This window comes from Polaribacter ponticola, from assembly GCF_026191475.2.
Classification (GTDB): domain Bacteria; phylum Bacteroidota; class Bacteroidia; order Flavobacteriales; family Flavobacteriaceae; genus Polaribacter; species Polaribacter ponticola.
Map to the genome: position 1 here is coordinate 1,870,756 of NZ_JAOSLC020000003.1, position 57,671 is coordinate 1,928,426.

A 57,671-nucleotide genomic window follows, 5' to 3' on the forward strand; every position below is an offset into this window, starting at 1 on the left:
TTTTTCACCATTTTCTGCTTCAACAATGGTGTTTGTGCTTTTATTTTCTTTACAGACTTTTATAAACTTTATTCTTTGAATTTTATCATCATCAACTAAAAGTATTTTAAGGGGTTTCACTATATGATTTTTAAGTTCTTAACAAAAGTCATTTAAAAAAACTTATTTATTTTATTTATTTGTTAAGCAGTAAAAAAATCACTTTAAAAGGTAAATCTTCCTAGTTAAACTGTATTTTTTCAAATAGTTATCTGTCTATCAATCTGTTGATCTAAAGATATAAAAGTTTCGGTTCTAGAAACTCCTTTAATACTCTGTATATCCTTATTTAAAAGATGCATTAAATCTTCATTATTTTTACAAAGAATTTTAATAAAAACAGCATAATTCCCTGTAGTATAATGGCTTTCTACAACCTCTGGAATATCTTTTAGTCTTTTTATGGCAGAAGAGTATAAACTAGAAGAGTCTAAAAAAACTCCTACAAAAGCAGTAGTGGTATAGCCCAAAGATTTAGGGTTTATTATCATTCTATAACCGTCTATTAACTCAGATTTTTCAAGTTTTCTTAATCTTTGATGAATAGCAGCTCCAGAAATACCAACTTCTCTAGCAATACTTAAAACAGGTGTTCTAGCATCTTTTACCAGTCTTTTTATGATAATCTTATCTATTCCGTCAATTTTCATAGTAGAAAAATTTTAGCCTAAAGATAAAAAAATAGAGAACACAAAATTGTATTCTCTATTTTAATATATAATTATAAGATAAATTTAAATTACGACTTCATTACAAAGTCTTCCATAAATTTAGTTGTATAGTTCCCTGCAATATAATCTGGATGATCCATTAATTGCCTATGGAAAGGTATTGTTGTTTTAATTCCTTCAATTACAAACTCATCTAGAGCTCGTTTCATTTTATTAATTGCCTCTTCTCTTGTTTGAGCTGTAACAATTAATTTAGCAATCATAGAATCGTAGTTTGGCGGAATCATATAACCTGCATATACATGTGTATCCATTCTTACTCCATGTCCTCCAGGAGCGTGAAAAGTAGTAACTTTTCCTGGTGCTGGTCTAAAATTGTTGTGCGGGTCTTCAGCGTTAATTCTACATTCAATTGAATGTAGTTGAGGATAATAGTTTTTTCCTGAAATTGGAACACCAGCTGCTACTAAAATCTGTTCACGAATTAAATCGTAATTAACCACCTCTTCTGTTATTGGATGTTCTACTTGTATACGAGTATTCATCTCCATAAAGTAGAAATTTCTGTGCTTATCAACTAAAAACTCTACGGTTCCTGCACCTTCGTACTTAATATATTCTGCAGCTTTTACAGCCGCTTCTCCCATTTTCTCTCTCAATTCATCTGTCATGAAAGGAGAAGGAGTTTCTTCAGTTAATTTTTGATGACGTCTTTGTACAGAACAATCTCTCTCTGATAAATGACAAGCTTTACCATAAGAATCTCCAACAATTTGAATTTCGATATGTCTAGGCTCTTCAATAAGCTTTTCCATATACATATCATCATTTCCAAAAGCGGCTTTACTTTCATGTCTTGCAGAATCCCAAGCATCCTTTAAATCTTCAGCTTTCCAAACAGCTCTCATTCCTTTACCTCCACCTCCGGCAGAAGCTTTTAACATAACAGGATATCCTGTTTCAACTGCTAATCTTTCACATTGTTCAAAATCAGCTATTACACCTTCAGAACCAGGTACACAAGGCACTCCAGCTTCAATCATAGTAGACTTCGCATTCGCTTTATCTCCCATTTGATCGATCATTTTACCTGTTGCTCCAATAAATTTAATATTATGCTCTTCACATAAATTAGAAAACTTGGCGTTTTCAGATAAAAATCCATATCCAGGATGAATAGCATCTGCATTTGTAATTTCTGCAGCTGCAATAATATTAGACATTTTTAAATATGACTCGCTACTAGGAGCAGGACCAATACAAACAGCTTCATCTGCAAATCTAACATGCAGACTTTCTTCATCTGCTTTAGAATAAACCGCCACTGTTTTAATGCCCATTTCTTTACAGGTTCTAATAACACGTAATGCTATTTCCCCTCTATTGGCAATCAGTATTTTTTTAAACATGATATGAGTTTTGAGTTATAAGTTATGAGTTTGAGCTAGAAAAATTCTAAACTCTAAATTCTAAACTCTTTCAGTTATGATGGATCTACTAAAAATAATGGTTGATCAAATTCAACCGGCGAAGAATCATCTACTAAAACTTTAACGATTTTACCTGATACTTCAGATTCTATTTCATTAAATAATTTCATAGCTTCAATAACACAAACTGTATCTCCAACACTAATTTCTGAACCAACTTCTACAAAGTTAGGTTTGTCTGGTGAAGGTTTTCTGTAAAAAGTTCCAATAATAGGAGACTTTACTGTGATATAATTAGAATCATCACTCGTTGCTGCTGGAGCAGGAGTAGATATTTCTACTACTGGTGCTGCAGCTACTGGTGCTGCTACTTGTGGCAATCCTGCCATTGGTGCAGCTTGTACAATTGTAGTTTCAGTTTTTTCTGAACCGGTTTTAATTGTAATCTTAATGTCTTCCATTTCTAACTTTACCTCGCTTGCGCCAGATTTTGCTACAAATTTTATAAGATTTTGAATTTCTTTAATATCCATACTTCTTACTGTTTAGTTAATTATTTTTTATGAATTATATGCCCATTTAAGATAAATAGCTCCCCAAGTGAAACCACCACCAAATGCGGCAAAAATTAAATTGTCTCCTTTTTTTAATTGATTTTCATAATCTGCTAATAAAAGTGGTAAAGTAGCTGATGTTGTGTTTCCATATTTATGAATGTTCATCATTACTTTATCAGAACCAACACCAACTCTTTTTGCTGTTGCTTCAATAATCCTTTTATTTGCTTGATGTGGAACTAACCACTGAATATCTTCTTCTTTTAGATTATTTCTAGTTAACATTTTTTCTGATACATCTGCCATATTAGAAACTGCATATTTAAAAACAGTTTTTCCTTCTTGATGTACAAAATGTTGCCCTTTTTTAACCGTTTCTTCCGTTGGAGGTAAAATAGAACCACCAGCTTCAATCTTTAAAAACTCTCTTCCAATTCCATCGCTTCTAAGATATTCGTCTTGCAAGCCTAAATTTTCCGTATTAGGTTCAAATAAAACAGCTCCTGCTCCATCACCAAAAATAATACAAGTTGCCCTGTCTTTATAATCAATAATAGAAGACATTTTATCTGCTCCAATCAAGAGCACTTTTTTATATCTACCAGATTCAATATAGCTTGAAGCTGTAGACATACCATAAAGAAAACTAGAACATGCTGCTTGTAAATCGTATGCAAATGCATTTTTAGCGCCAATTTGAGTAGCAGTAAACACTGCCGTTGAGGCTACTGGTAAATCTGGTGTTGCAGTTGCAACGAGAACCAAATCTATATCTTCTGGATCTATGTTTGATTTTTTAAGTAAATCTTGCGCAGCTTTAATTGCCATATAAGAAGTACCTAAACCTTCACCTTTTAGAATTCTTCTTTCTTTAATACCAGTTCTTGATGTAATCCATTCATCATTAGTTTCTACAAAGGTTGCTAACTCTTTATTGGTTAGAACATATTCAGGAACATACTTCCCTACTGCTGTAATTGCTGCAGTGATTTTTGTCATAATAGTTGTTTGTTACCAAGTATTTTGGAAAACCAAAAGTAGTGAAAAATAGTTCACCTTTTTAGGTAAAAACCATCTAAAGAGATACTTTTTACCTAAAAAACGTAAAAAAACCCTCAATAATGAGGGTTTTCGTGTACTGTAAAAAGTATTTTTTAAGCTTCTGCTGCTGCAGATTCTAAAACAATTTGTCCTCTGTAATAAAGTTTACCTTCATGCCAGTGAGCTCTGTGATATAAGTGAGATTCACCAGTTGTTGGATCTGTAGCAATTTGCTGATAAGATGCTTTATAATGAGTTCTCCTCTTGTCTCTTCTAGTTTTAGATATCTTTCTTTTAGGATGTGCCATTTTATGTCTATTTTTCTGTTATTAAATTCTTTAATTTATCCCACCTTGGGTCTGTATTTTCTACAGTTTTTACTTCTTTTATTGTTAATTCTTTTAACTTGTTTAAAGCTTCAGATTCCATTGTGCCATCTAAAACTTTTGGATGCACTCTTTTATTAGGAACTGCTAAAACAATCATTTCGTAAATAAACTGAGCTACATTAAATTCATATGCTCCATGTGGTAATATTAATATTTCCTCATTTTCATCGTTATATTCTTCTCCAAAATTTACTACTAATGGTAATTCTGATACTATTTCTTGTTGATATAACTCATTTGTTAAATCACAAGGAACTTCAACAGAACCATTTGCACTAAAACTTAGTTCAAACAATGTACTCTTTTTTACGAATGTTAGCGAAACTTTTATTAATGAACTTTCATATTCATCAAAATTAAAAGCTTCAAAGAACTTATTATCAATTGTATAATCAAACGTATGATTACCTAATTTTAACCCTACAAACTGTATGTTAAATTGTTTCAAGTATTTCATTATCAAACATCAATTGAGCCGGCAAAGATACAAAAAAATGTTTTTCTGCAATATTTTATATCAAAAAAAGAATATTCTTTATTTAGCCCTAACAACCAATGGGGTTTTAGTAAGCTCTAAATACTCTTTTCTTGTTTTAAAAACTTGAATGGCAGTAAATAATGCCTCCATAAATGACGATGAACTTGCTTTGTTTTTTCCCGCAATATCATACCCTGTTCCATGATCTGGAGAGGTTCTAATATGACATAACCCCGCAGTAAAATTAACACCCTTACCAAAAGATAACGCTTTAAATGGCGCTAAACCTTGATCGTGATAGGTTGCCAATACTCCATCAAACTGTTTATAAGTTTCAGAACCAAAAAAACCATCTGCTGCATAGGGTCCAAAAACTAGCTTACCAGTTTCCTTAATTTCTTCTATTGTTGGTTTTATAATTTCGTCATCTTCTTTACCAATAACACCTTTATCTCCACAATGTGGATTCAAAGATAAAACAGCTATTTTTGGCTTATCAATACCAAAATCTTGTTTTAAAGAAGTATACATAGTTTCTACTTTACTCTTTATTAATGCTGGTGTAATCGATTCTGCTACTTTAGATATAGGAATATGACCTGTAATTAAACCTATTCTTAACTCATCTGTCATTAAAATCATTAAACTTTCACCTTCTAAATTAGCTGCTAAATATTCTGTATGACCAGGAAAATTAAAAGTTTCAGATTGTATATTTTCTTTATTGATTGGCGCTGTTAACAACACATCAACTTTATCTTCTTTTAAATGTTTTACGGCTGATTCTAATGATTTTGCAGCATAATCTCCAGAAACTTTAGTTGCTTTACCAAGTTCTATAACTACTTCTTCTTTCCAGATATTTAAAATATTTATTTTTGCATGATTTATTTGATTAATAGATGTTATTCCGTGAACAGGAGTATCTATTCCTAAAGCTTTTTTATGATAAGCAATCGCTTTTGTTGCTCCAAACAAAACTGGAGTACAAAAATCTAACATTCTTTTATCCTGAAAAGTTTTCAAAATTACTTCAATACCAATTCCATTTAAATCTCCAATTGAAATTCCAACGATTATTTTATCAGATTTATCCATAGTTCTCTTCTAATATTGCTATTTTTGATGTGTACAAAAGTAACCAATTTTTAACGATATGTTTACAGGAATTATAGAAACACTTGGAGTTGTAACAAATGTAGTAAAAGAACAAGAAAATGTTCATTTAACAATAAAAAGTACAATTACAAACGAACTAAAAATAGACCAAAGTGTTGCACATAATGGTGTGTGTTTAACAGTAGTTGCCATTAATAATGACGAATATACAGTTACAGCAATTAAAGAAACTTTAGATAAAACCAATATTGGCAAATTAAAAAATGCTAACATTGTAAACTTAGAACGTGCAATGAAATTGGGAGATCGATTGGACGGACATATTGTACAAGGTCATGTTGATGAAACTGGTACTTGTAAAAACATCGAAGATAAAAACGGAAGTACAGTGTATACTTTTGAATATAATTCTGATAAAAACAACAACATTACTATAGAAAAAGGTTCTATTACTGTTAATGGTGTTAGTTTAACGGTTGTAAACTCTAAGAAACATGAGTTTTCTGTTGCTATTATTCCTTACACAAAAGAACATACCACTTTTAAAACCTTGCAAGTAAATGATACTGTAAATTTAGAGTTTGATGTAATTGGGAAGTATGTTGCTAGATTGAACGGTTTTAACAACTAGAAATATTTTTTAAGCTAGAAGTAGTCTTCTCAATACAATTTTGCAAAAAAACAAAATCACTCGATGTGACATTATGTTTATTAAACTTAATAACAAAACTTTTGGTCATTATGAAAGAGGAATGAATGAAGTAATCTGTTTACATTAGTTCTTAGCTTTTTTATTAAGACATTGCTTCACTATTTTCGCAATGACAAACTAAACAGTTTCTTCTTTTTTATGCAAAAAACGTGTCAACTTCATAGAAAGATCTAACATAATAATTTTAGCGTTTCCATTTCTTTCTATATGATATATGGCTTCACTAATTTCTTTTTCTATTTCTATAATATTTCCAGAATGTACAAAAGGGGCAAATTTCGATAAATTAAAACCAGATTTTGTTTCCATAAAAACCAACTGATCAGACTTATAGTTCATTAAAAGTGCTTGTCTAAAAAATTGCAAACAATAATCTAAAAAACGTTTTTGAGTTTCTCTACCAGATTTTGCAATTGTATCTGACCAAGAAATTAATTGCTCAACAACAGCTGCATTTCCTTTTGCCTTAAACGCTGTTCTAATCCAAGTAATAAACCATTCTTCAAAAACCAAATCATTACTATCATTTTGTGATAAATGCAACGCTTTGTTATAGTTTCCTTCTGCTTGATGTGCTATTTTTGTAGCTTCATTATCTGCAACCTGATTATTTACAATTAACGAGTTTGCAATATCTTGTTCTGATAAAGCAGGAAAATGTAAGGCTTGACAACGTGATTTTATTGTATTTATAATCTGCTCTTCGTTTTCTGTAATCAACAAAAAAACAGTTTTCTCTGGCGGTTCTTCTATCAGTTTTAATAATTTATTTGCAGCAGCGATGTTCATCTTTTCTGCCATCCAAATTATCATCACCTTAAAACCACCTTCGTAACTTTTAAGCCTTAATTTTTTCACAACTGCTTCAGCTTCATCAACACCAATTAAACCTTGCTTGTTTTCTACGCCAATGTGTTGCAACCAATTAAACAAACTTCCATAAGGCTGAGTAGCAATAAAATCGCGCCAATCTTCTAAAAAAAGATTACTTACGGCATGTTTTTTTACAGAATCGTTTGTTGTTACCGGAAAAGCAAAATGCAAATCTGGATGCTGTAATTTGTTACATTTTATAGTACAAGCATCTGCATTCTCTGAAAAATTACATAATAAAAATTGAGCATAGGCAATTGCCATTGGCAGCGTACCACAACCTTCTTTACCTACAAACAACTGCGCATGCGGTATCCTACCATTTTCTGCAGATTTTTGTAAGTGTTTTTTAATATGATCTTGACCTATAATTTGGTTGAAAAGCATAAGCAAATATAAAAATTTGTTTGTCACTAATTCACAAATTATACTTATAAATAATAAGTAGTTGTTTAAACTTTTAATTAGTAAATTATTGGTTAATTTTAAACAATTAATTTACGCAAACGTTATCTTAATTTTTGAGTTCTCAATTTTAGTAACCGTAAATAAAAAAGTATTTTTGTTGAAAATACATCAACAAAAAAAATGAAAACACTTAAAGATTTTAATTTCGAAAATAAAAAAGCAATTATTCGCGTAGATTTTAACGTGCCTTTAAATGATAAATTTGAAGTTACAGACGCTACAAGAATAGAGGCTGCAAAATCTACTATTATTAAAGTTTTAGAAGATGGAGGAAGCTGCGTTTTAATGTCGCATTTAGGGCGTCCGAAAGGAAAACAAAATGAATTTTCTTTACAACACATTGTTGCTAAAGTTAAAGAAATTATTGGTGTTAACGTAAAATTTGTTGAAGACTGCATAGGTGCTAAAGCAGAAGATGCTGTTGCTAACTTAGAAAATGGTGAAGTTTTATTACTAGAAAATCTTCGTTTTTATGAAGAAGAGAAAAAAGGTGATGTTGCTTTTGCAGAAAAGCTTTCTAAACTTGGTGATATTTATATAAATGATGCTTTTGGAACTGCACACAGAGCACATGCATCAACAACCATTATTGCACAATTTTTTGAAGAGAATAAATGTTTTGGAAACTTATTGGCTAGAGAAATTGAAAGTATAGATAAGGTTTTAAACAACTCTGAAAAACCAGTTTTAGCAATTTTAGGTGGTGCAAAAGTATCTTCTAAAATTACTGTAATCGAAAACATTTTAGATAAAGTAGATCATTTAATTATTGGTGGTGGAATGAGTTTTACTTTTATTAAAGCACAAGGAGGAACTGTTGGAGATTCTATTTGTGAAGATGATAAAATGGATTTAGCTTTAGAGATTTTAAAACAAGCAAAAGAAAAAGGTGTAGAAGTTCATATTCCTGTAGATGTAATTGCTGGAGATGATTTTAGCAATACAGCTAACACTCAAATTTTAGATATTAATGCTCTTCCAGAAGGATGGCAAGGTTTAGATGCTGGTCCAAAATCTATAGAAAATTTTGATGTTGTTGTTAATAAATGTAAAACCATTTTATGGAATGGTCCTTTAGGTGTTTTTGAAATGGAGACTTTTTCAGGTGGAACAATTGCATTAGGACACTCTATTGATAAAGCTACCAAAAACGGAGCATTTTCTTTAGTTGGTGGTGGAGATTCTGTTGCTGCTGTTAAACAATTTGGTTTCGCAGAAAAAGTAAGCTATGTTTCTACTGGTGGTGGCGCTATGTTAGAAATGCTAGAAGGTAAAGCTTTACCAGGTATTGAAGCTATTTTGAAATAAAAAAAACATTAAAATATTATAAAAAAGTTCTCATCTCAGAGAACTTTTTTTATGCTCTTAATTTTCCTAAATAAGTCCTATTTTTGTTATTCTTAATAAAATTAAACATCAATAATGAAATACACAACATTACCAAATACAGATACAAAAGTTTCTAAGATTTGTTTAGGCACAATGACATGGGGAAACCAGAATACAGAGGCAGAAGGTCATGAACAAATGGATTATGCACTAGATAATGGTGTTAACTTTTTTGATGTTGCAGAACTATATCCTGTACCTGCAAATGCAGAAACTTATGGAGATACAGAAAGAATAATTGGTACTTGGTTTAAAAAAACCGGTAATAGAGACAAAGTAGTTTTAGCTTCTAAAATTGCAGGTGGTGGAGACTATACTGCTCATATTAGAAATGGTGGTTTAAACAAAGAAAACTTAATAGATGCTATAGATAAGAGTTTACAGCGTTTACAAACAGATTATATAGATTTATATCAATTACATTGGCCAAACAGAGGTGTAAACGTTTTTGGGCTTAGAGATTATCCTTTTAAAACAGCTTCTAATGAAGCTGAAAATTATTTAGAAATTTTAGAAACTTTAAACGGTTTTATTAAGCAAGGAAAAATAAAACACATTGGTTTGTCTAACGAAACCCCTTGGGGAACGATGAAGTACTTACAAGCTTCTGAGCAATACAATTTACCAAAACCTGTAACTATACAGAATTCATATTCTATGATTCATAGAGGATATGAAGTTGGAATGAGCGAAGTTTCTATGAGAGAAAATATTGGTTTGTTAGCATATTCTCCTTTAGCACAAGGAATTTTAACCGGTAAATATTTAGATGGAAATTTACCAGAAGGTGCAAGAGGAACTTTGTTTCCAAGGTTTGTTGCTAGGTATAAAGGTGATTTATCTACAAAAGCGGTTGCTAAGTATTTAGAAATAGCAAAAAAACACAATCTAACTCTTACCGAATTGTCTTTAGCATTTATAAATCAGCTACCATTTGTAACAAGTAATATTATTGGTGCAACGAAAATGAGTCAATTAAAAGAAAATATTAACTCAATTAATATTGATTTATCTGATGAAATCTTAAAAGAAATTGAAGCTGTTCATGCAGAAATTCCTAATCCAGCGCCGTAGATTAGTAGGAAGTTATTTAGTATTCAGTTAGCAGTAAAAAAACATTTGTAATCAAAAAAATCTTATCAATTGGTAAGATTTTTTTAGTTTATAAAATTTTAATGGGTAATATTATATAAAAACTTTCCTACAACTTCTCCCCCATTATATAGAAATCCAATAAAAAACAACACAAAGAACAACGCTATTGTTAAGTTAATAATTGTTTTCTCTTTAATAGATAGTGCTTGATATTTTACAATAAACTTATCAATAAAAAAATCGCTTTCTTTTGTTTTCATAATTTTAGTTTCTCTTATAACTTTATTACTTTATTTTCTAGTAATTGATACTCTTCACCACTCTCTTTGCAAGTAGCAAAACCTAGATCGTTAAACTCTAAACGATGCCCAAACTCACTAACCCAACCAATTTGATTAGAAGGATTTCCAACAACCAAAGCATAGGGTAAAACTTCTTTAGTAACCACTGCTCCTGCTCCTATAAAAGCATATTCGCCAATATTATTACCACAAACAATAGTTGCATTTGCACCAATACTTGCGCCTTTTTTTACAAGCGTTTTTAAGTATTCATTTTTTCTGATGATTGCACTTCTAGGGTTTATCACATTTGTAAAAACCATTGAAGGCCCCAAAAAAACATCGTCTTCACAAATAACACCTGTGTAAATCGAAACATTGTTTTGCACTTTTACATTTTTACCTAAAACAACTTCAGGTGAAACAACAACATTCTGTCCTAAATTACAAGATTCTCCAATAATACAATTTGGCATTATATGGCTAAAATGCCAAATTTTAGTACCTTTTCCAATACTGCAATCAGCATCTATAATTGCTGTTTCGTGTGCAAAGTAATCCATATAAAAATTTAATATCCTGTATTGTTATTTTCTTGTTTTGTACAAATTTCTTTAGCAGATGAAGTTCCTATTCTATCAACTCCTAAAGAAATCATTTTTAAAGCTGTACCGTAATCTCTTACACCACCTGCAGCTTTTATTTGTAATGGTTTTGCGTTTTCAACAATCAGTTTCATTGTATCAAAAGTAGCTCCGTTTGGTTTATTACTTTCTGTTTTAAAAAATCCTGATGATGATTTTACAAACACTTTTTTTATTGCAGATTTATCAAAATTTGTAAGAACAACATCTTTTATCAATTGTGAAATTACAATTATTTCTTCTGATGATAAAGCGGCAACTTCTATAATCCATTTTACAACTTTATTGTTATCAATACAAAGTTTTGTTCCTTCTAAAACCTCAGCTTTTACAAAATCTATTTCTCCTTTTTTAAAAGCATTATAGTTAATTACAAAATCGAGTTCATCTGCTTGTAAAGCAATTGCTTTTTTAGCTTCAATTATTTTATTTTCTGTGGATGAATCTCCGTTAGGAAAATCGATAACGGTACCAATTAAAAAAGCTGCTTTAGCATCTAAACGCATATTTTTAGCCAAAGAAATGTAATTTGAACGAAGCATAACTAGCTTATAATTGTACATTATAGCTTCGTTAATTAAACCTATTACTTTTTGTTCATTCTCAGTTTCCGAAATAGCTGCTTGAGAAGCCGTTTTTAAATAAGTAGCATCTAAAAATTGATTAATTTTCATAAACTCAAAAATACGGAATAATAAAAAACCCAACTTAAAAAGTTGGGTTGAAATTTAATATTAGGGGAAAAATTTAATCTACCTGAAATGAAATAGGCAGCGTATATCTAACTCTTACATTTTTATCATTCTGTTTACCAGGTGTAAATTTTGGCAATTTCTCAATTAATTGTTGCGTTTCCTTTTTTAGTTTTGTGTGCGGAGCTCTTATTTTTATATCCATCACATTTCCTTTATCATCAATAATAAATTGAGTATGAATCTTATATTTTCCAGAATTCAATCCTAAATCACTTGCTAAATCAGCATCGAAATTACGCTGTACAAATCGTTTCATTTTTTTATCAAAACATTTTTTATTTTCAGTTTTAGATAAACCTTCACAACCTTTAAAAACAGGTGCTTCTTGTATAAAATCGTAAGGAACATCATTAACAATCTCTTCTTTTATTTCTACCTCTACAATACTTTCTTCGGTTACCTCAATAAAATTATCTTTAGTATCATCTAAAAAATCGTGTTCTATAACATTATTATCACCTTTTACAACCTCATCTAGAATAAAAATTTGAGGTAATGTAGTCTTCGGCTTAGGTACAGTTTTAGGTTGTTTTACAAAGATTATATCTTGATCTGGCTCTAGAATAACCCTATCTGGAATATCATAATCTGCAGCAACAGATTTTGTTTGAGGTGTTTTGTGCTCTAACGTTAGGTAAACGATAAAGAGCACTAATACAAGACCTAACTGTGTAAAAATGTTAGAGAATTTTTCTAATTGTTTGGTTGGTATTTTTTTTAAGTTTTTCATAATTAGAAAGTTTTTAAATGTTAAGACTTTGTTAAAACAAATAATGAGCCAAAAAAAACAGCATCAAAATACTTTGATGCTGTTACATAATTAAAATCACGAACACATAACCTAAAATTATGTTTTCTACTTTCTCTTTTTTTACTGAAATGTTTTTACCAACTATAAGTTTCGTTTGTATAATAGTTTGTATAAGTTCCTGTTCCATCAGCATTCCACTCATACAAAGCAGTTAAAGTATTAGAATAATATACTTTTAAGTTGCCAGAATTGTCTGTGGCATTAGATTCTAAAATAAGTTTAAAATCATCAGAGCTTAATTCAATTTTAATATCTTCATCATTAACCCACCATTTTATGGTAGATTCTACAATATTATCATAATACAAATTAACTTCTGCATAACTACCATCTATTAATTGATAACCTGCCATTAATTTGCCTGTAAAATCTGGTGAAGTAACATAATATGTAAATGAATATCTATCTGATGCTTCTGTAATTGTATACTCTACAGTTGTATCTCCAGAAGACCAAGAATACGTTTGGGTATTAGAACTAGATGATTTTGATACTACTTTTGATGATGTTTTAGTTGATAAAGCATAATCTGGAATTACAAATAAAGAAGAAAATGAAGTACTTAGTGATTTTAAAGATTCAAACTGAGCATTTGCTTCTTGGGCATATTGATTGTTAGAGTTCATTAAAGCAGATGGTACAGAAAGATTGTTAATCTCTTCTACAAAATCTTGCATTACAATTTCTGATAGGTTTTCGCTATTTTCTTCTAAGTTATCATCTTCATTATTACTACACGAAGAAAAAACAAGTACAATTGTAATTGCTAGTAAAGCTAAAAAATTTTTAAGATTTGTGTTTGTTGTTTTCATAATTGTTTTCATAGTTATTTTTTTTAGTGAATATTTGATAATTTCTATTTAAAGTTTTAATAAGATAAATTTGATGCTATCACATAATTAAAACATGAACACATAACCATAAAATTACCTTTTCTACTTTCCCTTCTTTCTTTTTTCTTGATTACTTAATTTATAATAAGTTTTTTAGAGCTTACTTTGTTATTAGACGTTATTTTAATTAGGTAAATCCCTTTTGATAGCGTAGAAGAGTTTAATGTAATTTCTTTCTTAAGAATAGCATTTTTAAAAATGACTCTTTTACCAATTACATTAAAAACTTCTACCTTATCAACTGTAAAAACTGGGGAACTAATTTTTATAAATTGTGTTGCAGGGTTTGGGTATAAATTTATTTTTGTATCATCATTTAAAGAATTATTTAAAGACAATACACTTGTTTCATTTACCTCTAAAGTAAATGTTCCTGTTTCTGATTGATTATTTTGGCTCTTATTTGAAGCTGCTTCAATCCAAACTTTTAAATTAAGGTTTTTACCAACAGTTAAGTTTTTTAATGATATCTTTTCTCCACAAGCAATTGGATCTGTACTATTACATGTTTCGTAAACTGCAAATTTTAATAAGCCACCAAAACCAGCACCTTCTACACTTAACTCTCCGCTTTGAGGCACAATTATAGAAAACCAAACATCTGCAATTACATTTCCTGCAACGCAAGGTGCATTATTATTTGCATTACCACTTTTTACATCACCTGGTGTTACTTGCCCAAAAGTTAACGGAATTGCATTTGTACAATTATTATTTACAGGAGCACAATCTGTAGAATAAGAAGAATGTGCGTCTTTAGATGTCCAATACGTATTACTAAAACTAACATCATCTACTTCTATACAAGTTAAGTTTGCATTGTTATCTACATCAAAACTAAAAAGGACAGTGTTTATTCCGTTTTTAACATTTAATCCTATCAATTCATTATTAGAAACATCTAATTCTACTAAGTTTGTGTTTTTTTGAAAATCGATATATTTTAACTTGTTATAACTTGCAACAATTCTTTTTAATTGAATATTAGAATAAACGTTTAAGTTTTCGAGTTGATTATCACTACAATTTAGTAGAAAAATTTTCTCATTTTTACTAATATCTAATGTTGTTAATTGATTTGAAAAACACCATAATCTTTCTAAATCAAGCAACTTAGAAACGTCTAAAGCATCTAATTTATTTACACCAATACTTAGGTCTTTTAAAGCTACATTTTTACTTAAATCTATAGTTGTTAGTTGATTTCTAGAAATAACTAATTCGGTTAATTTTATGTTTTTACTTAAATCTATTGCAGTAATTGCATTCTGAGCAATATTTAAAACTTCTAAATTTATGTTTTTAGAAAAATCTACATTTACAATAGAATTTAAACCTGCATCTAAACTTTTTAAAGCTATAAAATCTTCGATACCAGTTAAATCTACTATACTTTCATCATTTATATCTAAACTTTCTACTACAGAAATTTTATCTGTATCTACAAACCCATCATTATCTTCTCCATTACCTAAGCCTTTATATTCTAAATAACTTTCAAAATTTGCATCTGGTATTGCTGTTTGTTCGTTACATTCTTCTGCAAATCTACTTGTGGTATCTTTATACCAAGAAGAATCGTTATCGCTATACTCTTTATCATCTACCAAAATACATGTTAAATCAGAATTATTTTCACTTGAAAAAATTCTAATTTTAGTATTGTTTTCATTTTGAATATTTAAATCTGTTATTTCGTTTTTATCACAATAAACATGTGTTAAATCTTTATTTTTAGTAAAATCTAACAATGTTAATTTATTCTCTTTTGCATTAAAACTTCTAAGTTTTGTATTGTTAGAAAGATCTAATAGAGATACATTATTTTTATTAATATAAAGCTCTTCTAAATCTATTAAACTAGTAACATCTAAACTAGAAATATTGTTTTCTTTACAGTTTAACTCAATTAAATTGGTATTTTTAGAAACATCTAAACTTGTTAATTGATTTGTAGCTAAATATAGTTCTGCTAATTTTGTATTATTCGATATATCTATAGATGTTAATTGACTATCTACTACAGTCAAAGAAGTTAAGTTAGTGTTTTTTGAAATATCTAATGAAACTAAAGATTCGTAAGAATCATAAATTGCTAGTTCTATAAGTTTAGTATTGTTAGAAATATTTATAGTTTGGGTTTGAGTACTTGTTAAGATTAACCTTTCTAAATTTGAATTTTGACTAAAACTTAAGTTCTCTAACTGATTATTTGAATTCGCAATAAATTCTGTTAACGCCGCAAAATCTTGTAAACCTGTTATATCATGAACAGCATCACTGGTAGAAAAACTTACTCTTGTAATATTTACAATATCTGCAGTTAGTACTTCGCCATTTATTACTCCATCAGAATCAATATTAGCTTGTATCAAATACCGTTCGAAGTTTACATCAGGTATACTCGTAGTTTGTGCTAAAAAATGTGCTGTAATTAGCAATGTAAAAAAAGTAAAGTATATTTTTTTCATAGTTTTTGTTTTTTAAAATCCTAAAGATTTATATTCATTTGTGTTAATTGTTACTGCCTTATTTTTATTATATTTTACAACCTTCATATTAGCCATTTCGTTGCCGTTTTTATAATTAACTTCCAATACAAAACCCTCTACAACACCTACTTTTCCAATACCTAATAGACTCATATTTTTATTGCTTGCAGGAAAATTATTAGTAGCCCAAACACTTACAGAAATTTCTTCATAAGCATGTTTATACTCATAACAATTGTAACCTAAAATAGATTTTGTTGCACCTGTCTTTTTTAAATCTCTAGAGTCTGCGGGTATTTTATCATCAAAACCTGTTTGAAAATATGCATCTTGAGCAACAGATTTTTTCATTTTCATACCACCAACATCCATAAACATTGTAATACTTTTAGGCGTTACAACATTGTACATTTTACCTTCATCTCCCATTTCTGCAGAAGCAATAGACATTGCATAAATATCCTCGTAATTACCTGTTAAAAATTCCATATCTACTGCAGAACCATCACTAGAAGTCATTTTAACCTCTAAACTAGACGAAAAAGAAAAAGTACTTGGTATTCTTATAGCAGTACTATTAGATTCAAAAGAAGTGTTTGCATCTGAATTCTTATTACTATTTTTTGAAACTGAATTTTTATTTTTTTCTTCAGAAGAAGTATTCGCAAATCTTTTATCTACAATTTCAGAAATATTTAAACTCGTATAAGAACCTTCTATTGGTTTATCTCCTTCTCTTGTATTCCAAGTTCCTTTTAAAGAAAAAACAATTTTTTTACTATCTGCATGATGTATGATTATTTGCCCATCTTTAGTATTTAAATAACCAGCACCATTAAAAGCGAGTGCATAACCTACAGGATAAGCGTCTACAGGAGCAATAATTTTATCTGAGTTATACGTTTTTACAGCATTTGATAAATTATTTTCATCGAACTTACCATAAACAGATACGGTAACATCTGTTGTAACATATTCGATACCAAAATTGTACAGCTTTAAAACACCAGTATCTCCTTTAAGTTTTGGCATATGGTTAGACTCCTCAATTTTAGGCTCTTCCACTTTTTTCTTACCATCTAAAGTTTCATCGATAACCTTATCTGTTTCTTTATCTATTTTGTTTTCTAGTTTCTGCTCTACCTTATTTTGTACTTTCTTTTTAAGCTTTTTCCAAAATTGTGCATTAACAGAAGAAGTAGTTGCTAAAAGGAGAAAACAAAATAAAAGAGATTTAATTAATTTCATAGCTTATAAAATTTGTGTTAATTACTTTAGTTACAAATATTAGATAAACATCAAATTAAAAAAAGAGGTTTGTATAAATGGTAGTTAGATATGTGTAGATGGTTATTAACTAGTTTTTTAATAGAATATGTAAGTTATAATCCTATAAACACAGATTACCTCTTAAAACAAACAGTTTGTACATTCTTAAACCTCTTATTAAAAAAATATTTTAACTTTGAGAAAATTGACTACTATGATTAAAGCTGTTATTATAGATGATGAACCTAAAGCAATACAGGGTTTAGTTTGGGAACTTTCTAATTTTGAAAATGAACTAGAAGTTGTTGCAACTTTTACAGAACCAGAAAAAGCGATTCCCTATTTAAAAGACTCTAAAATTGATTGTCTTTTTTTAGATATAGAAATGCCAACTATGGATGGTTTTCAGTTTCTAAAAAAAGTGGACAAAAAAGACTTTGCAGTAGTAATTACTACAGCTTATAATGAATATGCAATTACTGCTTTAAAAAACGAAGCAATAGATTATCTGTTAAAACCCATAGATACAGATGATTTAGCAGAAACAATTAATAAAATAAAAAAACACAGTGCAAAAGGGTTTAGTGCTGAAAAGTTTGAAGACATTTTATTAAAATTTAACAACAAATTAAATCATAAAAAAATTACGATAAATACCGATGGAAAACTAGTTTTTTTAGAACCAAAAGATATTTTTTATGTAGCTTCAGACGGCAATTATTCTACGCTATATTTATCTGATAACAAAAAAATTGTTGTTACAAAAAAGCTTAAAGAAGTTAACGAACTTTTTCCTTCAGAACAATTTTTTAGAATTCATAACTCTTACATTATCAACCTTCATAAAATTAAAGAATTTTTAAAAACCGATGGATATGTAGTTTTAGAAAACAATGCTAAAATTCCTGTTTCTAGACAAAAAAATCTGAATTTTTAAAAAAATATAATCATTATGAAAATTAAATACTTCCTAATTTTAGTATTATTTGGCTTTTCATTCACCTTTTTTCTCAGCAAAAAAAACAACCTTTAGAAAAAACCTTAGAAAGTGTTTTAACAACTAAACCAGCTACATATAAAGAAATAGATAAAATATTAAAACCATTTCAAAGAGATTCTGTAAAAGTAAAATTAGCTATAAAAAAATTTATAAAAGTAGGTTATAATAATGGTTTAGCTTACGAATATATTAAACTTGGTAACATTTACAGAAAATACTCTAAATACGATAAAGCAGTAGAAAGCCACAAAAGGGCTTTATTTTTTTCCAAAAATAATACAGAGTTTAAAATATTTAGCTTAAACATGCTAGGTGTAGATTACAGAAGAAAAAACATTTACACAACAGCAATTAATTACAATAAAGAAGCCTTAGAAATTGCAGAAAAAGTTGAAAATCCAAATTCTGGAATTTTAAGAAGTATGGAGGTTTCTTACAATAGTATTGGTAATATATATATTCTTTTAGAACAATATAAATTGGCTGAAAAAAGTTTTAAAAAGGCTATTAAAATTGCTGAAAAATCTAAAAACAAATGGTCGTTATCTATAAATAATGAAAATATTGCGAAGATAAAAGAAGCTCAAGATAGTTTAGATTTAGCCATTTATTATACTAAAAAAGCACTTACTATAGATAAGAGTATAAACAACCATTACGGCAGAATGATCTGTTATAATAGACTTGGTAAACTATTTATAAAAAAAGGAGAATACTCTAATGCGAAACAGGTATTAAACGATGCAATGCCTATTGCCAAAAGTGTTAAAAACAATTTTTACATTGCACTAATAAACAATAATTTAGGTTGGGTAGATACGAAAACAAAAAATTTTTCGAAAGCAAAAGAACACTTTAAAACTAGTTTAGAAATTGCAGAAAAAAAGAATTACAAAACTGCCTTAACAGAAATTTACACTAATTATTCTGAATACTATGAGCAAACTGGTAATCATGAAAATGCTTTAAAATATTATAAAAAATACACTACAATTTCTAATCAATTATTAAATGATAAAACAAGTAAATATGTAAATGATTTAATTGCAAAATATGATAGTGAGCGAAAAACAAATCAAATAAAAAACCTTGCAAAACAAAATGAAATTGCGCAATTACAATTGATAAAAAATAGAAATTTATGGGCTATTTTTTTAGTAAGTATATTTTGTCTATTAGTAATTTTATATTTTTTGTACAGACAGAATTCATTAAAAAAAGAAAAGAAGATATTAACCTTAGAACAAGATGTTTTACGCAATCAAATGAATCCTCATTTTATTTTTAATGCTTTAAACTCTATTAAGCATTATATTATAAATAACGAACAAAAAAACGCTGTTCATTATCTTAATAAATTTTCAAAATTAATTCGTAAAATTTTAGAATCTTCCTCTGTAAAAGAAGTTTCTTTACAAGAAGAATTGGAAACAATGGACTTGTATATGAATATCGAAAACATTCGATTTTCTAATGAAATTGATTATAATTTTAATGTAGATCAGACGCTAGATTTATCTAAAATTAAAGTTCCACCTCTTGTTTTACAACCCTTTTTAGAAAACGCTTTATGGCATGGTTTATCTTCCAAAAAAGGTGATAAAAATATTCTTTTATCAGTTCATAAACCATCAGAAAACTTTATACAAATAGATATTCAGGATAATGGTATTGGACGTAAAGCTTCTGCCAAAATAAAATCGAATAAAACAATTAAAAGAAAATCTATTGGAATTGAGTTAACAAAAGAACGATTAAATAACTTTATTAAAGGGTTTAAAAACACTTTTAGCTTAAGTTTTAATGATTTATTTGATGATCAAAAAAACCAAACGGAACTAAAGTAATTTTAAAAATTCCAATCTCATAAAAATAAATGGAGTTACTTATAAAAGACTTTTCTTCTTGGTTACAAGGCATGCTTTTTATTTTAATAGCATATCATACCATTTCTTTTTTTTACAAAGGATAAAAGTTTTGCTATTTACGCTGGTTATTTGTTTTTAATAACCATTTATCTAATTCCTAGAACTAATAATGAAACCTCTACTTTTATAAATAAACATTATCGTACTATTTTTCTTGATTTTAATTGGGTGATTCAAATTTGGTATTGGATGCTGTATACCTGGTTTTCAATCTACTTTTTAAACCTTAATATTAAAGATAAAAAACTTGCAAAACAGATAACATCTTATATTCTAATAACCACAATTGTAAGTACACTCTTTTTTTAATAGATTTATTTTTTTAGATAAAGCTTATATAGGTCGTTTTTTCATCTTTCTTTTTACACCAGTTTCTTTAATTATTGCTTCTTTTTTCTTGAGAGCAATGTATCGTTTTAAAGATAAAATTAATAAATTTTTTGTTATAGGTTTTAGTTTCTTTTTAGGTTTTTCTGTGCTATCACTTGGTTTTTCTGAGATAAATAGAAGTGCGTTTAGCTTTTTAAGGCCTATAGATATATTTATGATTGGTATTATGTTAGAAGCAATAACTATTTCTATAGGTTTGGGTTATAAGTATCATATTTATAGACAAGAAAGAGATAATTACAACACACTTTTAATATCAGAATTAAAGAAAAATGACATTCTAAAAGATCAGTTAAATGAAAAACTATCAGAAAAAATAGAGAGTCATAAAATTGCAGCAATACACGTTTTACATGAAAAACAATTAAATGAGCTAAAGTTAACTAGTTTATTAAGCCAAATGAATCCTCATTTTATATTCAATGCTTTAAACTCTATAAAGCTATATATTATTAATCATGAACCTAAAATTGCAGCTTATTATTTAAATAAGTTCTCTAAACTAATTAGAAAAATTTTAGAAGCTTCTTCTGCTAAAGAAGTAACCTTGCAAGAAGAATTAGAAACAATGGATTTATATATGACTATAGAAAATATTCGTTTTTCTGATGAAATAGATTTTAATATTAAGGTTAATGAAAAATTAAATTTAACTTCTATTAAGTTACCTCCATTAATTATACAGCCTTTTTTAGAAAATGCACTTTGGCACGGGCTATCATCAAAAAAAGTGATAAAAAAATTCTTATTTCTATTGATAAACTAGATAAAAATCACCTTCAAATAGTTATTGAAGATAATGGAATTGGCCGTAAAGCCTCCGCTAAAATAAAATCTGAAAAATCTATTAAGAGAAAATCTATAGGAATAAATTTAACCAAAGATAGATTAACAAATTTCTCTTTAACCTTAAAAAACAAATACTCAATTATTTACCAAGATATAGAAAATGAAAACAAAAAAGCAACTGGTACTAAAGTTATTATTAAAATCCCTTTAAAGTAACAGTTGCTTTTTTAGATCCTATAAATATCTTAGTTAACAACTAATTTTTTAGATACTATTCCGTTTTCTGTCTTTGCTTTTATAAAATAAATTCCTTTTGATAAATTAGAAACATTTATATCCTTTTTATCATTAAAATTCATCATTTTCAAAACTCTTTTTCCTTGTAAATTATAGATTTCAACTTGTTCAATAACCGAACTTAAAGTTTTAATATTTAATTTGTTAGATGTTGGATTTGGATATATAATTAAATCATTATTTAAGGTTATAAAATCATCAACTGATAAAACACTAGATTCACTAGCTTTTAATGTAAATGTTCCTTGATCTGCATTTGCACTAGTACTTTTATTTGCTGATGCTTCCATCCAAACTTTTAAATAATAAACAGTTCCTGGTGTTAAATTGGTGAGAGAAATATTTAAACCACAACTTATTGATGAAGTACTTGCACAAGATTCATAAAGTGCAAATTTTAAAAGCCCACCAAAACCAGCACCTTCTATACTAAACTCACCAGTTTGTGGCACTGTAATGCTAAACCAAACATCTGCAATTATAGTACCAGCAACACAATCTGTTGCATTAGTAAAAGTTCCGCTATTAATATCTCCAGGAGTCTGCTGGCCAAAAGTTAACGTAATTGCTTCGCTACATTCGTCATTTGCTGGTGCACAATCTATTGAATAATTGGCTGTGTCATCTTTTTGTGTAAAATTTGTGTTGCTAAAATCAACATCATCTACTTCTATACAAGTTAAGTTTGGATTCCCTTTAACATTAAATTGTTGTATTAAAGTATTAAATCCATTTTTTACATTCAAATTTTCAAGAAAATTATCATTAATAGTTACTATAAATAAGTTTTCATTTTCTCTAAAATCTAAATCTTTAAATTGATTATTATTCGCAGTAAAAGTTATTAATTTTTTATTTGAATATAAATTTATTGCTGTAAATTGATTTTCGTAAATAGATAAACCTTCTAATTCTGTTAATAAATGTACATCTATGTTTGTAAGCGTATTTTTACCAACATCTATAGTTTTTAAATTTACATTACTAGATAAATCTATTGTAGATATTTGATTATTAGAAATATATAATTTTTCTAACAGTACATTTTTACTTAAATCGATTGCTGTAATTTGGTTATTTGCTGCATCTAATTCAACTAAATTTATAAAACCTTCTATTCCTGTTAAGTTAGATATGTTTTTATCTTTTATAATAAGCGCATCAACATTTTCTATATCTGTTGTTAAAACTTGTCCATTAATTGTGGCATCAGAATCTATATTTTCATCAATTAAATATTGCTCAAAATTTGTGTCTGTAATAGCAGTATAATCTCCAGCAACAAAACCACTTTCTGTAATTGTGCCAAAATCTTGCCAAACAGCTGCTGCTTGATAATCTGTAACTTTACCTTGTGGAACTTCTAAACCAACATTAGACAGAGTTACACCTCCAAATAAATCTGGTTGTACAGATAATGGTGTTTGCCAGTTTACTTTTACCTTGTCTAAGGCTGTACAATTTATAAAAACACCTAATCCAAAATTAGTAATAGAATCAGGAAGTTCAATTTCTTTTAAGCTAGTACAATTATAAAATGCTAACTCATCAATTTCTAAAACTGAATTTGGAATTGTTATTTCTTCTAAACTTGTACACTCATAAAATGCTGACTCATCAATTTCTAAAACGGAATCTGGGATTGTTATTTCTAATAAACTTGTACAACCTTTAAATGTACTTTTGTCTATATGTTTTAATGCAATTGGTAGATTAATATTGGTAAGACTAATACACCCACTAAAAGCACTACCACCAATAAGATTTACATTATCAGAAATAGAAACATCTTTAAGATTTGTGCATGAAACAAAAGCGCTAGGACCTATTTCTGTTATGTTATCTGGTAAATTTATTGTTGTTAGGCTTATACAGTTACTAAAAGCGGTTAAACCTATAACTTTATTACTAGCAGAAAATGTTACACTTTCTAATGATGAACAACTAGAAAAAGCGCTTTTGGGTATTGTTTCTACATTTGGCATTGTAACATCTGTTAAACTATTACATTGAAAAAATGAAAACTCTCCAATACTTGTTACAGATTCCGGAAAATTTATTTCTTCTAATTTTATACAACTACGAAAAGCACTAATACCAATACTTTTTAGGTTTTCTTTTAAAGTGATATTTTTTAAATTCTCACAATTATCAAATATTCCAGAAGGTAATGCTATTATAGATTGGGGTATTGTAATATTTTGTAAAGCTGTACAACTATCAAACATACTTTCTCCTAAACTAGAAAGCCCATTTGATAGGTTTACTGTTGTTAAATTTTCGCAGCCCCTAAATATTAGAGAATCAAAATTAGTAATTGTATTTGGTATTGTTACACTTGTTAAAGCACTCCTATCAAAAGATAAACTGCCTAAACTAGTTAAGGAGCTTGGAAAGTTTATTGATGTTAAATTTGCACACTCTGCAAACGCACTTTTACCTATAGAAGTTAATGAATTTGGTAAAACTATATTTTGTAAACCAGTTTTTCTAAATGTTCTTTCTTCAATAGTAGTAATTGAGTTTGGTAACTCAATACTTAATAAACTTTCATTTTTTTCAAAAACTTGCTTTTCAATAGAAGTTACTGTATTTGGTATAGTTACACTGCTTAAAGTTGTACAACTTTCAAATGCTCTTTGCTCTATTGTTTTAATGTGAGATGGAATAACTACTGTTTCTAAAGCAGCACAACCTTCAAACATTTGTTCTGGAATTTTATCAATTTGATTGGGTAGATTTACAATATCAATTAAAGAATAACAAAAACTAAAAACTTCTTTACCAAGTGAAGTTATAGAGTTTGGTAAATTTATTTCTGTTATTGTACTACAACCTCTAAAAACATAATCTCCAACAATAGATACATTTGGTAATATAAAGTTTTGTAAACTAGTACAAGATTGAAAAGCACCAGATTTAATTTCACTTAATTTAGAAGAACTATTAAAATTTATTGTTTCTAATGCATTACAATTTTCAAAAGCGTCTTGCCCTATAGAAGTTATATTATCTGGAATATTTATGTTTTTTAACTTTTTACAAAATCGAAAAACAGCTTCATTAATAATCTCTAAATTTCCAGAAAGTGTAACGTCAGTTAGGTTTTCACAACTTTGAAATGCTCTTTCTTTAATTGTTGATACAGAATTTGGTATTACTATCTCTGTAAGACTATCACAGCCAGAAAATGAAAATGTACTTATAGACTCTAAACTACTGGGTAAAACCAAATTTGTTAAATTTATACAACCCGAAAATGCAGATGGTCCAATTTGTTTTAAAGAATTAGGTAAGGTTATTTGAGTTAGAGTTGTACAGTTTTTATATACATCTGTGTTTATTCTAGTAACTTTATAAGTATCTCCTTGATAAGTAACTGTAGCTGGTATTGTAACAATATCTTTACAAACAGCACTTGTAATTTGTACAGATTTTGGATCTGTACCAAGAGATTTGTATGTAAAATCTCCAATAGTAAATGTTTGTGCTTTTAAACTAGCAATAGAAATAAATAAAGCAATTAGTAAAGTTATTTTTGTTTTCATATTTTTTTATTTTAGTATTGGTGTTTTGTTTGCCAAAGCCAAAGCAATTTTTTTATAATCTCTGTTTTTCTCTTTTTCTATCTTATTAAATGTAGAACCTGGTGCAGTTATAGACATTGTATAGTCTTTAAATTTTACAAATAGTTCTCTTTTAGAACCTCTGTAATAAGCTGCTTGCCCTAAATTTGGAATCCATTCTGCACTTTTAGATACATTTTTACGTATTTGCCAACTTTCTACCCAAGTGCTCCCATCTACTAGTTTGTCTTTTTCTTCATAAACACCAATAGAACCCGTAATATGATCAAATTTTTGATCTGATAATTTTACATAAAAAGAACATCTTTTATTTGCACTATTTCCTTTTATAATTGTAATATCTGCTTCATTAACATTATACAATTTTGCTAAATGTTTTGCTGATATATAACCACATACATCTTCTATTTTAGAGAAGTTTACTTTATTGGTAAATTTTTTATTTACAAAAGAAGTATCATTAAAATTGGTACCAATTGCGCTTTTTTTATCACTAAAACAATTGGTGAATAAAACAATAGTTACAGTAAATAGTATTATTTTCTTTATCATAGCTTTTTAAATTAAAATCCCATATTTTTATATTTACTTGTATTGATAGTCACGTTTTTATCAGAAATATTAGTAACTTCTATCGTAAATTTCTTTCCATTTTGAATGGTATTCATCTCTAAAACAAAACCAGAAAAATTAGGGTTGTTAATTTTCATACCCAACATTGGTAACGCTTTATTTTGAATAGGAAAATCTTTAGAAACCCAAAAAGAAGCACTTCCTTTATCATTTGTATATTCATAATCTACTTTAACCTCTTCACATAAATAACCTATAATAGTTTTTGTGTTTCCTGTTTTTTTGTATTCAAAATCGCCTTCTTCTGGTATTTTATCACCCATATTATATTGGTCTCCCATTTGTTCTATAGATGTAGATTTTTTTATTTTCATTCCACCCATATTCATAAACATTGTCATTGCTTTTGGTGTGTTTACAATCAACATTTCTTGACCTTGCATTTCTTTAGGAGCTACAGACATTCCATAAATATCTGGGTAATTACCAGTTAAAAACTCAACTGTTTGATGATCTCCTCTTTCATCTGTCATTTTTACTTCAATACCTTTATTAAAACTAAATGTTGATGGAATATTTACAGTTGGAGAAAGTTTATTTAGCATTTCTTTTTTATCATTTTCTGATAAATCATTATTTTGATTTCTATTTCCTTGCTTTTTTTCTGCTCTTGTTAATCTATATTCTGGTGATATAGTATTTATCATTCCGCTTATAGTTACTGGCGTTTTTATATAATCATATTCATCAATCTCATTTGGTTTTCGTACAGCTTTTGAAAGCGTTGCACTTCCATTAAAACTTATAGAAACATTTTTGTCTTTGTTAAAAGTTACTGTAGCAAAACCAGATTCTAAATAATAATCTTGTCCTTCACCAGAACTCTCTCTTTCAGTTTGTTTTATTGGATCGTAACTTAATTTTAAGTTAGCTTCTTCAGGAATTTTAAATGTTTTTTTGTTAAGTGCTTCAATACTTGTAATGTTTTTTATATCGAGAATATAACCATCAAAAACATCTACACTTACTGTAAACCAATTTCCTATTAATCGAAACTCATTGCCAGTTTTAGTTACTTTTGTTTTATAAACTTGCGCTATCTGAACATTTCCATATTTTACAGAATGATTTATAGACGCAGATCCATAAGATTTTTTATTAGTAACTTCTTCTAAATTATTATCCTCTTTTTTGCCTTCTAAAGTATTATCAAGAACTTTATCTGTTTCCTTATCTATCTTTTCTTCAACCTTTTGTTCTATCTTATTTTGTACTTTCTTTTTTAGTTTTTTCCAGAATTGTGCATTTGTTGGTGTTACAACAAAAGCTGATATAATTAAGAAAGTAGCAAGGGTTTTGAAATTCGTTTTTAAAATCATCTTTATAGTCTATTTTCTTTTAATGATTTTAAAAGCGAAAGGTTAACATTTTTTATTTATTTTTATTTTTTTGTTTACTTCTCCTTTTTAAAATCATTAATGAACAAACAGCAACTAATATTACTCTTAAAAAGTTCTGATAATAAGACGCTCGAAAAAATATATTTAGACAACAGAGATTCTTTTATCAATTTTGCCAGAAAATTTAACCTTTCTGATAATGATATTGTTGATGTGTATCAAGACGCTATAATTGTATTACAAGAAAAAGCAATTGAAGGTAAATTAGAAAATTTAAAGTGTTCTATTAGTACTTATTTATTCGGAATTGGTAAATATATGCTCTTTGAAAAAGCAAGAAAAAACAATAAAACTGTTTCTAATTTTCCTTTAGAAAATGAAGCATATAATTATAAAAAAATTGCTGATGATTTTATTGATGAAGAACCAAATGAGTTTCAAGTTTTATTGCAAAAAGGATTTACTTCTCTTGGTAAAAAATGTAAAGAGGTATTAACCCTTTTTTATTATAGAGGTTTTACTATTGATGAGATTGCAAAAAAATTAAATTATAACAATAAGAATGTTGTAAAAAGTCATAAATCGAGATGTATTAAAAAGCTAAAAGAAAATATTAATATAAAAAGCTAATGGAAGATTTAGAATTTGATAAAAATCTAAAAAAAGCAATTACTGCAACAGAAAGAAAACAGCAAAAAATGTTTCTAAACTCTGTTGAAAAAACTATAGAAAAACCTAAAAAAACAAATTGGTTAATTGCAGCTTCTATTGCTGCTATAATTGGTTTGTCTAGTTATTTTATTTTTAATAATCAGGTAGTTTCTAATCAAGAGTTGTATGCCAAAAATTTTACACCTTATGAGAATGTTGTTGTTCCAATTGTTAGAAATAATAAAGAGTTAACTACAAAAGCACTAGCATTTGCTTATTATGAACTTGGTGAATATGAAAAAGCAATTGATTTGTTTAACCAGTTAACAAGTGCAAATACTACAGAAAAGATAACTATTAATTTTTATAAGGCAAATGCATATTTAATGTTAGATAATTATACAGATGCAAAAGAGTTATTACTTCCAATAGTAAAAAACAACAAAAAAGTATGGCAACAAGAAAGCATTTGGTATTTAGCATTAACCTATATAAAACTAGAAGATATTGATAATGCAAAACTATTTCTACAAAAATTACAACAACTAAAGTCTTATAAAATTAATAAAGTAAACGATTTGCTAAAATCGTTAGATTAATTAAACATAGATAAAATGATTTTTAGATTTAAAATGTTTCTTTGTTTGTTTTTAATCTCCTTTTTATTTGGATTTTCTTCTCTATCTGCACAAACAAAAAATACAGATTTAAAAAAATTAAAAAATTATATCGTCAAAAAAAATACGCCAATGTTTTAAAATTGGCAACAAAAAACCTTAAAAACCTAGAGGTTAAAACCAACAAAGACAGCCTTTTAAAAGCCAAACTTTTATTATACAAACATATTGGCGCTCAAAATATTGAAAAAGATTTTGAGATTATACCATCATTAAATAAATTAATAACAAATTGCCCAAAATCTTCTGAAGGAGATAGTTTAAAAGCAGCATTGTATAACAGAAAAGCGTATTATGAAAATAATTATGGTTCCAACTTTAAAAGCTATAAAAACATAACCAAATCATTAAAACTACTTCAAGGATTAAAAAACCCAAATCCTGGTTATGTAATGGGAGCTTACCTTCTATTATCTACGCAACATGTATATTATGGAAATTTCGAGAAAGCTGAACATTATATGCGTTTAGCAGAAAATGTTTACACCAAAAATAAGCTTGAAATAGATAACAATACTTGGGAACTTAATGGTAATAATCATAGACTTGGAGTTATTGCAAATTACAGAAAAACATATATGCTTTGGAAATTATCCAAAGATTCTAAAGATAGTTTACCACTATTAAATACAATGAAATTACTTGAAAACATGCATAATCAGCCTGATTTTCACAAAGAAGAAAGAATATATTATAGTACGGCTTTAAATCATGTTGGTGATTGGTTTATATCTTATAAACATGATAGTTTAACAATACAAAAAGATGTTTCATTAGGTTTAAAATATTTATTTAAAGCCCATAATTTAGTAGAAAAAAAGGTTATACAGGAACTCCTTGGGCTATAAAATACAATCTTGCTAAAGGTTTTATAAGAGGACATCAATTAAAAAAAGCAGATAGCACTATGTCTATTTTATTTAAAGGTGTTTCTGAAACTGATGGAAGATTACCTTTCTTTTTAGCACAAAAAGCACAGATTAAAGCGAAGAAGCAACAAAAAGATAGTGCCCTACTTTACTTTTATAAATCCATAGAAAAAATACATAAAGGCAAAGATTCATTACATTCAAATTTAGATAATTTTACCTCAAGTAAAAGTTATAATCACACTAAGTTACTAATTAGAATTGGTGAAGAACTTACGTATTATTATAAAAACGACACTGTTCTACAAAAAAAAGTAAACAAACTCTATCTTTTGGCTTTACAGCAATTTGAAAATAGTTATTTAGACACAAACTTTAACCCAAAGCAAAATAATGAATTGCGTAAAATATTAAAGGGGATTTTAAAATCAAAAAAAACTGGTTTTAAAGAAAATCATCCTAATAAAATGATTTTAAATAAGTACGAAGCTTTTAAAAATAAATTGGCATGGAAAAAATTTTATGAAAACAGATATACCAATTCTTTGCCTGAATTAGATTCCTTAAAAAACCGACAATTAGAATTGGCTTCTCTACTTTCCTTTGCAAAATTAAATGGCCAAATTAGAAAACAAGATTCTATTAATAGGTTAATTGAAAGACATGATAATAGCAAGAAAAAACTATTTCCACAGTTAAATTTATTTAGTAATTTTAATTTTTCTGTAGAAGAATTACAACAAACATTAACCACAAAAGATATTGTTTTAAAATATATTTTATTGAATGATGAACTTGCAGTTTATCAAATATCTAAAAATAGTTTTAAGGTTAATCTCCTTAAATGGACAATAAACGATCAAGAAAAATTACAGAGATTCATTACAAAAACACAAAAACACAACTACAATACTAATTTAGCATCTAAATTTGGTGAGTTCTTAATTCCTAATTTAGATGATCGTATTAGCAACATCATTATTAATCCTGATGGACTATTATACAAACTCCCTTTTGAAATTTTAACCAAAAAAATACGCTTTTAACCGAAAAGTATAATATTAGATACACCTCTAGTTTAGGGTTTATAAATACTGAAATAGAAAAACCTTCATTTTTAAATGATGTACATATTTATGCTCCAAATTATAAAAACACAACACCTTTATCTAATGTTAGAAGTAAGGCTTCTTTTTTAGAAGGTGCAAATAATGAAGCAAAAAAATAAGTGAATTATTTCCTTCAAAATTATATAATCAACAAAATTTATCTAAAAAACAATTTATAGAAACTGCTGGTAAAGCCAAATTATTACATTTAGCAATGCACGCAGATGTAAATAATGATTACCCAGAATTTAGTCGCTTATTATTTAGCAATAATTTAGAAAACGAAGAAGAACATCTATATTTAGAAGAATTATATGGTTTAAGTTTAGGAGCAGATTTAGCAATTTTAAGTGCTTGCAATACTGGAGTTGGGCTTGAAAAAAATGGTTCTTTAGAATCCTTTCAAAGAGCTTTTACTTTTGCAGGTGTGCCAGCAACAATTGCTAGTTTATGGGAGGTGCCAGATGCAAGTACAGAAAAAATTATGATTCTTTTTTATAAAAATTTAAAAGATGGACTAACAAAATCTGAAGCTTTAAAAAACGCTAAAATAAAGTTTAGAAAAGAACATATAAATAGTAAATTATCTGCGCCTTATTATTGGGCAGGTTTTGTTGTTTATGGAAACGACTCACCTATTGTTAGTACAACTAATTATTATACATATATAATTTTTACCGTTATCTTAACGATTATTATATTTCTCGGAATAATTTTATTTAGAAAACGAAATATAAAAACTATTGTTTAAGGTGCTTTTCTGCCACTTTCTCTAGTTCGTCATACCAATTCTGTCCAAATTTTCTAACCAATGCTTGTTTTACAAACTTGTAAACAGGCACTTGTAGTTCTTTTCCTAAAGTACAAGCATCATCACAAATTTCCCATTTATGGTAATTTACAGCAGAAAACTCGCTATAATCTTTAACTCTAACGGGATATAAATTACATGAAACTGGTTTTTTCCAATCAATTTCTCCTTGATTATAAGCTTCTTCAATAGCACAAAGCGCTGTATTTTTTTCATCAAAAATTACGTAAGCACAATCTGCCCCATTAATTAATGGAGTTTCCAGTTCTCCCCATTCACTTGTTACCCAAGTTCCTTCTTTTTCAATAACAGCAATACCTTCCTTTCTTAAAAAAGGCTTTACTTTTGGGTAAATTTTTTCTAAAATTTTAGTTTCTGCTTCATCCAAAGGAGCACCAGCTTCGCCATCTACGCAGCATGCTCCTTTACATGCAGATAAATTGCACACAAAATCTTTTTCAATAATATCTTCTGAAACGATTGTCTTTCCTAGTTGAAACATATTCGCAAAAATATGATTATTTTTTTCTTTTTTTTACAATTTGCTAAAGTTAGTTGATTAATTTTGTCGAAAATTAAATTAATTAATTATGAACTTCGATTATAAAGAAATTTTAACCGCTTTTATGGTATTGTTTGCAGTTATAGATATAATTGGAAATATTCCAATTATTATTGATTTACGTAAAAAAGTTGGACATATCCAGTCTGAAAAGGCCTCTATTATTGCTGGTTTTATCATGATTGTATTCCTTTTTGTTGGTCAGAGTTTATTAACTTTAATAGGTATTGATGTAAATTCGTTTGCTGTTGCAGGTGCGTTTATATTATTTTTTATAGCACTAGAAATGATTTTAGGAATTACCTTATACAAAGATGATGGCGGCTCTGCTGCTATTACTGCAACTGTATTTCCATTAGCATTCCCTTTAATTGCTGGTCCTGGTAGTTTAACAACACTATTGTCTCTTAGAGCAGAATTTGCAATTGAAAATATAATTGTTGCGGTAGTTTTAAATATTGTATTCTTATATATTGTTTTAAAAACATCTTCTAAAATAGAACGGTTAATTGGGGCAACAGGAATACAAATTATTCGTAAAGTGTTTGGAGTTATTTTATTAGCGATCTCTGTAAAACTTTTTGCTCAGAATATAAAAATGTTATTTCTTTAAAATGGTTTTTGATGCATTAATAATTGGTGGTGGTGTTTCTGGAATGCAATGTGCACTTGTTCTGGGTTCTGCTAAAAACAAACCTTTTGCTAAGAATAAAAAAGTTGGCATTATAATGCACCAAAGAGCATCTCATTTAGAAAATGCTTTATTTAACAATGTTTTGGGCCTAAAACCTAAAACATTAGGCAAAAATATTTTAAGTTCTGGTAAAGAACATTTGTCTAAAATATACACTCATATATCTCAAATAGAGAATGAAAAAGTAGTAGCCATTAAAAATATAGATGGAGTTTACTCGATAAAAACTTCTAAAAAAATATACCTTTCTAAAATAGTAATTCTCGCTTTAAATTATTCGAAACCATTTACTATTGATGGATTAGATAAATTTATAATTCCTCATAAAAAAGCCAATCCATCAAAAGATCGAATTCAATTAATAAATGATGATCATCTTATAAAAGAGGGTTTGTACTGTTGTGGCACTATAGCCGGTTGCAGAAGTCAATTTGCAATTGCTTCTGGTAGTGGAGCTTCTGTAGCTACAGATATTCTTACACTTTGGAATAACGGAAACCACTCCAAAGTTCACGATAAAATTTAATTCTGTTTTTCAAAAAAAGTTCTTGTCTTTAATAATATGAAAACTAGGTAAATTACCTATTGTAAGAACTTTAGTTATCCTCTATCTTTGTAAAACACTTGTTTAAGTAAACAATAATAAAATTTATTTTTTATATATAAATCCCCCCAAATTATATACTATAAAAATAATATCTAATAAAGCTAAACTATACAATAGTTTAGCTTTTTTGTTTTTAGCTTTCAAAAATTAAGAAAATTACCTATTGTAAGAATTTTGGTTCTTATATATATTTGTATTCTAATCTTATAGATTATATAATTAAATACGTCCCCCAATGTATTATATAAAAAAGCTAAACTATAATAATATAGTTTAGCTTTTTGTTTTCTATCACTTTACAAATAATAAATTATTTTACTTTTTTAATAGCTCCTATTAATTTATCAAAATCTTTAGATTTATCATAAAAAGCTAAAGCGCCATATTTTAAACACAACTGTTTAAGCTCTTTACTTATAGAAAAAACAAAAACTTTTGTTTTTTTATTTTTTTCTTTTAATTCTTTTAAAATCTTAATTCCATTACCATCTGGTAGTTTTAAATCTAGAATTATAATATCAAAATCTGAATCATTTAAAAGTAAGTTTGCTTCTTTTAAACTAGTTGCTATACTTATACGATTAATAGTATTAATCTTTTTAGACGCGTTAATAAGGTTCTTTCCTATAAAAGAATTGTCTTCTATTATTAACAAGTTATATAATTTTGTTTTCAAAATAAATTAGAATACCTTAATTTAAGGAGTTTGTAATTTATGTTGATTTTATTTACTATCAAATAAGCAATATGCTTATCATTCTAATTATATAAAATTTAGAAGCGTAAAAAAACAAGGCTTTAAACCCTAAATATAAAAAATAAGAAAATTACCTATTGAATGACTTGGTATTCTTACCTACATTTGGAGTGTAAGGAATATTAATTCTTATTTTAAAGTTAAAAATAGTTATTAAGTAATAAAAAAAGCTAAACTCTTCCCCCGGTGTTTATCTTTTTTTATTATTAACTAAATAAGTGTTTTATAAATCTAAAGAAGTTAACCCTTTTTGTATAGCATATTTAGTTAAATCTGGTATGGTGTGTAATTCAATTTTTTTCATAATATTATTTCTATGAACATCAATTGTTTTCGGACTTAAAAATAACACTTCTCCTATTTCTTTAGAAGATTTCCCTTCTGCAATTAATTGAAGTACTTCTTTTTCTCTAGAGCTCAATTGAGCTTTCTCTATAGATTCTCCTTTTTTAAGTTGATTAAGATAATCTTGATTTATATCTTTAGATAGATATCTTTTATTTTCCATAACAGTAGAAATAGCCGTTAATAACTCATCGGAGTCTCCATCTTTTAACAAATAACCAAAGGCACCTGCTTTAAACATTCCTTGAATAAATTGCTTACCAGAATGCATAGAAAGGCCAATTATTTTTATATCTGGTTCAATTTTATGTATTTGTTTTGCAGCTTCAATACCGTTTAAACCTGGCATTGCAACATCCATAACAATTATATTCGGTACTAATTTTGAGGCTACTTTTATAGCCTCTCTTCCGTCTGAAGCCTCTCCAATAATTTGCATGTTAGATCTTTGCTCAATTATATTTCTTAAACCATCTCTAAGCAATTTATGATCATCAACTAACACTATTTTAATTTCTATTAAATTGCTCATATAGATAAAGGTATAAAAATATTAACAGTTGTTCCTTTTTTTATTTCGGATGCTATTTCAAATCTTCCTTGTATGTTCTTAATTCTTTCTTGTACAGTAAACAACCCAAAACCAGAGCCAGTGTGTCCATGATAATTGTTTAGTTTAGAAGTATCAAATCCATTTCCATTATCAGTAAGAATAATATTAAGTCCAAATTTAGATTTATCAATATCTAAAGTTAATAAAGTTGCATTTGCATATTTAATAGCATTTTTTACAACCTCTTGTAAACATCTATATAATAATATAGATTTTAATTCACTCAAATCAATATCATCTACATTACTATTAATACTACATTTTATTTTATGAGTAGCTTCTACATTTTCGAACATCCAATTTAAAGCATCAATAATACCTAATTGATATAATACTGGTGGAGATAATTCATAAGTAATTTTTCTACTATTCTCTAGAGCTTCAGAAATATGTGTTTCTATAAATTTTAAATCTTCATCAATTTCTTTTAATTCTGGTTTTTTCTTTAACTCATTAATTTTCATTTTAGAAATTACTAAAGATTGACTTAAATGATCATGAATGTTTGAAGCTATTTCTTTTTTCTGCTTTTCTTCAATTAAGGTCATTTCAGTAGTCATTTCTTGCAGTGATGTTTGATATTCTTGAATTTCTTGTTTTGCAAGTATCCATTGTGTAATATCTCTTGCAGAAGTAACAAAATAACTAACTTCATTATCCTTAAGAATTGGAGATGATAAAAATTCTAACCAAACAAAATGCCCTTTTTTATGTCGAATTCTAAATGAAAATGCTTCAGTACTTAATTTAGCAAACACCTTGTTTTCCATGGCATATTTTAAAGCTTCTATATCTTCTTCGTGTACAATACTAAATACTTTTTTTCCTAAAAATTCTGATTGTTCATAACCTAATAAATTTTTAATTGATGGACTTATATATTTAAAAGTACTATCTGGTTCTTGTAAACAAATTAAATCATTAGAGTTATCTGTTAAAAGACGATACATTTCTTCTGCTTCTTCTATTTTTCTTTTTATTAATTTCTTTTCTGTAATATCTTGATTTGTCCCAGCCAAATAAATTACTTCTCCATTTTCGCCTAACACTGGCTTACAAATAGATCTTATAGTCTTTTCAATATTATCTGGTAAATTAATTCTGAACTCAATATCATAAGGTATACCTTCTTTTATAGCTCTGTTATCTACAATATTAAATAACTCCTCATCTTCTGGATGAATTCTACTTATTGCATTTTTATAATCTGGAGACCCACTATTAGAATCGAAACCCCAAATATCATACATTTCTTCTGACCACTCTTCTAATTCTGTTGAAGGATAAAAAAACCAACTACCCAATTTTGCTAATTTTTGAGCATTATTTAAAGAATTATTTAAATCAAAAAGTTTCTTATTTTGAGTATCTAACTCTTTTTGTCTTAATTTTTGCTCTGTAATATCCTGATTACTACCTGTTAAATGAATCAATATTTCATTATCTCGGTAAACAGATTTACAAATAGATCTTATCCACTTTTGTTCACCATTAGAACAGTTAATCCTAAATTCGATGTCATAAGAAATTCCTTTACTCGTTGCTAAACTTGATGCATTTAAAAATATTTTTCTATCATTAATATGAATTCGTTCTACAAAAGAATCAAAGTCTGGAACTCCAGACGCTGGATTTATTCCCCAAATTCTAAAAGTTTCATTAGACCATTCAGATTCTTGAGTATCTATATTAAATACCCAACTACCAACTCGTGCCAATTCTTGTGCTTCATTAAGTTTTTTTAAAGATTTATTCTTTTCTAACTCCGCTTCTTTTATATTTTGAATACTTTGAATACTAACTGGTACAGTTTTTTGTTCTATTTCTGTTTGAGGAATTGGAATGGAAACTATTGCCGCAAATTCATCACCTTCAAGAGTTTTGTAATTTACCTCTGAAGTAAATATTTTTTCATTATTCCAAATAGATTCCATAAGTTTTATAAATACCTGTGTGGTTCCTTCAGTAAATGTATTTGTTATATTGTTTAAAAAATCTTTATTACTTTTTGCTTTAAACAATTTTAAAGTTGATTTATTAACGCCATTAACCTTTAAGTTTTCAAGTAATGAAAACAATACTTCAGGGTACAATTCTAAATGTTTTACAATGTTAGGTATCTCTAATTTTTTAAGCTCATTTATTTGCTTAAAGACTAAAGTAAAATCTTCATCCCAAATAGAAACTGCAGAAGTCTCAAATATTCTTCTATAGTTTTCTTCTACGATTAAACGTTCTTCTTCAATTCTTTTTCTATCTGTAATATCTTTAGTAACTCCAAAAACACTCTCATTAGAGTTTTTTTCGAGAGCTACAATATGCAAATATCTAATTTCTCCACTTGGCCTAACCATTCTAAACTCAAAAGGAACAAACATGTTATCAATTAACAACGAACTTATACCTGCTTCAATTTTATGTAAATCTTCTGGAAACACAGTTTTAGAAACATTTGCATTAGAAGGGTAAAAACTTTCTCTAGTTACCCCATAAATGTTATACATTTCATCAGACCATTCTGCTTCATCTGTTTTCATATTCCAATGCCAACTTCCAACATGACTTAACTTTTGTTCTTCATTTAATGCCTTATTTAATTCGTTAAGCTCTTTACTTTTTGAGTCTAATTCTTGTTGTTTAAATTTCTGTTCTGTAATATCTTGCATTACACCTCTCCTACCAATAATTTCTTTGTTTTTATTATAAACTGGATGTATAAATGCTCTTAACCAAACTTCTTCATTTCTTAAGTTTACCATTCTTAACTCAATATCAAAAGGCAAACCTTTAGAATCTAATGTCATCGTAGATTTTGCAATTTTATTTTGAGATTCTTTATCGAAAAGAACAGCTATTTCTTCTCTAGAAGGTATCCCTTTTTTAAAATCAAAACCAAAAATATCATAAAGAGATTCAGACCAAACACGCTTTTCTGTTTTAATATCATCTTCTAAATAACCGATTTTTGCTAATTTACTTGCATCATTTTTAGAATATTCACTTTTTTCTAATAATTCTAAGGTTGCTCTAATTTTTTTACTCGATGCTTCTAATTTTTCTTGAGCTAATTTAGAGTCTGTAATATCCTGTAAAATTCCTCTTTTACCAATAATTTCGTTTTGCTTATTATAAATAGGTTGAGCTACATTTCTTATCCAAATTTCTCCTTTTTTAGGGTTGTTATACTTTAATTCTAAATCATAAGATTCTCCCTTAGTAAGTAAATTTTGTGTTACTCTCTCAAATTCAATTTTAGATTTGTTATCAAAATTATTCATAACACTACTCTGTTCTGGAATACCATCTTTAAGGTTAGAACCAAAAATTTCGTGCATAAAATCAGACCAAATTATAGATTCATTTACGATATCGTGCTCCCAATAACCAATTCTTGCTATTTTACTAGCTTCATCCATAGATAATTTTCTCTTTGCTAATAACTCTAATGATTCTTGACTTTTTAATTTAGAAGTTTCTAATTCAATTTGAGAATTTTTTTGCTGAGTTATATCTTGTAAAACACCTCTTCTACCAATAATTTCATTTTGTTTGTTATAAATTGGCTGAGCTACGTTTCGGAACCAAACTGTATTTCCTTTTAAATTAACTAATTTTAATTCAATATCATAGGGTTTCCCTTTTAACATCAAATTTTCTGTAGCTTCTTTAAATATTTTAAAGTACTTTTTACTTAAATGTTTTTCTAATACATCCATCTTTGGTATTCCATTTTTAGGATTAGATCCTACAATATTATGCAGGTTTTCTGACCAAATAATTTTATCTTTTATTTTATCAACTTCCCAATAACCTATTTTAGCTATTTTACTTGCTTCATTCTTAGAATACTCACTTTTTTCTAGTAAATTTAAGGTAGATTGAATTTCTTTTTTAGAATTCTCTAGTTCTATTTGTGCAAATTTAAACTCTGTAATATCTTGTAAAAGCCCTTTTCTTCCAATAAATTTATTTTGTGTATCATACATTGGCTGAACAATGTTTCTAACCCAAACTTCTTTGTTTTTCTCATTTATTAATCTTACTTCAATATCATAAGATGTTCCTTCAGCATTTAATTTTTGATTGGCTTCTTCAATCATTTTTTGTGATTTTGAATCAAAATATGATAAAAGTTTTTCTCTAGATGGTATACCTCCTTTAGGATCTACTCCAAAAATTTCATGATGATAATCTGACCAAACAATTTTAGATTTTTCAAAGTTATAATGCCAATAACCAATTTTAGCCATACTACTTACTTCATGCAAATCTGCCTCTTTCTTTGTTAGTAATTCTAAAGATGTTTGAATTTTTTCTTTAGAACGTTCTAACTCTAATTGCGCATTTTTAGATTCTGTAATATTATGTACTACACCTCTTCTACCTATAATTTCATCTTTATCATTAAAGACAAGGTGAACAACCATTCTTACCCATAATTCTTTTTGCTTATAGTTAATTAATTTTAACTCAATATCATAAGGAATTCTATTAATAGAAAGCATATTAGTAGACTCTATTAGTATTTTTTGAGATTCTTTATCATACAAGCTTACTAATTCTTCTCTTGAAGGTATTTCTTCTAATATAGCTAATCCGTAAATTTCATAAATATAATCTGACCAAAAAAACTTTTCTAAAGCTATATTATATTCCCAATGACCAATTTTAGCAATTCTACTAGATTCGCTTAGGGCATATTCTTTATTTTTTAATTGTTCTAATGATGATTGAACTTTTCGTTTAGAGTTCTCTATATTAAATTGCGCTTCCTTTGATTCTGTTATATTTTGCATAACACCTCGTCTACCAATAATTTCATTTTGTAAACTAAAAATGGGTTGTGCAATAATTCTTAACCAGAGTTGCTTATTATTTAAACTGATAGTTTTCAACTCAATATCATAAGCAACCCCTTTTTTAGATAGACTTTCTGTAGCTTCTGCCAATTTTACCTGAGATTTATCATCAAAAAGAGCAACATATTTATCTCTTACAAGTGGATTATCTTTGGGGTCTAATCCAAAAATTTGGTATATATATTCAGACCAAGTAACAATGTTGTTTACACTATCAAATTCCCAGTAGCCAATTTTTGCCATTTTACTAGCTTCATTTTTAGAATACTCACTCTTTTCTAACAAATCTAAAGATATTTGAATCTTTTCTTTTGCCATTATTCTTTGAGAAATATCTCTTGCTGATGTAATGATATAATTAAGTTTATTTTCTAAAAACACAGACGACGATGTGCACTCTAACCAAATAATATGTCCTTGTTTATGAATAGCTCTATAATAAAAAGCATCGTTTTTTACTTTTTTTAATACTCTTTCTTCAATAGATTTTTTAAAAAATTTGATATCATCTTTATGAATAATACTAAAACCTTTGGTTCCTAAAAGCTCTAAATGATCGTATCCTAATAAGTTTTTTATAGATGGGCTTATATATTTAAAAGTACTATCGTTTTCATGTAGACAAATTAAATCATTAGAGTTATCTGCAAGCAATTTATACATTTCCTCAGCTTTTTTTATCTCTTGAGAAGCATTATTAAATTTTTGCTTATATGAAAGTGTTTGAAATACATCTTTTAATTTTAAAAAACTTGAAAATGGTTCTTTTGAATCAAAATACTTTAAATAAATATAAAATAATAAACTATAAAAAACGGTAAAAACAGCTTTTGAAATAAGTCCCGAATTTAAAATTGAACTAAATTTCTCAAATTCCCAAAAAGCTAAAGTTGAGAATAAAATTGTATCAAAACTTACTACAAATAGCATTGTTAATAAAATCCTTAAAAATAGAGATTTAACATATCTTGAAATAAACTCGAAAATTATAATTAACAACAAAGAGTCTAATAGTAAAGCTAAAGCGCCTACAAATATTACTCTAGCATTTACATCAAAAAGTTTTGTTGATAAATTATGAGGGTTATAAGTAGAGTCATCTTTAAAATTCCATCCAAAAGTTTCTAAAAGAATTGTCATTATAACATTAATAATAAACAAGGCATAGATTATTCTTTTTGTTTCACTTGCATCTTCCTTTATATAAATTAATAATAAGGCAAAAAGTGAAGCAGTAAAAAATACTGATGAGCCTGGTGAAACTATAAAGTTATCTGTGATAGAAACATATACAGTGCTTGATAAAAACACTTGAACAAACTGAAAAAGCCCTAAACAAGCAAATAATGTTCCAATTCCTAATTGTTTTCTTAATTTAAATAATAAGAGAATTGTAAAAGCAACTAAAGTTCCTTGTAAAAACAAGATTGCTATTTGGCTATAATTCATAATTAAATTAGCTAGGGGTTATTTAATGTCTAAGATAAGTATAATTAGTAAATAAAAAAATCCAGCTTAAAAAGCTGGATTTTAATTTATTATATTAAATAAAATAAGTTATTCTACAGTAACCGATTTTGCTAAATTTCTAGGTTGATCTACATTTCTATCTAAAAGAACTGCAATATGATAAGATAATAACTGAAACGGAATAGTCGTTAACAATGGAGTTAATGCTTCTTCTGTATCTGGAATTTCAATTACATGATCTGCAATTTCTTTTACCTGTATATCTCCTTCTGTTACAACCGCAATAATTTTACCTGCTCTAGATTTAATTTCTTGAATATTACTTACTACTTTTTCATAATGTCCTTTATTAGTAGCAATTACAAAAATTGGCATATTTTCATCAATCAAAGCAATTGGACCATGCTTCATTTCTGCCGCAGGATATCCTTCTGCATGAATATAAGAGATTTCCTTAAGCTTTAAAGCACCTTCTAAAGCTACAGGGAAATTAAATCCTCTACCTAAATATAGGCAGTTTGTTGCGTCTTTATAAACAGCAGCTATGCTTTTTACATGTTCATCAATTTCTAACAGTTTTTCAATTTGTTTAGGAATTAATTGCATCTTTTTAATATAGTTTTCAAAAGCTACATCAGATAATGATTTGTTTGCCTTTCCTAATTTTAATGCTAGTAAAGTAAAAACTGTAATTTGGGTTGTAAAAGCCTTTGTAGAAGCAACTCCTATTTCTGGTCCTGCATGCGTATATGCTCCCGAATGCGTTTCTCTAGCAATAGATGAACCTACTACATTACAAACACCATAAACAAAAGCTCCTTTAGATTTTGCTAACTTAACTGCTGCTAAAGTATCTGCTGTTTCTCCTGATTGAGAAATAGCAATAACCACATCTTTTTCTGTAATAATAGGATTCCTATATCTAAATTCTGATGCATATTCTACTTCTACAGGTATTCTAGCCATATCTTCAATTAGATATTCAGCTACTAAACCTGCATGCCAAGAAGTACCACAAGCAACAATAATAACTCTATCTGCATTTAAAAATTTATCAAGATTGTCTTCTATACTAGACATCTTAATAATATTTTCTTCTGCCAACATTCTTCCTCTAAAAGTATCGGTAATAGCTTTAGGCTGTTCATGAATTTCTTTCAACATAAAGTGTTCATAACCTCCCTTTTCAATTTGTTCTAAACTCATTTGAAGTTCATGAACAATAGGGTCTACTATAGAATCATCGTTAATTTTACGAACTTCAACATCTTTTCCGACTTGTATAATTGCCATTTCTTCATCTTCTAAATAAATAGCATTTTTAGTATACTCAACAAAAGGAGATGCATCAGATGCAACAAAAAACTCTGTATTGTCTTCTCCAACTCCAATAGCAATTGGACTACCTAAACGAGCAACAACAATTTCATCGGGATTGGTTTTATCAAAAACAGAAATAGCATAAGCTCCAACAACATTAGTTAATGCTAATTGTACGGCCTTACCTAACTTACAACCTTCATTGTTTTTTACTTCTTGAATTAAATTTATTAAAACCTCAGTATCTGTATCACTTTTAAAAGTATAACCTCTAGTAACTAGTTCTTTTTTTATAGTATCATAGTTTTCTATAATACCGTTATGAACAATTACTAAGTTTTCAGATTGAGAAAAATGAGGATGAGAATTCACATCATTTGGAACTCCGTGAGTTGCCCAACGAGTATGTCCCATACCAATATAGCCTTGTTTTCTTTTATTTTCTAAATTCGTTATTTTTTCTAAATCAGAAACTTTTCCTTTAGTTTTAGATAAATGAATATCTTTTCCATCATACATCATGATTCCAGAACTATCATACCCTCTGTATTCTAGCCTTTTTAAACCATTAATTACTATTGGGTATGCTTTTCTAAAACCTATATAACCAGTAATTCCGCACATAACTTTTTTTATTTAAGGTTCTTATTTTTTCTCGGAAAATGTAATTTTTAACTGAGCTTTTTTATCGCCATTCCCTAGAGAATGATTATAAAGTGTAACCGCTTTAGGATTCCAACTTTTATAAGTAAAAATTGTATCTGTTGAGGCAGTTGGCATATCAGTTGAATTGAATACTTTTAATTTTAAGTCTGGAGAATAATTAGATTCACCGCTTAACAAATCAGAAACATAATCTGTTATTTTAAAAGTATATTTTTCTTTTTTTCCACTAGCATCTCTATCTAAAAAACCATCAATACCACCAAAAGAAGCTTCACTAGTAGCGTCTTTAATTTGTGTTAAAAGTGGGTTTAAAGCATTAGATTCATCACTCTTGTATAAAAATAATCTAAAAGGTGCAACAGTAGTATCTATAGATTGGTTAACATATAAAGTTAATGTAGCATCATTTACTAATAAATTTCTAGCTCTTAACTCTTCTATTTTATCTGCAATTCCATTATTATCTACATCAGGACCAAAAAGATCAATTTTAGCTTCACTACCTGCTGTTCCTTGAATCTTAACTTCATTATTAACAGGATACATCTTTTCTTCCATTTTAAACGAATTAGCTCTAACACCAGAAAAAGGGAAAGAATTATTTTGTCTAAAAGTTTTAATTGTATCACCTGTTTGATTATTTAATACAGTATTTGTATAATAAACTTCTATAGAAGGGTTTAAATCTGCAGTATTATTGATAAAATTAAACGAGACTAACGAACCTTCAGAACCACTTGCTTCAATTATAATCCCTCTAAAATAATCGTTAAATTCTTCTTGAGAATCAAATTCTGAGTCTGCATATTTATTTAAAAATAATTGTTTAAAAACTTCTTCTTTTAAAGGAATTCTAGCAAAAGGAATTGGAATAGAGCTATTAGATGTGTTTTCGTACTTAACTTCGTCTGTAGTTATAAGAACATTATGACTTGTTCTTCTTTTTACATAAATAACAGTATCGTTTTCACTTGGTATAAACTCAAAATTAATCTTATCATTTAATTCCGTTCCCTTTTTCTGAAAATCAAAATTAGAATAATAACTATTATTTTTAGAAGGATCTAAAGGGTCTAGTGAACTTAAATACGTATCAGATTCGTAAACATTAATATTAAAAGCTTTGGTTTTATCACCAATAATAGAATCTAAAGTATATGTAGGACCAGAAGAAGTAATATCTGTTAATGTAGCTTGATATGGTAACTTAATAAAAACTGTATCAATTGTAGTAACAATATTAGAAGTACTTGTTTGATACTTAGTAATAGTATCAGAATCAACCAATTCTAAATCTGTACTTATAGATAATTGAGATACAATTGAAGCTTCTAACTTCTCATAATTAGAATTTGCATAAACTCCTAATAAATATTGACCAGGTTCTTGACTTATATTATCAGATAAAACTCTTTCTACAATACTATTTTCTACTGTAATATCAACTGTTAATTCGTTAGTATTAAATTTAGTATTACTAATTACATTTGATCCAATATCTGTAAAATCTTTTTCACAAGATATAACTACTGCAAATAGAGATACAACTACCCCTATATAAACACTCTTTTTAAAAATTTTCTTCACTTTAAAAAACAATTAATTATTCTGATAATAAATCAGTATAAAAATTTAAATATGATTCTTTTAAATTCTCCGTTTGATACTCTAAAACTGGCACTTCTTTTTCTTCAATTAAAGAAATTAATTCTTCATCAATCGATTCACTTCCATGAATAATTGCATCAGAATTCTCAATTGCACTTTTTAAAATATTAGTATGGTTTGGTGTTTCTATAGTTGATATTTTATCATTGCTTGATAAATCAAATTTAACTTTATCAGCTAAACCTGAGCTTAATTCGCCGTCAAAACCACCGTTATATAAAGAAGTTACGATTTTACTTTCTGTAAATAATGGTTCTTCTTTATAAAACTCCTTTAAATAAAGTGGTAATAATGAGGCCATCCATCCATGAATATGAATAATGTCTGGAGCCCAGTTTAATTTTTTCACCGTTTCAACAACACCCTTTGCAAAGAAGATAGCTCTTTCGTCATTATCTTCAAATAATTCATCATCTTCATCAGTAAAAACTGCCTTCCTTTTAAAATATTCTTCGTTATCAATAAAATAAACCTGCATTCTTTCTTTAGGGATAGAAGCAACTTTAATTATTAATGGCATATCTATGTCATTTACAACCAAGTTCATTCCAGAAAGACGAATAACTTCATGTAATTGATGTCTTCGTTCATTTATTACACCATACCTTGGCATAAATATTCGGGTTTGAACTCCTTTAGAATGTGCGTTTTTAGCCGATGTGAAAGCTGTTGAGGAAAGTTCTGTTTCTGGTAAATACGGAACTACTTCTGACGATACAAATAAAATTCTCTTATCCTTCATTAAATCAAACTCTTTTATGAGATGGGCAAAAGTACAAATTATTATGCTAATATCGTGTTAAAATGGTAAGTTTGCACACATTTCACATAGTTTTAAGATGAATATTTTTAAGAAAAAAACGATTTAAAAGCCTATTTACAAGCACAAAGGCAAGAAAAAAGTACAATTGGGTTTGTACCAACAATGGGCGCCCTGCACCAAGGTCATTTGTCTTTAATTAAAAAAGCAAAGAAAAAAACGACTTGGTTGTGGTTAGTATTTTTGTAAATCCTACTCAGTTCGACAACAAAGAAGATCTAGTAAAATACCCAAAAACATTAAAAAACGATACTAAATTATTAGAAAGTGTGTCTTGTGATGTTTTATTTTTTCCTTCTGTAGAAGAAATTTATGAAAATAATATTTCATCAGAAAAATTTAATTTCGATGGTTTAGAACATCAGATGGAAGGGAAATTTAGAGATGGTCATTTCGATGGAGTTGGTACTATTGTAAAAACCTTGTTCGAAATTGTTGCTCCTAACAAAGCCTATTTTGGTGAAAAAGATTTTCAGCAATTGCAAATCATCAAAAAAATGGTAAAAAAACATCAATTAAAAGTAAAAATTAAAGGTTGTGCTATTTTTAGAGAAGAAGATGGTTTAGCAATGAGTTCTAGAAATACCAGACTTACGGAAGTACACAGAAAAGCTGCACCTTTTATCTACAAAACACTTAAAAAAGCACGTAAAAAATTTGGCACAGAAAATGCAACTAATATAACTGAATGGGTAGAAAATCAATTTAAAAAACACCCTTCTTTAAAGTTAGAGTATTTTACAATTGCTGATGAAAAAACATTAAAAACTGCAAAAAACAAAGAATCTAACACAAAATACCGTGCTTTTATTGCAGTATTTGCAGGAGAAATACGATTGATAGACAACATTTCATTAAAAAACCATTAACCAAAAAAAACTATTTTTGTAATATGTTAGTACAAGTTGTAAAATCAAAAATCCATCGAGTAAAAGTTACAGGTGCAGATTTAAATTATATAGGAAGCATAACCATAGATGAAGATTTAATGGATGCAGCAAACATTATTGAAGGTGAACGTGTTCAAATTGTAAATAACAATAATGGAGAACGTTTAGAAACTTATGCAATTCCTGGTCCAAGAGGAAGCGGAGAAATTACATTAAACGGTGCAGCTGCAAGAAAAGTTGCTGTTAACGATGTTTTAATTTTAATCGTTTATGGTTTTTTAGAATTAGAAGAAGCTAAAAAATTTAAACCAGCATTGGTTTTTCCAAACGAAAAAGATAATACACTTACATAGGTTTGAATATTAAAAAAATTTTAAAAGTAATACTACCTCTCGTTTTGGGAGGTTTTTTAGTTTGGTATTCGCTATCTAGTATTTCTTTAGAAACTCTTGGTAAATACTTTAAAGAAGCAAATTATACGTGGATTTTTCTTGGGCTTTTCTTCGGTATTTTAAGTCACCTTTCTAGAGCTTATAGATGGAAATTTATGCTAGAACCTTTAGGTTTTAAACCTAAATTTACAAATAGTGTTTTAGCTGTTTTAGTTGGTTATTTAGTAAACCTAGCCTTACCAAGAGCTGGAGAAATTTCTAGAGCTACTGTTATGGCTAATTATGAGAAAATTCCGTTCGAAAAAGGCTTTGGAACCATCGTAGCAGAACGTATTGCAGATTTAATAATGATGCTTTGCATTATTGCAATTACTCTTTTTGTTCAATTCGATTTTATTTACGATCTGTTAACCAAAAATTTTAATCCTACAAAAATCATTATTGGGTTAACTGTTGTTATTATTGGTTTTTATATTTTAACCTCTTTTGTAAAAAAAGCAGAATCCGGCATTCTTTTAAAAATAAAAAACTTTGTTGCTGGTCTAATAGAAGGTGTAACAAGCATCTTTAAAATGAAAAATAAATGGGCATTTATTTTTCACACCGTTTTTATTTGGGTAATGTATGTGGCTATGTTTTGGGCAACAATACCTGCAATTGAAGGCTTAGATGTTCCTTTTGGTGGAATTTTAATCGGTTTTATTGCTGGCGGATTTTCTATTGCAGCCACAAATGGCGGTATTGGTTTATACCCAATTGCTGTTGCTGGTGCATTAGCTCTTTTTGATATTCCTACAGAACCTGCAACCGCTTTTGGTTGGATTATGTGGACAGCCCAAACTGCAATGATTATTGTTTTTGGAGGACTTGCTTTTTTAATTTTACCACTTTACAATAACAAAAAAAACATTCAATAGTATTCTAATTAATTCTTATAATCTTTAAAACTAAGATGAAAGGTTATAATGAAAAAAAGAAAAATTTAAGCAAGAGTTTAAAAAGACAAGCAAGAATTTCTAGATATATTATTTACAAAGAAACTCAAATTGATTTTAAGGAACAATTCTGGTCTTTTATTGGTGCTTTTTTCGGAATCGGGATCATATCTTTTATCCAATCTTTTTACTTTACAAAATTCGAAAATATCTTTTTAATTGGTTCTTTTGGGGCATCTAGTGTATTAATTTTTGGCGCAATACAAAGTCCATTAGCGCAACCAAGAAATTTTATTGGTGGGCAATTAATTTCTGCTTTTATTGGTGTTAGTATTTTAAAATTTATGCCAGATATTATTTGGATTAATGCACCACTTGCAGTAGCTATATCAATTATTGCTATGCAAATTACAAAAACACTACATCCTACAGGAGGAGCAACTGCCTTAATTGCTATTATTGGAACAGAAAAAATTAAAGCTTTAGGTTACTTTTATATTATTTCACCTGTTTTATCAGGTAGTTTAATTTTAATACTTATTGCATTGATTTTCAACAACATAACAACTCACAGAAAATACCCAACCAATAATAAATTAACAAGAATATTTAAATTTTAGTTTATTTTGGATATTTCTTTAGCTTGAATACATTCAGGCTAAAGTTGCACTTTACATTATATCTTTTTTCGTTCCTCAAAAAGGATGTCATTACAATCGCTAACAAAATTACTTGCTAGTTTTGGTAAAATTACTAATACTATTTCAAGTTCTAATATCAACTTTACTTTGTAACTTTACTCTTTTAAACAATGTATTCAAATGGCTAAAACCAAAACAACTTTTTTCTGTCAGAATTGTGGAACTCAACATGCAAAATGGGTTGGGCAATGTGGCGCTTGTAAAGAATGGAATACCATTGTAGAAGAAGTTATTCAAAAAGAAGAAAAAAGAGTTTGGAAACAATCTACAACTGCAAAACAAACCATAAATAAACCACTAAAAATTGCAGATATTCAACTAAATCCAGAAGAAAGAGTTGTTACTAATAACAACGAATTAGACACCGTTTTAGGTGGTGGCTTAGTAAAAGGTTCTGTAACTCTTTTAGGTGGAGAACCCGGTATTGGTAAATCTACTTTATTATTGCAAGTTGCTTTAAATATCAGTCAGAAAGTGCTGTATGTTTCTGGTGAAGAAAGTCAATCTCAAATAAAAATGAGAGCAGAAAGGTTAGAAGCTAATAACTCTAATTGTTTAATTCTTACGGAAACAAGCACACAACAAATCTTTAAAAACATTGAAGAAACGAAACCAGAAGTTTTAGTTATAGATTCTATACAAACTTTACACACAAGCTCAATAGAAGCTTCTCCTGGAAGCATTTCGCAAATACGAGAAACCTCTGCAGAATTGATAAAATTTGCCAAAGAAACTGCAACTCCTGTTTTATTAATAGGTCATATTAACAAAGAAGGAAACATTGCTGGACCAAAAATTTTAGAACATATGGTAGATGTTGTTTTGCAGTTTGAAGGAGACAGAAATCATACCTATAGAATTTTAAGAAGTCAAAAAAACAGATTTGGTTCTACATCAGAATTAGGAATTTATGAAATGTTGTCTAATGGGTTAAGAGAAATTTCAAATCCGTCAGAAATTTTAATTTCTAAAAAAGATTCCGACTTAAGTGGAACCGCAATTGCATCTACTTTAGAAGGTATAAGACCTTTAATGATAGAAATACAAGCCTTAGTTTCAACTGCAGTTTACGGAACTCCACAACGCTCTACAACTGGTTATAACTTAAAAAGATTAAATATGATTTTAGCTGTTCTAGAAAAGAGAGCTGGCTTTAAATTAGGTGCAAAAGACGTTTTTTTAAATATTACAGGCGGTATAAATGTAGATGATCCTGCAATTGATTTAGCGGTTGTTGCTGCCATTTTATCTTCTAACCAAGATATAGCTATCAATCCTAATGTTTGTTTTGCTGCAGAAGTTGGTTTAGCAGGAGAAATAAGACCTGTTTCTAAAATAGATCAACGTATTTTAGAAGCAGAAAAATTGGGTTATAAAACTATTGTAACCTCAAAATACAATAAAATCTCCTCTAAAAATCATGGAATAAGGTTGGTTTTAGTTGGTAAAATTGAAGAAGCTTTTGCTACTTTGTTTGCTTAGAATTTCTTGACCTAAAAAAGTATTACTACCTAAAACTAATTCTTTTTATATGTTGGAGCAAAACTGTTTGTAAATAAAAACAAGAGTTTTTTTAACTAGCTAAAAAACTTATTTAAAATATTTTTTAAGACCAACACACTTTTAAACCAAAAAAACCAAACATAAATGCTTGGTTTTTATCAATTTTATAAAAAAATAAGATTATTATTTCTTATTTACTACTTTAATATATTTTTCTAACGCCATAGTCATAGACGGAGTTTCTGGTGCTGGCGCCATAATATCGCACTTAAAACCAGCTTCTGTAACAGCTTTTACAGTAGAGTTACCAAATGCAGCAATACGAGTATCATTTTGTTTAAAATCTGGGAAATTATGTAACAATGACTCAATTCCTGAAGGACTAAAGAAAACTAAAACATCATAAAACACATCTTCTAAATCAGACAAATCGCTTACAACAGTTCTATAAAGATCTAACCTTGTCCATTTTACACCTAGTTTATCTAACTCATCTGGAATTAATGGCTTTAATTTATCTGAAGATGGTAATAAAAAATTCTCAGTTTTATGTTTCTTAATTAGCTTAACTAAGTCTGGAAAAGTTCTATTACCAACATAAATTTTACGTTTTCTATACACCACATATTTTTGCAAATAGTAAGCAACCGCTTCAGATTGGCAGAAGTACTTCATACTATCTGGCACTTTAAAACGCATCTCTTCTGCAACTCTAAAGAAATGATCTACTGCATTTCTACTTGTTAAGATAATAGCAGAAAAACTTGATAAATCTATCTTTTGAGCTCTTATTTCTTTTACAGAAATACCTTCTACATGAATAAAAGATCTAAAATCTATTTTAACTTTTTGCTTATCCGACAAATCAAAGTAAGGAGACGTTTCTGTCTTTGGTGCAGGTTGTGATACTAAAATCGTTTTCACTTTCATACGCTTTCTTTTTGTAATTAAAACATCAATTTAAACAGTATAAATAGCGGGGCTATTTCAAAGGCGCAAAAGTACAATATAAAATAAAACAACTTGCTAAAAATCAGCTTTTTGTTTATTACAACTACTAATACGAACCTAAGTACTAGTAAAAAAGCAGAAAAACTCAATAATAAAGTTTGTTTAAAATTTCCATATTCACACAAAATCATTGCTATATATAGTAAAAATGAAATTACATACAGGTAATTATACTTAGATTTTATAAAAAAATCAATTTCCTTTTTAATCAAAAAAAGTATAGAAAATAGGTGCTCTAAAGTTCTTTTAATCAAAAAAAATGTAGATAAAACTAAAAAAATAGAGAAAAACAAGGAAAAACGCTCTACACTAAGAGATAATTTATAAATATTAAATTTAAAAACGATAAGTGATAGAATTAATAAAGTAAATAGAAAAAGAACTATTTGGAAAACATCTAAAAATCCGGTTTTTTCATCAGAATCAGATTCAATCAAATTGACATTAAACAGGCTAAAAAAATTCTTTTTAGTCTTTTAGAATCTATAGCTTTTAACAATACAACACCAACAAACATTATCATTGTTAGGATAGTAATCCAATTATTAGAATAGGCTATTTTTTCTAGTGCTTGCAAGTTATTTTCAATTATTAAGATTAACACAAAATTAGTAATTAAATAATGTATATTTGTTTTCTTACATACTTAATTATCTATTAATGTCAGATACATTAGTTATCATCCCAACATATAACGAAAAAGAAAACATTGAAGCTATAATTAGAGCCACATTCAATCAGAAAAAAGTATTCCATATTTTAATTGTAGATGATAATTCTCCCGATGGAACTTCTAATATTGTAAACGCCTTAATTAACGAATTCCCTAACCAACTTTTTTAGAAAAAAGATTAGGTAAAAACGGACTAGGAACTGCCTACATTCATGGTTTTAAATGGGCTATAGAAAAAAAGTACGACTATATTATAGAAATGGATGCAGATTTCTCTCACAATCCTAATGATTTAATTCGTTTATACAATGCTTGCCATATAGAAAAGGCAGATTTTTCTGTAGGATCTAGGTATGTAAACAAAAAAGTTAATGTAGTTAATTGGGATATGAAACGTTTGTTACTCTCATATTTTGCTTCAAAATATGTTCGTTTAGTTACCAGAATTCCAATGTTTGATACTACTGCTGGTTTTGTTTGTTGGAAGAGAAACGTATTAGAAACTATAAATATTGATAAAATTAAATTTGTTGGTTATGCATTTCAGATAGAAATGAAATTTAAAGCATGGAAACATAAATTTAAAGTAAAAGAAGTTTCCGTTATTTTTACTGATAGAACATTAGGGACTTCTAAAATGAGTGGAAACATTGTTTATGAAGCACTTTTTGGAGTAATAAAAATGCGTTTAAAAGGATTACCAAAATAAGACTATGAACGAATCTATTTTAATTAGAAAAGCTAATTTAGATGATATAAAAACCCTATTAGATTTTGAACAAGGTGTTATAATCGCAGAAAAACCTTTAGACCCTTTTCTAAGTAAAGATAAAATATTTTATTACAATATACCAGAATTAATTGTTTCTGAAAATGCTAATTTATTAGTTGCTGTTTCAAATAACGAGCTTGTAGCCTCTGGTTATTTAAGAATAGAAAACTCAAAGCAATATCATAAAAACCCACAACATGGTTACATTGGTTTTATGTTTGTAAAACCTTCTTTTAGAGGTAAAAGAATTAGTACTTTAATTTTAAATTCTTTAAAAGATTGGGCAAAAGAAAAAAATCTAAAAGAACTAAGGTTAGATGTTTATAGTAATAATGATGGAGCAGTAAAGGCTTATGAACGTTTTGGATTTACCAAAAGTTTAGTAAACATGAGAATGGATATTTAAAAAATTAACAATTTTTAGTTAAAATAAAAAACCTAGGCGAGTTTTAAAAAATTATAAAATGACAAAATCAACTTTAATAAAAAACGCAAAAATCGTAAATGAAAACACTACTTTTTTAGGTGATGTTCTTATTGAAAACGAAATTATAAAAGAAATTGCTACAAAAATAAAAGCAACAGAAAATGTTGAAATTATAGATGCAGAAGGCAAAACTTTAATTCCTGGTTTTATAGATGATCAAGTACATTTTAGAGAACCTGGTTTAACACACAAAGCAAATATTGCTACAGAAAGTAGAGCTGCAGTTGCTGGCGGAATTACTACTTTTATAGAAATGCCAAACACAGTACCACAAGCTACAACACAAGATTTATTGGAAGATAAATTTAATATTGCTGCAAACGATTCTTACGCAAACTATTCTTTTATGTTTGGTGGTACAAACGATAATTTAGAAGAATTATTAAAAACAGATCCTAAAAAAGTTGCGGGTATAAAATTATTTTTAGGTTCTTCTACAGGTAATATGTTGGTGGATAATGAAGCTGTTTTAGAAAAGATTTTTTCATCAACAAAAATGATTATTTCTGTACATTGTGAAGATGAAGCAACTATCAGAAAAAATACAGCTGAATTTAAAGAAAAATATGGCGATGATATTCCGATAAAATACCATCCAATTATTAGAAGTGAAGAAGCTTGTTATTTATCGTCTTCTAAAGCAATTGAATTGGCTAAGAAAACGGGTGCAAGATTGCACATCTTTCATTTATCTACAGCAAAAGAAACAGAATTATTTAGAAATGACATTCCGTTAGAAGAAAAACAAATTACTGCAGAAGTTTGTATTCATCATTTATGGTTTTCTGATAAAGACTATGCAGAAAAAGGAACTCATATAAAATGGAATCCTGCAGTAAAAACAGAAGCAGATAGACAAGGTTTATGGGAAGCTTTGTTAGATGATAGAATTGATGTTTTAGCAACAGATCATGCTCCTCACACTTTAGAAGAAAAAACAAATGTGTATACAAAAGCGCCAAGTGGTGGGCCTTTAGTACAACATGCTGTTACTGCTATTTTAGAAAAAGTAAAAGAAGGTGTAATTTCTATTGAAAAAGCAGTAGAAAAAATGAGCCATAATCCTGCTAAATTATTTCAGATAGAAAAACGTGGTTTTATAAAAGAAGGTTATTATGCAGATTTGGTTTTAATTGATACTAACAAATCTCAAACAGTTTCTAAAGACAATATTTTATACAAATGTGGATGGTCTCCTTTTGAAGGCTCTACTTTTTCATCGACAATTACACATACGTTCGTAAATGGAAATTTAATTTATAATAATGGTGTTTTTAATGATAATATTAAAGGAAAACGTTTGACTTTTAATCGTTAATATGAAAAAAATAAGCTTTTTACTTTTTTTAACTTTCTTAATTTCTTGTACTAGTAATACTATTTTAAAAGAGCCAGAAGATCTAATTCCTAAAGATACTATGAGTCTTTTAATTCAAGAAATGATGATTGCAACTTCTTCTAAATATGTAAAAAACAAAAACTTACAAAAGAAAATTAATTATATGCCTTTTGTTTTTGATAGATTTAGAATTGATAGCACAAGGTTTCAAGTTTCTAACTTGTATTATATGTCTAAAATAGATGTTTATCAAGAGGTTTTTGAAGATGCTAAAGGTAATTTAGAAAAACAAAAAGAATTCTATGATCGTGAAAAAAATAAATTAGACTCAATAAATAGAGATTCCGTTAAAAAAAATAAATTATTAAATGAAAGGTTAATAAAAGCTAAAAAAGACTCTTTAGAAAAAGCTAAAATTTAGAGTAATTAATAGCTGTTCTTTTTATAGATTTATCTATACCTTCAAATTCAAAATTAAGAGTTTTCTTAATTTTTTCTGAAGAATATTTAGAAATTGAATGTGCAGATTTTGCAGAATATTTACTTAACAAAGGTTCTTTTCTCGTAATAAAAGAAAGTAAACTAGCAATACGCCAAAAGATAGCAGTTTGCCAAGGTTTTATTTTTATTGAAGGTCTATTTTTTCCAAAAGCATCTGCTATTAAAAAGAAAATTTCTTTGAAACTTTTATTTTCTGATATTAAAATAAAACGTTCATTTTTCACATTAGAATTCATCAATAAAATCATTGGTTTTACAACATCTTGCACAGATACAAAACCTGTAATCCCTTCTGTAAAAAATTTAAAACCATTGTAAACTTGGGTAAATAGTTTTCCTGATCCTGAATTCCAAAAACCACTTCCAAAAATAACACCTGGGTTTACTATAACTACATCAACTCCTTCTTGGCTTGCTCTCCAAACTTCCATTTCTGCCCCAAATTTTGTAATCGAATATCCACTGTTATCAAGTTCTTTATTCCATTCATCTTCTTCTGTAATAATGTTGTTCTTTAAAGAATCGCCAACAGCAGCAATAGAACTCACAAAACACAATTTATCAACTTTAGCATCTACACAAAGATTTACAATAATTGCGGTTCCATGAATATTAACTTTTCGCATTTCTCTATAATCTTTAGGATCAAAAGAAATAAACGCTGCACAATGGTATACTTTCTTCACTTTAATAAAAGCAGGAATCATGGTAGTAACATCTGTAATATCTGCCTTAAACCATTCTATTTTATTAAATAAAGATGTGTTTGAAGTATAAAAAGAAAAGACTTTTTTTACACTTTCTAAAGATGATTCTGATCTATAAACAGCTCTAATTACATCATTTTCTAAACTTAAATGATACAATAAATGCGAACCGACTAAACCTGTGCCTCCAGTAACTAAAATCATAGTACGAATTTAGTATATTTTGGTTGATAAAGGTATATTTGCCAACTGATAAATTGATTACAATGACAAACTTTGTTGAAGAATTACGCTGGCGTGGATTATTACACGATATTATGCCAGATACAGAAGAATATTTACTAAAAAACAAAACAGCTGGTTATATTGGCTTTGATCCTACTGCAGATTCACTACATATTGGTAGTTTGGTTCAAATTTTTATTTTAAAACACTTTCAAAATGCTGGTCATAATCCTATTGCATTAATTGGTGGAGCAACGGGTATGGTTGGTGATCCTTCAGGAAAATCTGCAGAAAGAAATTTACTTGATGAAGCAACATTAGCTAAAAATATAGCTGGAGTTAGAGAAAATTTAGAACGTTTTTTAGATTTTGATGCTACCGCAGAAAATAAAGCTGAATTGGTTAACAATTACGATTGGATGAAAGATATTTCTTTAATCGATTTTGTTAGAGATACAGGTAAACACATTACTGTAAATTACATGATGGCAAAAGATTCTGTTAAGAAACGTTTGAGTTCTGAGTCTTCAGTTGGAATGAGTTTTACAGAATTTACATATCAATTGTTTCAAGGGTATGATTTCTATCATTTATACAAAGAAAAAAATTGTAGACTACAAATGGGTGGTTCTGATCAATGGGGAAATATAACTACAGGTACAGAATTAATTCGTAGAAAAGCACAAGGAAAAGCATACGCAATTACGGTGCCATTAGTTACTAAAGCCGATGGAACAAAATTTGGTAAAACAGAAGGTGGTAATGTTTGGTTAAATGCAGATAGAACATCGCCTTATAAATTTTATCAATATTGGTTAAATTCTTCTGATGAAGATGCAGAAAATTTTATTAAAAAGTTTACGTTTTTAGATAAAGAAACCATTGAAAATTTAATTGCAGAACATTCAGAAAATCCTCATTTACGTTTATTACAAAAGAAATTAGGAGAAGAAGTTACTACTTTAACACATGGTAAAGAAGCGTATGAAAATGCGTTAAAAGCTTCTAGTATTTTATTCGGAAAATCTACAGCTTCAGATTTAAAATCTTTAGATGAGCAAACATTTTTAGATGTTTTTGATGGTGTACCACAAGCTACCGTTTCTATTAAAGATATTGAAGAAGGTTTGGATATGATTGGTGCTTTAGCTGCAAAAACAAGCTTTTTAAAATCTAACGGAGATGCTAGAAGAGCATTAAAAGAAAATGCAATTTCGGTAAATAAAGAAAAGGTTAAAGAAGATTTTACAATTTCTAAAGAAGATTTAATTGCTAATAAATATGTGCTTTTACAACGTGGTAAAAAAACTTATTACTTATTAAAAGTTGAGTAACAAAAATTTACTTGTTATATAATACTAAAAAAGAGCTGAAAATTTCAGCTCTTTTTCTTTTTACATTAAAATCCCCCAATCTTAATGTAAAGTAGTACTTCTTAATTTACTCCAATTAATATCTGCTTGTTTCTTTAATTTATCAGCTCCTCCTTTTTGCCATAACTCTAACGTGTTTGTACCCCAAGAATTGTAAAACAAGTATAATTTTTCGTCTCTAATTTCAAAAGTTTTTGGGTCTATAGATACTTTCTTCCCTTTTACCCCAATTGCATAAGCACAAAATCCGCCATATTCAGGCACATATTTTTTAGGTGATTTTTTAAAAGTTTC

52 protein-coding genes and 2 pseudogenes (2 of these 54 only partly in view) are annotated in these 57,671 nt (G+C 28.1%); 24 read left to right on the plus strand and 30 right to left on the minus strand.

The window, feature by feature from the left end; all coding sequences use genetic code 11:
• The 8 genes from N5A56_RS13605 to pdxA all read right to left on the minus strand — a co-directional run.
• Positions 1-120 carry the beginning of a response regulator gene (locus N5A56_RS13605; RefSeq protein WP_265725934.1) on the minus strand. It extends 288 nt beyond the left edge of the window, so 120 of the gene's 408 nt are visible here — the first part of the coding sequence; the start codon lies at positions 118-120; its stop codon lies off the left edge, out of view.
• A gap of 119 nt (positions 121-239) precedes the next feature.
• On the minus strand, positions 240-689 hold the full coding sequence (locus N5A56_RS13610; protein ID WP_265725935.1) for an Lrp/AsnC ligand binding domain-containing protein: 450 nt from the start codon (positions 687-689) through the stop codon (positions 240-242).
• An 89-nt stretch (positions 690-778) separates the two neighbouring features.
• Positions 779-2,119 carry an acetyl-CoA carboxylase biotin carboxylase subunit gene (gene accC, locus N5A56_RS13615; RefSeq protein ID WP_265725936.1) on the minus strand — a complete coding sequence of 447 codons (1,341 nt, stop codon included), beginning with the start codon at positions 2,117-2,119 and terminating at the stop codon, positions 779-781.
• A 74-nt stretch (positions 2,120-2,193) separates the two neighbouring features.
• A complete protein-coding gene (gene accB / locus N5A56_RS13620) occupies positions 2,194-2,673 on the minus strand; it encodes an acetyl-CoA carboxylase biotin carboxyl carrier protein (RefSeq protein WP_265725937.1) in 480 nt (159 codons plus the stop codon).
• 27 nt (positions 2,674-2,700) lie between these two features.
• Positions 2,701-3,696, minus strand: coding sequence for a beta-ketoacyl-ACP synthase III (locus tag N5A56_RS13625; RefSeq protein WP_265725938.1), 996 nt, complete (start codon positions 3,694-3,696; stop codon positions 2,701-2,703).
• Between the two features lie 155 nt (positions 3,697-3,851).
• Positions 3,852-4,046, minus strand: a complete 195-nt coding sequence (gene rpmF, locus N5A56_RS13630) for a 50S ribosomal protein L32 (protein WP_265725939.1) — start codon at positions 4,044-4,046, stop codon at positions 3,852-3,854.
• Positions 4,047-4,053: 7 nt separating this feature from the next.
• Positions 4,054-4,584 carry a YceD family protein gene (locus tag N5A56_RS13635; protein ID WP_265725940.1) on the minus strand — a complete coding sequence of 177 codons (531 nt, stop codon included), beginning with the start codon at positions 4,582-4,584 and terminating at the stop codon, positions 4,054-4,056.
• A gap of 78 nt (positions 4,585-4,662) precedes the next feature.
• Positions 4,663-5,703: a 4-hydroxythreonine-4-phosphate dehydrogenase PdxA gene (gene pdxA / locus N5A56_RS13640; protein WP_265725941.1), complete on the minus strand. Its 1,041-nt coding sequence runs from the start codon at positions 5,701-5,703 to the stop codon at positions 4,663-4,665.
• A gap of 58 nt (positions 5,704-5,761) precedes the next feature.
• Here pdxA and N5A56_RS13645 point away from each other — a divergent pair, with 58 nt between their 5' ends.
• On the plus strand, positions 5,762-6,355 hold the full coding sequence (locus N5A56_RS13645; protein ID WP_265725942.1) for a riboflavin synthase: 594 nt from the start codon (positions 5,762-5,764) through the stop codon (positions 6,353-6,355).
• A 198-nt stretch (positions 6,356-6,553) separates the two neighbouring features.
• Here N5A56_RS13645 and N5A56_RS13650 read toward each other — a convergent pair whose 3' ends face one another.
• Complete coding sequence (locus N5A56_RS13650) at positions 6,554-7,696, minus strand: DNA polymerase III subunit (RefSeq protein WP_265725943.1); 1,143 nt, start codon at positions 7,694-7,696, stop codon at positions 6,554-6,556.
• A gap of 201 nt (positions 7,697-7,897) precedes the next feature.
• Between N5A56_RS13650 and N5A56_RS13655 the strand changes: the two genes are divergently transcribed.
• Positions 7,898-9,085 carry a phosphoglycerate kinase gene (locus N5A56_RS13655; protein ID WP_265725944.1) on the plus strand — a complete coding sequence of 396 codons (1,188 nt, stop codon included), beginning with the start codon at positions 7,898-7,900 and terminating at the stop codon, positions 9,083-9,085.
• A 114-nt stretch (positions 9,086-9,199) separates the two neighbouring features.
• On the plus strand, positions 9,200-10,240 hold the full coding sequence (locus tag N5A56_RS13660; protein ID WP_265725945.1) for an NADP(H)-dependent aldo-keto reductase: 1,041 nt from the start codon (positions 9,200-9,202) through the stop codon (positions 10,238-10,240).
• Between the two features lie 98 nt (positions 10,241-10,338).
• On the opposite strand, the gene N5A56_RS13665 is transcribed toward N5A56_RS13660, so the two are convergent.
• The 7 genes from N5A56_RS13665 to N5A56_RS13695 form a co-directional block, all read right to left on the minus strand.
• Positions 10,339-10,521 carry a hypothetical protein gene (locus tag N5A56_RS13665; RefSeq protein ID WP_265725946.1) on the minus strand — a complete coding sequence of 61 codons (183 nt, stop codon included), beginning with the start codon at positions 10,519-10,521 and terminating at the stop codon, positions 10,339-10,341.
• A gap of 14 nt (positions 10,522-10,535) precedes the next feature.
• Positions 10,536-11,105 carry an acyltransferase gene (locus N5A56_RS13670; RefSeq protein WP_265725947.1) on the minus strand — a complete coding sequence of 190 codons (570 nt, stop codon included), beginning with the start codon at positions 11,103-11,105 and terminating at the stop codon, positions 10,536-10,538.
• 8 nt (positions 11,106-11,113) lie between these two features.
• Entirely contained in the window at positions 11,114-11,860 is a 747-nt protein-coding gene (deoC, locus tag N5A56_RS13675; protein WP_265725948.1) for a deoxyribose-phosphate aldolase, read from the minus strand.
• 73 nt (positions 11,861-11,933) lie between these two features.
• Positions 11,934-12,671 (minus strand): energy transducer TonB, encoded by a 738-nt coding sequence (locus tag N5A56_RS13680; RefSeq protein WP_265725949.1) that lies wholly within the window; start codon positions 12,669-12,671, stop codon positions 11,934-11,936.
• Positions 12,672-12,826: 155 nt separating this feature from the next.
• Positions 12,827-13,576 carry a hypothetical protein gene (locus tag N5A56_RS13685; protein ID WP_265725950.1) on the minus strand — a complete coding sequence of 250 codons (750 nt, stop codon included), beginning with the start codon at positions 13,574-13,576 and terminating at the stop codon, positions 12,827-12,829.
• A 143-nt stretch (positions 13,577-13,719) separates the two neighbouring features.
• On the minus strand, positions 13,720-16,116 hold the full coding sequence (locus tag N5A56_RS13690; protein WP_265725951.1) for a T9SS type A sorting domain-containing protein: 2,397 nt from the start codon (positions 16,114-16,116) through the stop codon (positions 13,720-13,722).
• 12 nt (positions 16,117-16,128) lie between these two features.
• Positions 16,129-17,385: a DUF4412 domain-containing protein gene (locus N5A56_RS13695; RefSeq protein WP_265725952.1), complete on the minus strand. Its 1,257-nt coding sequence runs from the start codon at positions 17,383-17,385 to the stop codon at positions 16,129-16,131.
• Between the two features lie 235 nt (positions 17,386-17,620).
• Here N5A56_RS13695 and N5A56_RS13700 point away from each other — a divergent pair, with 235 nt between their 5' ends.
• From N5A56_RS13700 to N5A56_RS13715, 4 genes are all read left to right on the plus strand, one after another.
• Positions 17,621-18,343 (plus strand): LytR/AlgR family response regulator transcription factor, encoded by a 723-nt coding sequence (locus tag N5A56_RS13700; RefSeq protein ID WP_265725953.1) that lies wholly within the window; start codon positions 17,621-17,623, stop codon positions 18,341-18,343.
• Between the two features lie 368 nt (positions 18,344-18,711).
• Positions 18,712-20,253 (plus strand): tetratricopeptide repeat-containing sensor histidine kinase, encoded by a 1,542-nt coding sequence (locus N5A56_RS13705; RefSeq protein ID WP_265725954.1) that lies wholly within the window; start codon positions 18,712-18,714, stop codon positions 20,251-20,253.
• A 487-nt stretch (positions 20,254-20,740) separates the two neighbouring features.
• Positions 20,741-21,490 carry a sensor histidine kinase gene (locus N5A56_RS13710; RefSeq protein WP_265725955.1) on the plus strand — a complete coding sequence of 250 codons (750 nt, stop codon included), beginning with the start codon at positions 20,741-20,743 and terminating at the stop codon, positions 21,488-21,490.
• A complete protein-coding gene (locus N5A56_RS13715) occupies positions 21,430-21,729 on the plus strand; it encodes an ATP-binding protein (RefSeq protein ID WP_265725956.1) in 300 nt (99 codons plus the stop codon). Before N5A56_RS13710 ends, N5A56_RS13715 begins: the two co-directional genes overlap by 61 nt.
• 29 nt (positions 21,730-21,758) lie before the next feature.
• On the opposite strand, the gene N5A56_RS13720 is transcribed toward N5A56_RS13715, so the two are convergent.
• From N5A56_RS13720 to N5A56_RS13730, 3 genes are read right to left on the minus strand one after another with little or no spacing between them, the layout of a single operon-like run.
• On the minus strand, positions 21,759-25,358 hold the full coding sequence (locus tag N5A56_RS13720; RefSeq protein ID WP_265725957.1) for a leucine-rich repeat protein: 3,600 nt from the start codon (positions 25,356-25,358) through the stop codon (positions 21,759-21,761).
• Positions 25,359-25,364: 6 nt separating this feature from the next.
• On the minus strand, positions 25,365-25,949 hold the full coding sequence (locus tag N5A56_RS13725; RefSeq protein ID WP_265725958.1) for a hypothetical protein: 585 nt from the start codon (positions 25,947-25,949) through the stop codon (positions 25,365-25,367).
• An 11-nt stretch (positions 25,950-25,960) separates the two neighbouring features.
• A complete protein-coding gene (locus N5A56_RS13730) occupies positions 25,961-27,349 on the minus strand; it encodes a hypothetical protein (protein WP_265725959.1) in 1,389 nt (462 codons plus the stop codon).
• A 99-nt stretch (positions 27,350-27,448) separates the two neighbouring features.
• Here N5A56_RS13730 and N5A56_RS13735 point away from each other — a divergent pair, with 99 nt between their 5' ends.
• From N5A56_RS13735 to N5A56_RS13755, 5 genes are all read left to right on the plus strand, one after another.
• Positions 27,449-28,000 carry an RNA polymerase sigma factor gene (locus tag N5A56_RS13735; RefSeq protein ID WP_265725960.1) on the plus strand — a complete coding sequence of 184 codons (552 nt, stop codon included), beginning with the start codon at positions 27,449-27,451 and terminating at the stop codon, positions 27,998-28,000.
• Positions 28,000-28,620, plus strand: coding sequence for a tetratricopeptide repeat protein (locus N5A56_RS13740; RefSeq protein ID WP_265725961.1), 621 nt, complete (start codon positions 28,000-28,002; stop codon positions 28,618-28,620). The genes N5A56_RS13735 and N5A56_RS13740 overlap by 1 nt, the downstream gene beginning before the upstream one ends.
• Before the next feature lie 161 nt (positions 28,621-28,781).
• Complete coding sequence (locus N5A56_RS13745) at positions 28,782-29,546, plus strand: hypothetical protein (protein WP_274270485.1); 765 nt, start codon at positions 28,782-28,784, stop codon at positions 29,544-29,546.
• A gap of 59 nt (positions 29,547-29,605) precedes the next feature.
• Positions 29,606-30,613, plus strand: coding sequence for a hypothetical protein (locus N5A56_RS13750; protein ID WP_274270486.1), 1,008 nt, complete (start codon positions 29,606-29,608; stop codon positions 30,611-30,613).
• 178 nt (positions 30,614-30,791) lie between these two features.
• Entirely contained in the window at positions 30,792-31,427 is a 636-nt protein-coding gene (locus tag N5A56_RS13755; protein WP_274270591.1) for a CHAT domain-containing protein, read from the plus strand.
• On the opposite strand, the gene N5A56_RS13760 is transcribed toward N5A56_RS13755, so the two are convergent.
• Positions 31,417-31,989, minus strand: a complete 573-nt coding sequence (locus N5A56_RS13760) for a DUF3109 family protein (protein WP_265725963.1) — start codon at positions 31,987-31,989, stop codon at positions 31,417-31,419. The two genes, N5A56_RS13755 and N5A56_RS13760, sit on opposite strands and share 11 nt — an antisense overlap.
• Before the next feature lie 88 nt (positions 31,990-32,077).
• Here N5A56_RS13760 and N5A56_RS13765 point away from each other — a divergent pair, with 88 nt between their 5' ends.
• Both N5A56_RS13765 and N5A56_RS13770 read left to right on the plus strand, forming a co-directional pair.
• On the plus strand, positions 32,078-32,662 hold the full coding sequence (locus N5A56_RS13765) for a MarC family protein (RefSeq protein ID WP_265725964.1): 585 nt from the start codon (positions 32,078-32,080) through the stop codon (positions 32,660-32,662).
• Position 32,663: 1 nt separating this feature from the next.
• On the plus strand, positions 32,664-33,269 hold the full coding sequence (locus tag N5A56_RS13770; protein WP_265725965.1) for an NAD(P)/FAD-dependent oxidoreductase: 606 nt from the start codon (positions 32,664-32,666) through the stop codon (positions 33,267-33,269).
• A gap of 391 nt (positions 33,270-33,660) precedes the next feature.
• On the opposite strand, the gene N5A56_RS13775 is transcribed toward N5A56_RS13770, so the two are convergent.
• The 6 genes from N5A56_RS13775 to N5A56_RS13800 all read right to left on the minus strand — a co-directional run bounded on the left by N5A56_RS13775 (position 33,661) and on the right by N5A56_RS13800 (position 45,790).
• A complete protein-coding gene (locus tag N5A56_RS13775; protein ID WP_274270487.1) occupies positions 33,661-34,026 on the minus strand; it encodes a response regulator in 366 nt (121 codons plus the stop codon).
• A 304-nt stretch (positions 34,027-34,330) separates the two neighbouring features.
• Positions 34,331-34,984 carry a response regulator gene (locus N5A56_RS13780; protein ID WP_265725967.1) on the minus strand — a complete coding sequence of 218 codons (654 nt, stop codon included), beginning with the start codon at positions 34,982-34,984 and terminating at the stop codon, positions 34,331-34,333.
• Positions 34,981-41,373, minus strand: a complete 6,393-nt coding sequence (locus N5A56_RS13785) for a PAS domain-containing protein (RefSeq protein ID WP_265725968.1) — start codon at positions 41,371-41,373, stop codon at positions 34,981-34,983. The genes N5A56_RS13780 and N5A56_RS13785 overlap by 4 nt, the downstream gene beginning before the upstream one ends.
• 108 nt (positions 41,374-41,481) lie before the next feature.
• Complete coding sequence (glmS, locus tag N5A56_RS13790; protein ID WP_265725969.1) at positions 41,482-43,338, minus strand: glutamine--fructose-6-phosphate transaminase (isomerizing); 1,857 nt, start codon at positions 43,336-43,338, stop codon at positions 41,482-41,484.
• Between the two features lie 21 nt (positions 43,339-43,359).
• Positions 43,360-44,967, minus strand: a complete 1,608-nt coding sequence (locus N5A56_RS13795) for a DUF4270 domain-containing protein (protein WP_265725970.1) — start codon at positions 44,965-44,967, stop codon at positions 43,360-43,362.
• Between the two features lie 16 nt (positions 44,968-44,983).
• Positions 44,984-45,790, minus strand: coding sequence for a glycogen/starch synthase (locus N5A56_RS13800; RefSeq protein ID WP_265725971.1), 807 nt, complete (start codon positions 45,788-45,790; stop codon positions 44,984-44,986).
• A 97-nt stretch (positions 45,791-45,887) separates the two neighbouring features.
• Between N5A56_RS13800 and panC the strand changes: the two are divergent.
• The 5 genes and pseudogenes from panC (at position 45,888) to radA (ending at position 50,268) form a co-directional block, all read left to right on the plus strand.
• Positions 45,888-46,737 (plus strand): annotated as a pseudogene (gene panC, locus N5A56_RS13805) (pantoate--beta-alanine ligase).
• A 23-nt stretch (positions 46,738-46,760) separates the two neighbouring features.
• Positions 46,761-47,111 carry an aspartate 1-decarboxylase gene (gene panD, locus N5A56_RS13810; protein WP_265725972.1) on the plus strand — a complete coding sequence of 117 codons (351 nt, stop codon included), beginning with the start codon at positions 46,761-46,763 and terminating at the stop codon, positions 47,109-47,111.
• 2 nt (positions 47,112-47,113) lie between these two features.
• A complete protein-coding gene (locus N5A56_RS13815; RefSeq protein WP_265725973.1) occupies positions 47,114-48,067 on the plus strand; it encodes a lysylphosphatidylglycerol synthase transmembrane domain-containing protein in 954 nt (317 codons plus the stop codon).
• Between the two features lie 35 nt (positions 48,068-48,102).
• Positions 48,103-48,705, plus strand: coding sequence for an HPP family protein (locus tag N5A56_RS13820; protein WP_265725974.1), 603 nt, complete (start codon positions 48,103-48,105; stop codon positions 48,703-48,705).
• Between the two features lie 201 nt (positions 48,706-48,906).
• Positions 48,907-50,268: a DNA repair protein RadA gene (gene radA, locus N5A56_RS13825; RefSeq protein ID WP_274270488.1), complete on the plus strand. Its 1,362-nt coding sequence runs from the start codon at positions 48,907-48,909 to the stop codon at positions 50,266-50,268.
• Positions 50,269-50,472: 204 nt separating this feature from the next.
• On the opposite strand, the gene N5A56_RS13830 is transcribed toward radA, so the two are convergent.
• Together N5A56_RS13830 and N5A56_RS13835 are read right to left on the minus strand one after the other, a co-directional pair.
• The gene (locus N5A56_RS13830) at positions 50,473-51,219 is read right to left on the minus strand and encodes a uroporphyrinogen-III synthase (protein WP_265725975.1); all 747 of its coding nucleotides are present in this window, start codon (positions 51,217-51,219) and stop codon (positions 50,473-50,475) included.
• Between the two features lie 17 nt (positions 51,220-51,236).
• Complete coding sequence (locus N5A56_RS13835; RefSeq protein WP_265725976.1) at positions 51,237-51,737, minus strand: DUF4271 domain-containing protein; 501 nt, start codon at positions 51,735-51,737, stop codon at positions 51,237-51,239.
• A gap of 223 nt (positions 51,738-51,960) precedes the next feature.
• Between N5A56_RS13835 and N5A56_RS13840 the strand changes: the two are divergent.
• From N5A56_RS13840 to N5A56_RS13855, 4 genes and pseudogenes are all read left to right on the plus strand, one after another.
• Positions 51,961-52,682 (plus strand): annotated as a pseudogene (locus tag N5A56_RS13840) (polyprenol monophosphomannose synthase).
• A gap of 4 nt (positions 52,683-52,686) precedes the next feature.
• The gene (locus N5A56_RS13845; protein WP_265725978.1) at positions 52,687-53,151 is read left to right on the plus strand and encodes a GNAT family N-acetyltransferase; all 465 of its coding nucleotides are present in this window, start codon (positions 52,687-52,689) and stop codon (positions 53,149-53,151) included.
• A gap of 58 nt (positions 53,152-53,209) precedes the next feature.
• Positions 53,210-54,550 (plus strand): dihydroorotase, encoded by a 1,341-nt coding sequence (locus tag N5A56_RS13850; RefSeq protein WP_265725979.1) that lies wholly within the window; start codon positions 53,210-53,212, stop codon positions 54,548-54,550.
• Between the two features lies 1 nt (position 54,551).
• The gene (locus N5A56_RS13855) at positions 54,552-54,992 is read left to right on the plus strand and encodes a DUF4296 domain-containing protein (protein WP_265725980.1); all 441 of its coding nucleotides are present in this window, start codon (positions 54,552-54,554) and stop codon (positions 54,990-54,992) included.
• Here the strand turns inward: N5A56_RS13855 and N5A56_RS13860 are convergent.
• Entirely contained in the window at positions 54,982-55,983 is a 1,002-nt protein-coding gene (locus N5A56_RS13860; protein ID WP_265725981.1) for an NAD-dependent epimerase/dehydratase family protein, read from the minus strand. The two genes, N5A56_RS13855 and N5A56_RS13860, sit on opposite strands and share 11 nt — an antisense overlap.
• Before the next feature lie 62 nt (positions 55,984-56,045).
• Between N5A56_RS13860 and tyrS the strand changes: the two genes are divergently transcribed.
• A complete protein-coding gene (gene tyrS, locus N5A56_RS13865) occupies positions 56,046-57,338 on the plus strand; it encodes a tyrosine--tRNA ligase (protein ID WP_265725982.1) in 1,293 nt (430 codons plus the stop codon).
• An 81-nt stretch (positions 57,339-57,419) separates the two neighbouring features.
• On the opposite strand, the gene N5A56_RS13870 is transcribed toward tyrS, so the two are convergent.
• A protein-coding gene (locus tag N5A56_RS13870) for a YHS domain-containing (seleno)protein (RefSeq protein ID WP_265725983.1) crosses the window boundary here: on the minus strand, positions 57,420-57,671 show its 3' portion. The gene runs 198 nt beyond the window's last position; 252 of the gene's 450 nt are visible here — the last part of the coding sequence; its start codon lies beyond the right edge, outside the window; its stop codon occupies positions 57,420-57,422.

Coding starts and splice junctions, on each gene's coding strand:
- N5A56_RS13610 (WP_265725935.1), bottom strand. CDS start 689: ATGAAAATTGACGGAATAGATAAGATTATCATAAAAAGACTGGTAAAA.
- accC (WP_265725936.1), bottom strand. CDS start 2,119: ATGTTTAAAAAAATACTGATTGCCAATAGAGGGGAAATAGCATTACGT.
- accB (WP_265725937.1), bottom strand. CDS start 2,673: ATGGATATTAAAGAAATTCAAAATCTTATAAAATTTGTAGCAAAATCT.
- N5A56_RS13625 (WP_265725938.1), bottom strand. CDS start 3,696: ATGACAAAAATCACTGCAGCAATTACAGCAGTAGGGAAGTATGTTCCT.
- rpmF (WP_265725939.1), bottom strand. CDS start 4,046: ATGGCACATCCTAAAAGAAAGATATCTAAAACTAGAAGAGACAAGAGG.
- N5A56_RS13635 (WP_265725940.1), bottom strand. CDS start 4,584: ATGAAATACTTGAAACAATTTAACATACAGTTTGTAGGGTTAAAATTA.
- pdxA (WP_265725941.1), bottom strand. CDS start 5,703: ATGGATAAATCTGATAAAATAATCGTTGGAATTTCAATTGGAGATTTA.
- N5A56_RS13645 (WP_265725942.1), top strand. CDS start 5,762: ATGTTTACAGGAATTATAGAAACACTTGGAGTTGTAACAAATGTAGTA.
- N5A56_RS13650 (WP_265725943.1), bottom strand. CDS start 7,696: ATGCTTTTCAACCAAATTATAGGTCAAGATCATATTAAAAAACACTTA.
- N5A56_RS13655 (WP_265725944.1), top strand. CDS start 7,898: ATGAAAACACTTAAAGATTTTAATTTCGAAAATAAAAAAGCAATTATT.
- N5A56_RS13660 (WP_265725945.1), top strand. CDS start 9,200: ATGAAATACACAACATTACCAAATACAGATACAAAAGTTTCTAAGATT.
- N5A56_RS13665 (WP_265725946.1), bottom strand. CDS start 10,521: ATGAAAACAAAAGAAAGCGATTTTTTTATTGATAAGTTTATTGTAAAA.
- N5A56_RS13670 (WP_265725947.1), bottom strand. CDS start 11,105: ATGGATTACTTTGCACACGAAACAGCAATTATAGATGCTGATTGCAGT.
- deoC (WP_265725948.1), bottom strand. CDS start 11,860: ATGAAAATTAATCAATTTTTAGATGCTACTTATTTAAAAACGGCTTCT.
- N5A56_RS13680 (WP_265725949.1), bottom strand. CDS start 12,671: ATGAAAAACTTAAAAAAAATACCAACCAAACAATTAGAAAAATTCTCT.
- N5A56_RS13685 (WP_265725950.1), bottom strand. CDS start 13,576: ATGAAAACAATTATGAAAACAACAAACACAAATCTTAAAAATTTTTTA.
- N5A56_RS13690 (WP_265725951.1), bottom strand. CDS start 16,116: ATGAAAAAAATATACTTTACTTTTTTTACATTGCTAATTACAGCACAT.
- N5A56_RS13695 (WP_265725952.1), bottom strand. CDS start 17,385: ATGAAATTAATTAAATCTCTTTTATTTTGTTTTCTCCTTTTAGCAACT.
- N5A56_RS13700 (WP_265725953.1), top strand. CDS start 17,621: ATGATTAAAGCTGTTATTATAGATGATGAACCTAAAGCAATACAGGGT.
- N5A56_RS13705 (WP_265725954.1), top strand. CDS start 18,712: ATGCTAGGTGTAGATTACAGAAGAAAAAACATTTACACAACAGCAATT.
- N5A56_RS13710 (WP_265725955.1), top strand. CDS start 20,741: ATGTATCGTTTTAAAGATAAAATTAATAAATTTTTTGTTATAGGTTTT.
- N5A56_RS13720 (WP_265725957.1), bottom strand. CDS start 25,358: ATGAAAACAAAAATAACTTTACTAATTGCTTTATTTATTTCTATTGCT.
- N5A56_RS13725 (WP_265725958.1), bottom strand. CDS start 25,949: ATGATAAAGAAAATAATACTATTTACTGTAACTATTGTTTTATTCACC.
- N5A56_RS13730 (WP_265725959.1), bottom strand. CDS start 27,349: ATGATTTTAAAAACGAATTTCAAAACCCTTGCTACTTTCTTAATTATA.
- N5A56_RS13735 (WP_265725960.1), top strand. CDS start 27,449: ATGAACAAACAGCAACTAATATTACTCTTAAAAAGTTCTGATAATAAG.
- N5A56_RS13740 (WP_265725961.1), top strand. CDS start 28,000: ATGGAAGATTTAGAATTTGATAAAAATCTAAAAAAAGCAATTACTGCA.
- N5A56_RS13750 (WP_274270486.1), top strand. CDS start 29,606: ATGTCTATTTTATTTAAAGGTGTTTCTGAAACTGATGGAAGATTACCT.
- N5A56_RS13760 (WP_265725963.1), bottom strand. CDS start 31,989: ATGTTTCAACTAGGAAAGACAATCGTTTCAGAAGATATTATTGAAAAA.
- N5A56_RS13765 (WP_265725964.1), top strand. CDS start 32,078: ATGAACTTCGATTATAAAGAAATTTTAACCGCTTTTATGGTATTGTTT.
- N5A56_RS13770 (WP_265725965.1), top strand. CDS start 32,664: ATGGTTTTTGATGCATTAATAATTGGTGGTGGTGTTTCTGGAATGCAA.
- N5A56_RS13780 (WP_265725967.1), bottom strand. CDS start 34,984: ATGAGCAATTTAATAGAAATTAAAATAGTGTTAGTTGATGATCATAAA.
- N5A56_RS13785 (WP_265725968.1), bottom strand. CDS start 41,373: ATGAATTATAGCCAAATAGCAATCTTGTTTTTACAAGGAACTTTAGTT.
- glmS (WP_265725969.1), bottom strand. CDS start 43,338: ATGTGCGGAATTACTGGTTATATAGGTTTTAGAAAAGCATACCCAATA.
- N5A56_RS13800 (WP_265725971.1), bottom strand. CDS start 45,790: ATGAAGGATAAGAGAATTTTATTTGTATCGTCAGAAGTAGTTCCGTAT.
- panD (WP_265725972.1), top strand. CDS start 46,761: ATGTTAGTACAAGTTGTAAAATCAAAAATCCATCGAGTAAAAGTTACA.
- N5A56_RS13820 (WP_265725974.1), top strand. CDS start 48,103: ATGAAAGGTTATAATGAAAAAAAGAAAAATTTAAGCAAGAGTTTAAAA.
- radA (WP_274270488.1), top strand. CDS start 48,907: ATGGCTAAAACCAAAACAACTTTTTTCTGTCAGAATTGTGGAACTCAA.
- N5A56_RS13830 (WP_265725975.1), bottom strand. CDS start 51,219: ATGAAAGTGAAAACGATTTTAGTATCACAACCTGCACCAAAGACAGAA.
- N5A56_RS13845 (WP_265725978.1), top strand. CDS start 52,687: ATGAACGAATCTATTTTAATTAGAAAAGCTAATTTAGATGATATAAAA.
- N5A56_RS13850 (WP_265725979.1), top strand. CDS start 53,210: ATGACAAAATCAACTTTAATAAAAAACGCAAAAATCGTAAATGAAAAC.
- N5A56_RS13855 (WP_265725980.1), top strand. CDS start 54,552: ATGAAAAAAATAAGCTTTTTACTTTTTTTAACTTTCTTAATTTCTTGT.
- N5A56_RS13860 (WP_265725981.1), bottom strand. CDS start 55,983: ATGATTTTAGTTACTGGAGGCACAGGTTTAGTCGGTTCGCATTTATTG.
- tyrS (WP_265725982.1), top strand. CDS start 56,046: ATGACAAACTTTGTTGAAGAATTACGCTGGCGTGGATTATTACACGAT.